The organism is Gordonia hongkongensis (genome assembly GCF_023078355.1).
In the GTDB taxonomy this organism is placed as follows: domain Bacteria; phylum Actinomycetota; class Actinomycetes; order Mycobacteriales; family Mycobacteriaceae; genus Gordonia; species Gordonia hongkongensis.
Window position 1 is genome coordinate 2,012,790 of sequence record NZ_CP095552.1, and the last position, 57,671, is coordinate 2,070,460.

Genomic DNA, 57,671 nt, shown 5'->3' on the forward strand with positions numbered 1-57,671 from the left:
TGCGGCGGCCGGATCGGGCCTCGGCAACCCCGGCCTGACCGGCCGGCGGATTCCCGGCGGACTCATCCGCGTCGAGGTTTCGGAACGTATGACAGAGGGAACTTCTGACCAACTGAGCACGGTCCGTCTGAGAAGTGAGGGTGCATGGAGTCACGGGGAGCAGGGACCATCGGCACGACGGACGGGCGGTGCCCGGCGTGACCATCACCTCATCGTCGCTTCCCACAGCGACCGCAGCGCGACCCGAGCTCGATGTCTACTTGCCACAGCAGGACACTCAGCTGTTGATCGACACTCTCCGATCCCGCGGCGTCTCGGGGGCCCGCGTGCTCGATCTCTGCACCGGCAGCGGGGCCATCGCGATCGCGGCCGCCCGGGCGGGTGCGTCGCACGTGACCGCGGTGGACGCATCGGCGGACGCGGTCGCCTATGCCCGGCGCGCGGCAGCCGACGCCGGCGTCCGGATCGAGGTGGCGCACGGTGATCTCCGGTGCCATCAGGGTCGCTACGACGTCGTCACCTGCAACCCCCCGTATGTTCCGACCCCACCGGAGTCCGAGTCGGAACTGCATCCGGCCGGACCGTCGCACGCCTGGGACGCCGGACTCGACGGCCGGGCCGTCCTCGACCCGCTGTGCGCACGCGTTCCCGAATTGCTGGTGCCCGGCGGCGCTTTCGTGTTGGTCCACTCGGAATTCGCGGACGAGGAAGCCTCGCTGCGCGCCCTGCGCGCCGGGGGACTGACCGCAGAGGTGGTGGCCGAGCGGGTCATCCCGTTCGGTCCGGTCCTCACCGCACGCGCGGGCTGGTTGGAAGAGTGCGGCATGCTCGAACGCAACCGTCGCATCGAGCGTCTCGTCGCGATCGTCGCCGTCGCCCCGGGTGGTCCCGCCTCGGCCGGAGCGTCGCGGTGAGCGGGGACAAGAAGCCGAATGCGGTGCGGGTGATCCGAGGTGGACCCGTCCTGGTGTCCGGTCCCGTTGACATCGAACTCCCCGACGGCGCCCGGGTGCAGTCGGATCGGTTCATGGTCGCGGTGTGTGCGTGCGGTCGGAGCAAGAACTACCCCCTGTGCGACACCAGCCATCGCAAGAAGCGCCGCCGCGCGACCTGACGGCTCACGAGTGCCGCCGCGCGACCTGACGGCTCACGAGTGCCGCCCGAACGAGCGCCTTGCCCGGATCAGATACCCGGGAAGGCGCTCTTTCCGTCGTCCCACGCGGACAGCACATGCCGGTCGAGGGCGTCCTCGACGAACAGGAAGGCGCGGATCCCGAAGATCACATCGGCTTCGGTGTCCGGCTCGGTGCGGATGAGATCGCCGACGACATCGGTACGCAGGATCTGCTCGTGCACGGCATCGGCCTCGACGTGTTCGCGATAGAACCGCCGGCACGCCTCCGGGGCGTCGAGCTGCTCCAAACCGGCCAGCAGGCGCTGCGAACCGGGCGGCGAGGTGATCTCGGTGGCCGCCAGATGCCCGACCGCCGCGCCCCGGTAGCGCCGGTGTAGTCCGAACAGCGACATCAGATTGACCGGCGTGAGGGCGACGCCGGGCACGGTGTCGAGGTAGCCGAGGTAGTCGGCGCTGAGATCGGCGGCGCGGAGCAGATCGGCGAACAGCTCCTGATGCACGGCGTCGCCACGCCCGCCGCCGAACTCGTCGAATTCGACGGCGACGTAGGCGGCCTTGGCGTGCCCGCGCAGACGTGGGATGGCAAAGGCGTGCGGGTCGGCCTCCTTGAGGTGGTACAGCGAGCGCAGGGCGAAGAGCTGCCGGTACTGCTCCCACGTCCCGGCGTCGCGGAGCCGGTAGGAGGCGCCGTCGCCGTCGGGGTTCTCGATGCACAGCTCGTCCATCTCGTGCTCGGCGGAATCGTCGGCGGTCATCGCCGGTACGTCGCGATGCAGGGCGGCGAGGAATCGCTGTTCGAGCGTGGCCCGGACCGTGAGCAGGGCCGGACTCCATTCCCATCCGGCGTCGGCGTCGACGAACCCGACGTAGTGCATCTCGTAGCAGAGGTACAGCGCGAGCTGCAGATCGTCGCCGTAGGGGTCGGCATCGACGACCCTCGGGTCGTCGGCCGGCAGGTCGAGGACCGATGCGGACGCAGGGTCACCGCGGAGGAGATCGATCACCATGGCCGAGAGCGGTCCGCGCGCACCGGGCAACAGGGGGCGTCGGAAGGCCGTGTCGTGCGCCGTCGGATCGTCGACCATCGGGTCAGCTGACACCTGGGAGTCCTCCTGTCGGGTACGGGCGTCGGGCACCGCGGTGCGCGGCGGACGTCGGCTCTCCTGGGTAACCGGATCGAGGACGGCACAAACCACCACCGGGTGGTTGTGACCGTCGTCCCAGCCTAGGCCCGGTTGTCGGATCCGTGATCTCGGCGCGCAACTGCTTGTCGAGCGAGACACGCACCAGCGCCGCTGCCAGCACCTCGGGCCGGCCGTCGGCGAGATCGGCGAGCCGTGCCGGGTCCTCGGGTAGTCCGAGGTCGCGGGCGGCGGCGAGCGCGCGTTTGTCAAAACGCGGCGCGACCCACTCCCACACCGACTGCACCTCACGCAGGAAGATGTCGGCCCCGACCGGACCGATGCCGGTGAAATCCTGGAGCAGTTCCGCCACGCGGGTGGGGTCGGAGTCGGCGTCGTCGGCGAGCCGACGGAGATCGCCGTGGTAGTCGTCGAGGACCTTCTGCGCCGCCTCGCCGAGGCGGGTGGCGGTGCTCTCGTCGTAGCGGACGTAGTGGCCGCGGCCGAGCGCGTCGACCAGCTTCTGCCAGTTGGCGCGGGCCATCTTCTCCGGGGTCCGGTAACCGGCGGTGAACAGTTCGCGCGCGGCGGCCACCGCGATGTCCGCGGAGATCCGCGTACTGAGGAGCAGGGCGAGCACCAACAGCTCGAAGAGCGGTGACGGCGAGTTCTTCAGCGTGATGCCGGCGTCCTGCGCGTAGGTGCGGCCGGCGCGGTCGATCAGTTGTCGCGCCGCGTCCTCGGCGTGGTCCGTGCGGGTCATCGAAGCCGGTTACCCACGCCGGTGCGTGGGCAATCCCAGCCGCGGGTCACAACCAGTGACTGCGCCGGAACACGACGAACAGCGTCGCGCAGAGGGCCACGAGACAGCCCAGCACGACGGGATAACCCCACTCCTGGTGCAGTTCGGGCATGTGGTCGAAGTTCATGCCGTAGATCCCGGCGACCATGGTCGGCACCGCGGCGATCGCGACCCATGCCGAGATCTTGCGCATGTCGGTCGACTGCTGGATGCCGACCTTCGCCGCCGCGGCCTGCAGGAGGGAGGTGAGCAGCTCGTCGTACTCGAGGACTCGGTCGATGACGGTGGTGAGATGGTCGGCGACGTCGCGGAACTGGCGTCGGATCTCCTTGGGCACCAATGGATTACCGCTCGCCGTGAGACTCTGCAGCGGGGCCGCCAGCGGTGTCACCGCGCGACGGAGTTCGAGCACCTCGCGCCGTAGGAGATAGACGGGATCGATGTCGAGTGCGTGACCCTGCCGACCGAACACGACCTCCTCGATCGCCGCGACATCGGCGTCCATCCGGTCGGTGACGGCGAGGTAGCTGTCGACGACCTTGTCGGCGACGGCGTGCAGCACCGCGGTCGGGCCGAGGGCCAGACGCTCGGGGTGCGTCTCCAGGCGACGGCGCAGTTCCGACAGTTCGGTGTGCTCGCCGTGGCGCACGGTCAGTACGAAGTCCGGCCCGGCGAAGACCATGATCTCGCCGGTCTCGACGACCTCACTCGCCTTGGCCATCGTTTCGTGCTCGATGTACTGCACGGTGCGCAGGACGAGGAACTGGGTGTCGTCGTAGACCTCGAGCTTCGGCCGCTGGTGCGCGTGTACTGCGTCTTCGACGACGAGTTCGTGAAGGCCGAACGTGGCGCCGACGTCGGCCATCTGAGCGTCGTCGGGGGCGTGGAGTCCGACCCATACGAAGCCCTCGCCGGCGGCCCGCACCCGGGCGAGACCCTCGGTGTAGCTCACCCGTCCCGGTTGCCGGTGGCCGTCGACGTACACCGCGCAATCGACGATCGCCCGCGCCACGGGGACGCGGATCTCGGGGAGCGGGCGGCGCTCGCGGCGCGGTGACAACCCGCGCGGACCAGGCCGGGGGATCGAGGGCACGAGTGCCGATGCTACCCGGCGGGCCCCGTACACTCTCCGAACGTGTCCTTCGACGTCACGGTGTACACGACGACGTTGATCACGCTGCTCGTCATCATGGACCCGCCTGGCCAGATCCCGCTGTTCCTCAGCCTGGTCGGTCAACGCTCGCCGGAGTACCGGCGGCGCGCGGCCTGGCAGGCGCCGCTCGTCAGCCTCCTGGTGATCAGTGTGTTCGCCGTCGCCGGCAAAGCCATCCTGAACTATCTCCACATCGGGATCCCGGCGCTGCAGGGCGCCGGCGGTTTGTTGTTGCTGCTCGTGGCGCTGCAATTGCTCACCGGCCTCGGCAACGCCGGTAAGCCCACGGCCGCCGACGACGTCAACGTCGCGCTCGTCCCGCTCGGCACCCCGCTGCTCGCCGGACCGGGTGCCATCGCCGCGGTCATCGTCGGTGTGAGCGGTGTCGACGCCGGATCGGGTGGTTATCTGGCCATCGCGGCAGCCATCGTCAGCGTTCACCTGGTGGTGATGTTGGTCCTGCGCTATTCGACGGCGCTCATCCGCATCCTGGGCATCGGCGGCATCACGCTACTCGCCAAGATCGCGGGCCTGCTCCTCGCCGCGATCGCCGTGCAGCTCATCGCCGACTCCGTCATGGGATTCATTGCCGAGGGAGCGTGAGCCGACCCGGGGACCCGCCTCGTTCGGACGTGGGACGTGCTGCGGATACGGTGGCGGGGTGACTGAACGTCGTGTCCGCAAACGTCTCATCACGGTGGCCGGTCTGATCGTCGTCCTGGCGGTGGTCATCGCCGGGTGCGCCGACGACTCGTCGTCTCCACCACGCGGGGTGGTGATCGGCTCGTCGGAGGATCCGGCGATGCGCGTGATGGCCGAGGTGTACGCGGGTGCGTTGCGCAATTCCGGATCGGTGGTGTCCGGTGACCAGCTCCGTGGCGACGCGCCGGCGCTGCTGGACGAGATGGACCGCGCTGCGCTCGATCTCTTCCCGGCTTTCACCGGGGAACTGCTGACGTTGTTGTCCCCGTCGTCTACCGCGATCGGCGCCGAGGATGTCTACAACGACCTGAACCGCTCACTCCCGCAGGGGGTTTCGGTCGGCGATGAGACACCGGTATCGGCGGCGCCGCAGATCTTCGTGTCGACGGCCCTCGCCGGGGACGTCGGCGCCACCGGACTCGAGGACTGCGGCCGACTGCCGGCGGGCCTGCCGGTCGTGGCCGTCGCCGAACCCGATGACTCGACGATGCGTGCTTTCGCCGACGCCGGTTGTGCCTTCGGTCCGGTCGAGGTCACCGCGACGGGCGAGGAGGTGCTCCGACGTGCCGCCGACGGCGGCGCGGTCGGACTGCTGACCCCCCTCGAGATCGCCGGCGAGGACGCCGACGGGGCGTCGTCGGAGGTCCAGGCGCTCCGCACATCACCGGGTGGCGGCGACACCGCGGACGGTGCCGCGGCTGCCGAACCCGCGGACGAGTCGGGTCCGCGGGCGGAGGTGCTGGTGCCGGTGTTCCGTTCCGCGGCGCTGAACCGCGATCAGGTGAAGGCCATGAACAAGGTGGCGGGCGAGATCACGACCGCCGATCTCGCCACCATGGCGTCCGAGGTCGACGGCGGTGCGGACCCTCGCGACGTCGCGCTGGCCTGGCTGGGCGAACACGGGCTGTAGGGAAGACACGACAACGCCGTGCTCATTCGGCCCGCTCGCTTCGCTCCCGGCGCCGTGCTCATTCGGCCCGCTCGCTTCGCTCCCGGCGCCGTGCTCATTCGGCCCGCTCGCTTCGCTCCCGGCGCCGTGCTCATTCGGCCCGCTCGCTTCGCTCCCGGCGCCGTGCTCATTCGGCCCGCTCGCTTCGCTCCCGGCGCCGTGACACCGACACGCCCCGACCGCGTGTCGGTGTCACGACCCGTGTGTGACCCCGGCGCCTAGCGCGCCTTCGACAGCGCCCAGCCCGTGAGCTTCGCCGACACCCACTGGTACTTCGAGGCGACGAGGCGCACCGAGAGGTCCAGGATCTTGGCGTCGGTGCCGACCAAGATGCGTGCCTTGTTCTTCCGGACGCCCTCGATGATCACCTCGGCCGCATCCTCACTCGTCATCCGGGCGAGGTAGCGGTCGAAGAACGCGGCCGTGGCCTTCTGGTCGTGATCCCCGGACACGGTGGCGTTCCGGGCGATCGCGGTCTTGATCCCGCCGGGATGCACACACGACACCTCCACCGGGTGCTTGGCGATGATCATCTCCTGCCGCAGCGCCTCGGTGAATCCGCGCACCGCGAACTTGGCGGAGTTGTAGGCGGCCTGGCCCGGTTCGGCCAGCAAGCCGAACAACGACGAGGTGTTCACGATGTGCCCGTCCCCGGACGCGATCACGTGCGGCAGAAACGCCTTGGTGCCGTTGACGACTCCCCAGTAGTCGACGTCCATCACCCGTTCGATGTCCTTGAACTCGGTGCGCTCGATCTCACCGTGGTGGGCGATGCCGGCGTTGTTGAACACGACATTGACCACGCCGAAGTGCTCGGCGACGGTGTCGGCGTAGGTGAGTACCGCTTCGCGCTCGGCGACGTTCAGCAGCTGCGAATGCACCTCGGCGCCGGCCTCTGTCACCAGCTTCTCGGTGACGGCCAGGCCGTCGGGGGTGACGTCGGAGATGGCCAGCCGCGCACCGCGGCGCGCGAGCTTGACGGCGATGTCACGGCCCATTCCCGAACCGGCGCCGGTGATCACGACGACCTTGCCGCGAAAGTCCTTCATGTCTTGTCTCCTGTGGGTGGGTTCGGTCAGGCGTTGGCGGTGGCGGGCGACGCGATGTCGTCGCCGGTGGCGGAAGCGGCCGGCACCGCGGGTGCGGCGGATCGCCGGGCACCGCGGGTCACATCGTAGGCGGCGACGTCGAAGGAACGGGTCGTCTGCCGGAACGCGAAGGTGAAGCCCGGCCACAGCGTGGTGATGTTGCCGTTGGCGTCCTTGTACCAGGAGGCACACCCGCCGTTCACCCACACGCTGTTGCGCAGCTTGTGCTGGATTCCGGCGTTGAACTCCTGCTGGGCGGACAGCTTCACCTCGGTCCGGGTGATCCCCAGCGCGCGAGAGGTTTTCAGGTAATCGACGAGGTAGTTCAGCTGCGACTCGATCATGTACACCATCGAGGTGTGGCCCAGCCCGGTCGACGGGCCCACCATCAGCATCATGTTCGGGAAGCCGTGGACGAACGAGCCCTTGTAGCCCTGCATACCGATCTCGTTCCACACCTGCGCGAGGCTGCGGCCGTCCTTGCCGATGATCTTCTCGAACACGGGGGAGTCGGTGACGTGGAATCCGGTGGCGACGACGATCACGTCCACCTCGCGGACGGTGCCGTCCTTCGACACGATCCCGGTCGGGGTGATGCGGTCGATGCCGTCGGTCACGAGATCGACGTTCGGGCGGGCGAGGGCCGGGTACCAGTCGTTGGACCGCAGGATGCGCTTGCAGCCCACCTGGAAGGTCGGGGTGGCCTTGCGCCGCAGCTCGGCGTCGCGGCCGATGCCGCGCAGGATGTTGGCGCGGCAGAGCAACTCGACCGGCTTGAGGGCCTTGGGGGAGTAGGTCAGACCGAACGCGACGACCTCGTTGGCGGCGTAGATGCCACCGCGGACCGCGGATTGGTACCCGGGGATGTTCTTGTAGGCCCAGTGCTCGACGGAGCTGTAGGCGCGCTCGGTGCGGGGGACGATCCACGGTGCGGTCCGCTGGTACACGTCGAGGCGCCCGGCGACCTTCGCGACCTCGGGAACGAGCTGGATCGCCGACGCGCCGGTCCCGATCACCGCGACGCGCTGCCCGCCGAAGTCGTGGTCGTTGTCCCAGCGCGCGGAGTGCACGATCTTGCCCTCGAAGGACTCGATGCCCTCGATGTCGGGGAGGTTGGGCTCGCAGAGCGGGCCGACACCGCCGACCAGGACTCGTGCCCGCACTTGATCGGTCTTGCCGTCCTGCAGGGTGTCGATGATCCAACGGCCCTCGTCCTCGTTCCATGCGGTCCGCGTCACCTCGGTGCCGAAGCGCGCCTTCGCGCCGATTCCGAACCGGTCGGCGACCCCGTTGATGTAGTCGTGGATCTCGGGCTGGTGAGAGTAGGACCGCGACCAGGTGGGGTTCTTCGCGAACGAGAATGAGTAGAGCTGCGAGGGGACGTCGCAGGCCGCGCCCGGGTAGGTGTTGTCGCGCCAGGTCCCGCCGAAGTCGCTGCCGCGATCGAGGAGGACGAAGTCGTCGAAACCGTTCTGCTTGAGACGGACCGCGGCGCCCAGACCCGAGAAGCCGGCACCGATGATGGCGATCTCTACATCGTTCGTTGTCATGGTGTCACCATAAGATGGTACTGAACACGTGTCAATAGCTATTGAACAACCCTCAATAGAGGGTAGGCTGGCCGCGTGGCCAGTAGACGAGGATGTGCGCGGTGTCGGTGATCAACGGCAAGACGATCAGCGGCGAGACGACCGGCGACGACGGAGGTGACCACCGGCGCGCGCCGCACAAGCGCACGCGCATGAGTCCCGAGGCACGTCGTGACCAGCTCATCGACTACGGGCTCGCGATGGTCAGGGACCGGCCGTTGGAGGAGATCACGATCGACGCGATCGCCGATGCCGCCGGGGTGTCGCGCGCCCTGCTGTTCCACTACTTCGCGTCGAAGCAGGAGTTCCACGTCGCGATCGCACAGGCCCAGGCCGACCGGATGCTCGCCCGCACCGAGCCGGACGAGTCCCTCGGCGACCCGATCGCCATCCTCTCGGCATCGATGGCCGCGTTCGTCGACTACGTGAGCGAGAACCGCACCGCCTACACCGCGCTGATCCGCGGGGCCTCGAGTTCGGACGCCGCGATGCGCGAGGTCTTCGACCGCACCCGGGAGGTGATGGTCGCCCGCGTGCTCGACCACGCACCCGTGTTCGGGGTCGAGGTGACCCCGGTCGTCGTGATGAGCGTGCACGGCTGGATCGCGTTCGTCGAGGAGACGACGATCCGCTGGCTCACCGCCGAGCCGGTCGACGCCGAAGCGCTCACCCGGGACGAACTGCTCGCCCTGATCACCGCCGCGCTTCCCGCCCTCGCGGCGGCGACGATCCAGTAAAGGCCGGGGACCGGGTTCAGATCCGCTGACCGCCGACCGGTCCCGTGCGGCGGGTGCCGGTTGGGACCGAACGACCGCGCAGGAGCAGGCCGAGACCGACCATCCCCTCGCGACCTCTCAAACCTGGTGATCAGAGACCGACCACGTGCGCGGTGTCCGCGCCTCCGTCCAGCTCCTGGATGTCGTTGTCGTCGGCCGCCGCCAGTTCGACGCCCGCCCGCAGGGTACGGATCAGCTCGTCGGTGAATCGGCGGATGGTGCGGTGCGCGGTCAGCGTGTCGGGGTGCCGGGCACGCAACGCGAGTCCGTCGTCGGTGCGCGAGATCCAGAACTGCGCGTCGTCGGCGGTGGTCGCGTTCGAGATGTGGTGGGCGTCGATGGTCCGGTGTCGGTCGGCGCCGGGCAGCAGCCGGTAGTCGACATAGGACACCATGAAGATGTCCGAGCGTGTGCGACGGAGTCCGCCCATCGCCTCGATCACCTGTGGGACGGGAACCTCGCCGAGCGTGACCGCGCGACGGAGTTCGGGCCCGGTACGCCGGATCGTCCCCAGTAGATCGCCGGTGCCCACGACCCGCAGCGGGGCATTGGTGGTGAACCATCCGACTGCGTTGCGCCATCTCTCTTCCCGTCGCGTGTGCATCGGGAACAGAAGGGGCAGTTCGGGTCCGCCGCCGCAGCGGCGCACGGCGTCGGCCATCGCGGCCAGCGTCCCGCCGAACACGCTCGCGCCGCTGCGCCGGCACAACTCGGCGAACTGCTCCGTCTCCCGCCGGCCGAGGAGTGCGCGCACCTCGGTGGCCTGTGGCGCGGTGGCGCCGGGTTCGACCCCGAGATCCAGCGGGAAGGTGGGCAGTGTGCCGTCCCGGTCGTCGAAGAACCGGAGCCACCGGCGCATCCGCGGGTCGGACAGTGCGACCGGGGGCGCTGTTGACTCCGCGGCGCAGAAGTCGACGAAACTCCCGCTCATCGCCAGGGTGGAGGGATCGAAAAGCTCGCCGTGGAAACGGAATCCGTCGTACAACCGGTGCAGGTCGTCGATGACGATGGAGATCGAGTAGGCATCCACATGGCAGTGGTCGAATCCGCAGATGATCGTCGACGCGTCGTCGCGGTCGATCGCCGCGAACAGGAACGCGGGGTAACCGAAGGGATGGCACGCGCGATCGAGGGTGTCGCGAAGCCGGTCGCGTAGGACGGTGTCGGCGGTCGTGTCGACCACGCTGCCGAGGTGCAGGACGAGGTCGTCCGGATCGTAAGCGTGTCGCCGGATTCCCGTGGGACCCGCCGAGAACGACGACCGCAGGGTGCCGTGCCGGGCGATGAGCGCCCGGTAGGCGGACCCGAGCGCCGCACGGTCCACGCGCCCGCGGACGGTGAACGCGGCGGCCAGCCACGTACTCGAGTCACCGGCCGTGGCCAGGTGCACGGTCTGGTTGAACGACGGTGGTACGTCGGACATCTCGGGCCGGGCGGCCGAGACGTCCACGGTCCAGGTCAACAGCTCGCCGGCGGGTGGGTGGTAGCGATCGATGGTGGTGACGTGCACGCCCGCTCACGCTCCTCTGCGTAGCGCCGAGTCGGTGGGCGGGGCAGATCGCCCGGAACCGGCCGCCGGCGCCTGGATCCGCCGGTCGCCGGTGGCGGCGATGTCGGTCATGATGTCGCGTAGCCGCTCGTAGTAGGGGCGGGCCACCGACTCGGCGAACGGCGTGCCCGGGATCTGACTACCCAGGTAGAGCTCGTCGTGATCGCGATTGATCCACGCCGACGCGTTGGCCGTGCGCCCCTCCCCGGTGAACAGCGCACCGCGCCGGAAGGCCTCGCGCGAGGTGCCGGGAAACCAGCGAAAGTCGATGTACGACAACAGGTTCGGTGCGGTGATGATCGCGTCCGGGGTGGCCCCGGCGGCGGCGATGGCGGCCAGTGCGGCGGCGACCGGGACGGCGGCCAGGTCACGAGCGCGGCGACGGGCCGCATGGGCCGCCGGGATCAGCTCGGAGAACGTCGACGCGCCGGCGAGGGAGAACTCGACCGGGGCGAAGTTGCAGAACCATCCCTGCGACGTCGCGTACCCGTCGAGCGCGGCACGCGTGTTGAACACCGTCATGCCGTAGTAGTCGTCCGCGCCGGCCAGTTCGCGGTCGGCGACGGCGATGGCGGCGTAGATGCCGTCGACGAACCGACCCCCCGCCGCCCGGCAGGCGGCGTCGAAGGCGACGATGCCGGCGCGATCGAGCAGTGAGACCTCGACCCCGGCCACCTGCGCTGTCTCTCCCGGACTCAAGCCGAGGTCCAGTGGGAAGCGCGGCATCTGCAGGTCGTGGCGTCGGAAGATGTCCTGCCATTCCCTGGTCTGGGGCGACCCGGCCAGGTGCACGGCAGTCACCTCGGCTTCCGCGGCCGCATAGGCGAAGTAACTCCCGGCGGCCGGCGTCGCGGGGTCCGGCTCGGGGTGGCCGTGCCCGTTCGGCCGGATCAGTTCGGCGTAGATCTGCGCGATCTCGTCGAGGGCGAGGGCCTGTGAGGCGCCGTCGGAGAGCGCGTGATCGCACGCCAGGAAGATGGCGAAGCCGCCCGGGCGGCGGATGGCCCCGAAGGCGAAGCCGGGGAAGGAGTCGCTCGGGGTCTCGCGGTCGAATCGGTCGACGAGATAGGGGTGGATGTCCTCGGTGCTCGCCAGTTCGCGGTCGACGTGTGCCTCGAACTCGATGTCGGACGGGTCGACGACATGGGCGGTGACCTCTCCGTCGCGGCATTCGAACCAGGTGCGCAGCACCTCGTGTCGCCGGACGAAGAGCGTCAGGGCGGTCCCGAGTGCCACGGTGTCGAGGTCGCCGTCGATCTCCGTGCCCGATCCCAGGTATCCGCGATGAGTACGGCCCGCGGCCCGGGCCACCGCAGCACCGCGGACGTGGTTCTGGGCCAGGAAGGTCACCGGTGCGGTGTGGGCGGGAGTGGCCGCCGCGGCCTCGCGGCACGCCTCGGTCGGATCGAATCGCACGGCGGTCCCCGGTTGTGGGCGCCAGTTGCCCATGGCCGTGATTCTCATCGGGTCCTCTCGTCGGTCATGCGGGGCGGGCGCCGTCGATCGCGGTGGCGCCGGCGAAGTTCGCGTGGGTGTAGGAGGACAGGGCCAGTCCGGTGCCGGTGGTGGCGAGCACTCGCAGCACTGTCGCGTAGGTCGTGACGAGGTCGCGCATGCTCGCGTCGGCGGGGTCATGGCCGGGATGCCGGGCGGACAGGGTGATCCCGCCGGGTACACGCGCGATCCAGAGGTAGACCTCGCGGTCCGACCGTGAGCCGCCCCGCAGGATCTGCGCGCGGGCCGCCTCCCATTCGGCCGCCCCGGGGACGTGGCGGATGTCGAGATACGACACCACGAACTCGGGTTCGCCGCCGCTACCGAGCAGTTCGACGATGCGCTGATAGGGGAAGGACGGCAGATGGCGCACGGCGTCGATGGCGGCCGCGGTCGCGTCGAGCGCGTCGTCGAACGTGTGGGCGGCGGTGAGGTCGACCTCGAGCGGCGCCAGACCGACATACCAGCCGACCGACCCGGCATACCGTGCCTCGGATCGGGTGTGCATCGGCATCGTGAGCCGCAGCGTGGCCCGGCCGGTGAGTGCGCGGAGGGTGACCGCGAGGGCGGCGAACACCGCGGTCTGGGTACCGTGTCCGCGCGCACGCGCCGTCGAGGTCATGAAGGTCGCCTGGTTGTCGGTGGCGACATACTCGGAGATGCCGCGCTGGCGCGGGGTGCGCGCACGGTCCCGGGTCTGCAGGTGCGGACGGACCAGCGGGAGGTCGAAGCCCGGGGTCTCGGCGGAGCTGTCCAGAAAGGTGCGCCATTGTGCGACGACGGGGTGATCGACGGTGAGTCCGAGTCCCACCGCCCGATCGTGGACGCTGAAGTCGAGGTGGCTGCCGACCTCCGCCATCTCGGTGGACGAGCCGCGCCGTGGGGAGAGGTAGAGCCGGCGGATCTCGCTCATGCTCAACAGGATCGAGTACGCATCCATCACCACGTGGTCGGCGGCGAAGGCGACGGTGAAGCCGCGCTCGGATTCGATCGTGGCCACGATGCAGTGTGGCCACCGCGTCGGCGCGAGCCTGGTGTCGAAGACCGCGGTGAGCAGCTCGCGGACGTCGTCCCCGGAGTCGAATCCGCCGACCGCCTCGGCGTCGACGCCGAGATGCGCTCCGCCGTAGGTGCGGCGGCCGTGGTGCGGGTCGTCGGCTGTCGGGTCCGAGGTCGAGCGGAGGGCTTCGTGCCTGGTGATCCACCCGCGCAGGCAGGCATCGAAGTGCTCGTCGTCGAGATCGTCGTCGATCTCGAAAACCGCCCCGAGCCAGGAGGTCTCGTCGGAGTCGTAGGCGGTCGATCGTCGTATCGAGGCGGTCTGGTCGTAGGTGAACGGTCGCGGATCGGTGTGCCAGCCCGCGGAATCCGCGCGTGTGGTCGGTGTCCAGATCGTCACCGTCCCGGGCGGGACGGGATAGTCGGACAGTTCGGTGAACTTCATTCGCGGTCGTCCATGCGTCGGTCATCCGTTCTCGGGCCGCGACGCCATGCCACGCCTTCGCCGGCATGGCCCCCCGGCCCATGAGTTCTGATCTGAGACATCAGGAATCGTCCGTACCCCGATGCACGCGCACGACCTTGTCCGACGACGTTCCGGAGGTCTCTCCGGTCGAACGGACCGCATCACGGCCGCCTGTGTCTGAACCGAGCCTAAGCGGTCACATCGGACATGTGCAGCGGCAGGAGTCCGTGAGCTTCATCACGGGGACGGTGTCCAGGTGTGCACGGACGCACCGTCGGTGTCGGAATCACGCTGCGAGACAGCGGTTTTTGATCCGAATTGGGTGTTCGGCCTTGCGGTCAAGGGTGTTTCGTTGCGTTCATGTAAAGAACTCATGACGAGCGGTTGCCGCACAGGGGTGGCATCGGAGGGAATGCGCGGTCAGGCCGGGTTGCGCCGAAATGCATTGCCAGGCAGCACGGTATGCCGGGACAGGTCACATTGCGGCACTCGGGGAGCTCACCTACCGTGGGGCCGAGCAGGGCGCCGGGAGCGGGCCCGTTCGAAGTCGACCACACGCATCGGGGGTGCCATGTCCACGACCGTCCCGGCCATCGAGGCCCACGGTCTGACCAAGCAGTACGGCGGGACGCGTGCGGTCGACGCCGTCGACCTCCACGTACCCGCGGGCGGGGTGTTCGCCCTGCTCGGAACCAACGGTGCGGGCAAGACCACCACCGTGCGCATGCTCGCGACCTTGCTGCGCCCGGATGCCGGGGGCGCCCGGATCTTCGGGCACGACGTCGTCGCGGAGGCGACGGCGGTTCGATCGCTGATCGGGGTCACGGGGCAATATGCCTCGGTCGACGAGGATCTCACCGCTCGCGAGAACCTGATGATCTTCGGTCGCCTGATCGGGTCGTCGCGCCGCCGCGCCCGGATCCGTGCCGACGAACTGCTCGAGGAATTCGGGCTGGGGGCGGTCGCCACCCGCCGGGTGGGGCACTTCTCCGGCGGGATGCGCCGGCGCCTCGATCTCGCGGCTTCGCTGATCACCCGGCCTCGCTTGCTGTTCCTCGACGAGCCGACCACCGGACTCGACCCGCGGACGCGGGCGCAGATGTGGCAGACGGTTCGTGAGATGGTGTCGCGCGGTTCGACCGTATTGCTGACCACCCAATATCTCGACGAGGCCGATGAACTCGCCGATCACATCGCGGTCATGGATCGCGGCCGAGTGGTCGCCGACGGGACCGCCGACGAATTGAAAGCCGGAGTCGGCGACATGAGTGTGAAACTCGAATTGGCCGATGCGGACGATCTGATCGCCGCGGCAGAGGTGTGCGCGCCGTTCACCGCGAACGGCGAGGCAACGATCGCGCGCGGCGAGGGCATCCTCGTACTGCCCATGTCCGACATCGACCCCCTCGCCGACATCCTCGGTGCGCTCCGCGCGCGCGGGCTCGGGCTGACCTCGGTCAACGTCGTGCGCCCGACCCTCGACGAGGTGTTCTTCGCGCTGACCGACGGGGGCGACCCCACGCGATCGGCACCGATGGCGGCACAGGCGGATTCGGCGGGAGCCCGCGCATGACCACCGGTTCCCTGCAGCCGAGCGCACTCGCCGCCGGCGACGCCCCGGCCGAATCCCACGACCGGGTTCGGCCGACCGCCGCGGTGATGCAGTCACTCACCATGACCCATCGTGGCCTGCTGAAGATCAAACACAACCCGCAGCAGCTGTTCGACGTCATCGTGCTTCCCATCGTGTTCACGGTCATGTTCTCCTCGATCTTCGGCGGCGCGATCGCCGGGAACGTGGTGGGCTACCTGCCGCTGCTCATTCCCGGCGTACTGGTCCAGGTGTGTGTCGCGGCGTCGGTGGTCACCGGCGTCCAGCTGCGCGAGGACCTCGATCGCGGGGTGTTCGACCGGTTCAAGTCGCTGCCGATCGCGCGCATCGCGCCGCTGGCCGGCGCACTGGTGGCCAACACGTTGCGGTATGTGGTGGCCTCGGCCATCACGGTCTGCGTCGGGGTGATCATGGGGTACCGGCCGGCGAGCCCCGTGGGGGTCGCGGTCGCCTGCGTCCTGATCGTGGTGGTGGCATTCTCGCTGAGCTGGATCTTCGCGCTGCTCGGCGTCCTGCTCGACAAGGCGTCGACCGTCCAGGGCGTCTCGATGCTCGTGCTGATGCCGATCACCTTCGTGTCGAACGCCCTCGTCCCGATCGACACCATGCCCGGGTGGATGCAGGCCTGTGCGTCGGCGAATCCGGTCTCCCATCTCGTCACGGCGGCGCGCGGACTGGCCGCGGGCGAGGACGTGGGAACCGACATCGCCTACACGCTCGTGGGCGCGGCGGCGGTCCTCGCCGTCGTGGTGCCGGTGACCCTGCGGACCTACATGCGGCGGACCTGAGTGTCCGCACCGAACCGATCAGCGCAAGGAGTAGCCATCATGGGCACGCCGCTCACCTTCTCGGTGGTCGTCCCGGTCTTCGACGAGGAGGACACGATCGGCGACTGCCTGACCCGCCTGGCCGCACAGTTCGACCAGATCACCGAGATCGTGGTGGTGGACAACAACTCGACCGACGGCGGCCGGGCGGTGATCGATGCCTGGTGTTCGGCTGATCCCCGTGTCCGGGTGATCGACGAAGTACGACAGGGGTTGGTCTACGCGCGCAACACCGGACTCGACGCCGCGACCGGTGATCTCATCGCCCGCATCGACGCCGACACCCGGGTGCCGCCGGACTGGGCGCGGACGATCGTGGAGTTCTTCACCGCGGATGTCCGCGGTGACTGGGCGGCCCTGTGCGGGCGAGGGGAGGCCTACGACGTGCCGCTCGCCGGCAGGTTGGACCGGTGGAAGACCCGGCTGCACCCGCTGAACAGGTTGCGGGGCGAGCAGTCCGTGTCCGAGGTGCCTGTCCTGTACGGCTCGAACATGGTGCTGCGCCGTGCGACCTGGGTGCGGATCCGGGACCGTGTCAGCATGCGCCGCAACATCTTCGAAGACGTCGATATGGGACTGTGTGTCGGTGACGCCGGGGGTCGGAACGCGTTTCTCCGCTCGCTGACCGTCGGGGTGTCACCGCGCCGGATGGAGACCGGCATGGTGCCGTTCGTCCGCTACATGAGTTTCCTGCCGCGCACGTTCCTGCTGCACCGTCGCTTCGGGTTGGCAGCGGGTTCGGCGGCGGTGTACGTGCCCGCAATCACGGTCGCGCATGCGCTACGACTCGTCGTGTTGCGGTCCTACGACTCCCGGACCGGGCGTGTCGACCCGCGAAACCTGTTGCGGGGCGGTGGTTCCGATCGAGTCCTCCCATAGGGTCGGGCGGTCGGTCGGCGTTCCGGGATCAGCCGGCGCCGCGCACCGTCGTGACAAGCATCGTGTCCTCGACGATGTCGGCCGCCGCGTGTACGGCCTCGTCGGGGGCGATGAGCCGACTGCGGAGCTCGGCGGACCGTCCCCGGACCTCGGTGTCCAGGATCGTGTCGAGGGCGCCGATCAGCGACTCCGCTGTCACCCGCGCCATCGGCAGCGTGGCCCCGACAGCGGCCTTGCTCACCGCCCGGCCCCAGATCGGCTGATCGGCGCCGACCCACGTGATCAGCGTCGGCAGGCCGGCACGCAACCCGGCGGCCACCGAACCCGCGCCGCCGTGGTGGACCGCGGCCCGACACCGCGGCAGCACGGTGTCGTGATCGACGTGTCCGACGACGCGGATCGCATCCGTGAGTCCCGATGCTTCGGATTCGGATGTGGCAGAGCCGGATTCGGTCGACATGAAACCGCTCCAGCCGCCCGACACCAGCAGGCGGATCCCGAGTCGCCGCGCTGCGGTCCGGAATGCATCGGCCAGACCGTCGGGGTCGGCGGGCAGCATGCTGCCGAAGCCGACGTACACCGGGGCGTCGCCGGCGTCGAGCCAGTCGGCCAGCGTCCCCGCTCCCGAGGCCCCGTCGAGTCCGGCGTCGCCCACCCCGGCGCGTTGCGCGGCCGCAAGGGTGAAGAACCCGACCAGCGGCCGGCGCCGGCCCCACTGGGCCGCGAGTCCGTCGAAGAGGGCCGGATCGTAGGCCTGGATCTCGGGAACGCCGGTACGGCCGATGAGTTCGGAGTACGGGTGGTTCAGCGGCGACAGTCCGAGATCGGCCCGCAGCGTGGTCTCCGCCGAGCGGGTGGCGAGCCACAGGGCGCGTTCGGCGACGCGCCAGCTCAGGTCGTTGACGAACGCCGGGGCGTCGATACCCAGGTGCGCGAGCAACGACACCGAGCTGTTGCGCCGGATGGGGCAGTAGTGCAACGGGATGTGGGGGATGCCGAGGACCGCCGAGACATTGTGGGCGCGTTCCTGACCGGCGCTGCTCGCGATGATCGCATCCGCGCCGTCGGCGAGTTCGAGCAACCGCTGCTGCATCGCCCGGCCATCCCGCACCGACATCGCCGACACCGCACGCAACCGGGTCCGGGGGTTCTTCGACCGCATGTCCTCCCGGACCATCTCGGAGTCGAGCAGGGCACGGGTGCTCGACCCGTACGACTCGGTGGGAACCCCTGCGCCGCTGCCGAAGTCGACCAGGTCGGGTGGCAGCGCGAGAGTCGCCGTATGGCCCCGGCCCACGAGTTCGGCGGCCAGGGCGACGGCCGGCTGGGCATCGCCGCGGCTGCCGTTGACTGCGATCACGAACCTCAACGTCGAACCCCTCACGTCTGGGTGCGGTCGGATGGGCGACCCGTGCCCGGCGGTGGCGGATCGGGACCGATTCTAAACACGGTCGGCCACCGCGGCCCGCGTCCGGAGACCGGGATCACCACCCGGCCGGGGGCCGGGATCACCGGGCGGTCGGCATGAGGATCTCGTTCGTGATCAACGGAACCCGCGGGGACGTCCAGCCGGCGACGGTGCTGGCCCGCGCGCTCGCCCGGCGCGGACACGACGTCCGTCTCGGGTTGCCGCCCAACATGATCGGGGCGGCTCTGGACTGGGCAGACGGCATCGCCGGGCTCGAGGTCGTGCGTCTCGGGTTGGACACCCGGGCCCACCTCGAGTCGGTGGCGCGAGCCCGGAAGCAGGCCGGCCGTCATCCGCTGCGGCGGCTGCGCGTGCTGCTGTCGCTTCGGAACGCCGGGTGGGACCAGCTCGTCTCCGACATGGCCGAGGTCGTCGACGGTGCCGATGTCATCGTCACGGGATTGATCACCGAACAGCCCGCTCTCGCCTTCGCCGAGTCCGCCGGCGTCCCCCTGATCTCCCTTCATCACGCGCCGGTGCGGCGTAACAGTCGGGTCGCACCGGTGCCCGGTCACCTCCCGGGCGGACCGCGTGCCGTCCGGACGCAATGGGCCGCCTACGACGCCGCGTTCGCCGTCCTCACCCGACGGCGTGAGCGCCGGCTGCGCATGCACCTCGGGTCGCCCGGGTCGTCGGCGTCCTACGCCGCCCGACTGCGGGCAGCGCCCGGCCTCGAGTTGCAGGCCTACGACCCGATGTTCGGCGTGGAGCACGAACGCAGGTGGACCGCCGACTCCGAGGTTCGTCGTCGTCCGACGGTCGGTTTTCTCGGATCGCCGGCAGACCATCCCGTCACCGGCTCCGATGCGCTCGCGTCCTGGCTCGACGCCGGGGACGCCCCGATCTATGTCGGATTCGGGAGCATGCCGCTGCGGGGGAGGCTGCCACCTTGCGCGTCGTCACCGAACTCGGTCGGCGGCTCGGTCGACGCGTCCTGGTGTGCGCCGGCTGGACCGAGCTGGACGCGGAGGTTCGGGCCGAGATCGCATCCAGGGCGGTGCGGATCGAGTCCCAGGTCGATCACCGCACGGTCTTCGGCCGATGCGCGGTGGTGGTCCACCACGGCGGCGCCGGAACCACGGCGGCCGTTCTGCGCGCGGGCCGGCCGTCGGTCGTCTGCTGGTACGGCGCGGATCAGCCGTTCTGGGGCGCCGAACTCGAACGCCTGGGGGTCGGCGTGGCGATGCCGATGGCCCGCGCGGGACAGGACCTGGACGTGGACCGGTTGACCGACGCCGTCGCGTCGATGCTCGATCCCGCAGCCGCCGAGCGGTCCGGACGGCTCCGCGACGCCCTGGTGGCCGAGGATGTGGCGCTCGGGGACGCCGTGCGCGAGATCGAGCGTTCGGTGACAAGCTCGAGCACGGGGCCACGGCTCCTACAGGGACCACACAGTCAAAGCACAACGAAGGTGGACGTATGACGACGACGAAGTCGCCCATGGCCGAACAACCCGACGCCGGGCGGGCGCCGGGTCTGCGTGGCCTCGCAGCCCGGCTCCGCGATGAGCGGGCGGCGATCCGAGGCGAGCGTCTGACCTCCGAGGACGCCCCGTTCTGGTTCGTCACGCCGGCACTCGGCTGGTCGGTGGTGCTCCAGCTCGTGTGGGTGTTCGACGAGGAGGTCTCGATCGAGACGCTGACCGCGATGAACGCCGCCTTCGCGCGGGGCCGCCTCAACCGCATGCTCGTCGTACCGGATGTCGTCGGAGCCCGCCCGCGGTGGGTTGCCGCGCCCGACGCACCCGGGCTGGCCGCCGACAGCCGACCGGTGCCGGAGACGGAGATCGACGACTGGGCGACCGCCGAGATGTCCTCGGTTCCCCTCGACGCCGAGGGTGGACGGTGCTGGCGCCTGCGGTCGGCGCCCACCGCGTCGGGTGGAACGGTGGTGTCCCTCTGCGCCCTGCACGTCGTCACCGACGGTCGCGGCATGCTCGCGGCGGCCGCAGAGGCCGCCTCGGCGTCGGAGGTGCCTCTGGCTCGCGACGCGGACCGGGCGTCCGGGGCCGATCCGGCGGCGACGACGCGTCCGCCGGTCTCGTGGCGGCGGCAGCGGATCGGCGACCTCGCCGACGCCGGGTCGCAGGCCGGCGCGGTCCTCGCCGGGCTCGTGCGGGCGGCACTCGAGCAGCGCAAGGCCGGTGGCCCCGAACCCGACCCGCGTCCGGTCCGCGCGCCGATCGCCGAACGGTCGCCGGCCGCCGACTTCACCTGGGCGACCGCGACGGTCCCCGCGACGGACTTCGACCGGGTCGCCGCCGACCACGACGGCACCGCGAACACGCTGTTCATCGCGGTGGTCAGCGGCCTGCTGCGTTCCAGTGGCCATGCGCCGCTGCCGAATCCGATCAAGGTCGGGGTCCCCGTCGACCGTCGTGAGAGCGAGGCGGACACCCGGTCCAACCCGATCGCCGGTGTGTCGGTGTACCTCACCGACGAGCCGGTCGCCGGTGGCGATCTCGGCGGCATCCGGGCGGCGTGCAAGGCGGCTTTCGTCCGACTGTCGGAGGGTCGCCGGGCACCGCACATCCACCTGCGGCCGTTGGCCTGGTTCCTGCCGCCCGCGGTCATCGTGAAACTGGTCAGCGCGGGCAACGGGATCCCCGACGCGGTGATCTCCAACCTCGGCGACATCCCCCCGGAGGCGACGGTGCTCGGCGGGCGGTCGGCGCGGAAGGTCGCATTCCGCGGCATGGCTCAGGGCGTCGACGCCTCGGTCGGCCAACGCTTCGGTGACGGCGTCCAGTCGTGGCTGGTCCGCACCCGTGATCAGGTGACCTTCACCGTGCTCGGTTGCGACGAGACGAGTTTTCCCTCCGATGCCGTGGTCGCGGACCTGCTCGACCGGGAACTGACGGCCTGGGGTCTGCCCCATGAGATCTGGTGATCATGACACCTCGTGAAGCTGAGGAGCACACGTGACGGCAACGGCAACCGACACCCGTCCCGCCGAGGTACTCCGCGTGACCGGCCCCGACGAGTCGTACCTGCTCGTCGCGGAACTGTTCGGGATGGGTGCGCCCATCCAGATCACCTGGGTCTTCGACGACGACCCGGGGGACGCGGCGATCGAGTCGTTGTGCGCCGGACTCGCGGCCGGGCCGCTGCATCGTGCGGTGTCGCGCCGTCGGGTCCCGTTCGCCCGGCACCGCTGGGTGCGATCGCCGCTGCCGGTCCACCCCGGGCCGGTGACGGTCGTCGAGGCCGACGGAGTCGGGGAGTGGGCCGACTCCGTCCTCCGCGCGAGCCGTCTCGATCCCGTGCGGGGAACGGGTTGGCAGCTCGACTCGGCCCGGATCCGCGGCGGCGGGCGGGCGGTGTCCCTGCTCGCCTCCCACATGATCACCGACGGTCACGGCCTCTACCGGCTGGTGGCCGACGCCGCGGCGGGCCGCACCGCCGGTCTGCCCGCTCCCGTCAGCGGACACTCCTGGGAGGCGGTCCGCGCCGACGCCGCCGACGCCGCCGAGTCGGTGCGCGCAGCCGCCCGATCAGCGCGAATCCTGATCCGCGAGGCCCGGGCGGCGCGAGGCACCGACACCGGATCCGCCGACACCCGATCCGCGCCGGGATCGTCGCGTACCACGCGTCCGGCGAGACCTCGGTCCGCGCCCGAGCCGGACACGACGCTGGCGACGGTCGACGTCTCGGCAACCGAATGGGCCGCGCGCGCCACCGAGCACGGCGGTACCGGCAACTCCCTGTTCACCGCTTTGCTCGCCGGTGTCGTGCACCGTTCGGGTCGCCCGCTCGACGGTCCGATGAAGGTGTGCATCGCGGTCAGCAAGCGGGACGGCGACCACGACAACCGCGCCAATGCGTCGGGCGGGGTGTGGATCCGCCTTGCCGACCCCGTCGAACCGGACACCGACCTCACCGCCATCCGGTCATCGAGCAAACGGGCCTTCGTCGACTACGCCGAGTCCGGGGCCGATCAGGCCGCCGACAACCTGCAGCCGATCGTGCGCATTCTGCCGAGACGACTCATCGGTCGGTTGATGCGCGGAATCCCCGGACCCGACACCACCGTGTCGAATCTCGGGGCCACGCCCGACTCGGCGATGCGGATCGGCGGTCACACCGCGTCCCGGTTCGCCATCCGCGCGGTGATGCAGGGGATGCCCGCCCAGGAGCGGCGCGAACGCGGCCCGGCGGTCGCCGCCTGGGCGGTCACCTACGGCGACACCGTCACGCTCACCTTCTTCGGCATCGACCCCGACGATTTCGGCGATCCCGTCCGGCTGCGCACACTGATCGCCGACGAGTTGACCGCCTGGCGGATCGGACATCGATTCTGGTGACGTCGGCACACATCGCGATCGTTCTGTACGGCAGCCGGGGCGACATCCAGCCCGGTATCTGCCTCGCCCTCGAACTCCAGGTGCGCGGCCACCGCGTGAGCGCCCTCGTCCCGCCGAACCTGGCCGGCCTCGCGCGGGCCACCGGCGTCCGCGACGTCCACGAGATCGGTCTGGACTCCGACACCGCGTGGTCGTCGGAGGACGCGCGGTCGGCGCGCAACAGTCGTAACCCATTGGCGCGGATGGCGTTTGCGCTGCGGACGGTCCGCGGCGGATTCGACGCCCTGGACGCCGCCCTCGAGCGACTCTTCATCGCGGGTACGGCGCCGCTGCGCGACACCGACCTCCTCGTCGTCGCGCCGCTGTGCCAGGACCGCGGGCTGGCGGTCGCCGAACATCTGGGCATCCCGCTGACCGTGCTGAGATACGGCCCGATGTCGGAGAATGGACTCCTCGGCGCCGTACCGGGACTCACCGACAGCTGGTCGCCGGACTCGAAGCGGCGCTCCTGGCGCCTCGCCGACCGGTTGACCTGGGCCGCGACGGGGTGGAACGAGAATCGGTTCCGGCGCCGGCTCGGGCTCGACCGGGCTCGGCGACCGCTGCCGGTGCGGCTGAACGCCTCCGGGATCCCCCAGATCCAGGCCTACGACGCGGAGCTGGTCCCGGGCCTCGCGGCGGAGTGGGACGACCGCAAACCGATCGTCGGGTTCTTCGACCTCCCGGCCGCGAGCCGGGCGGGCATATCCGAGATGAGCGCCACCGCAACCGATCTCGCCACCTGGCTGGACGCGGGCGAACCCCCGCTGTTCGTCACGTTCGGCAGCATGCCGATCCTCGACCCGCAGGCTCTGATCGCCCGCTGGCGGGCAGCCGCGCGCGCCCAGGGGGTTCGTTGCCTCATCGCCATGGGAGATCCGACCGGAGTCGATCCCGACGACCCGGACGTGTTCCACGTCGCGGGTGTCGACCACGCGTCGGTCCTGCCGCGATGCGCGGCCGCGGTCCATCACGGCGGCGCCGGCACCACCGCGGCGAGTCTGCGGGCCGGCCTCCCCACCCTGGTCTGCGCGGTCACCGCCGATCAGCCGTTCTGGGGTGAACGGGTCCGTGCCCTGGGCGTCGGGGCGGCCGTCCGGCTGTCGAGTTTCACCGACGACGACGCGCGCGCGGGTCTCGCGGTCCTGTTCGACGACGGAACCCGTTCGGCCGCTGCTGCTCTCGCCCGCCGGATGACGCCCGCCGACAAGGCCGTCGCGGCGGCCGCCGACATCTGCGAAGCCCGGCTGACCTAGAACCGGCACCCACGACCGCTCAGACGACTGCGGCCACCGACCCTCTCGGGTCGGTGGCCGCAGTCGTCGTCTGGCAGGTTACTCGCCGAAGGCCTCGTCGAGGATCTCCTGCTGCTCCACCGCGTGGACCTTACTCGATCCCGACGACGGCGCGGACATCGCGCGGCGCGAGACCCGGCGCAGTCCGCCGAGCACATCCGGCAGCACCTCGGGCAGCCAGAGGCCGAGGAACGGCCACGGACCCTGATTCGCGGGCTCTTCCTGGACCCACCGGAACTCACTCGCGTTGCCGTACTGCTCGAGCGTCTTGCGCAGGCGGCGGTGCGGCACCGGGTAGAGCTGCTCGATGCGCACGACCGCGATGTCGTCGCGCCTCTCCTTGTCGCGTCGCGCGGCGAGTTCGTAGTAGAGCTTGCCGCTCACCAACAGGACGCGCTTCACCTTGCTGCGGTCCGCGCCGTCCTTGAGGAAGTGCGGGTCGTCGATCACCGAACGGAACTTGTCCTCGGTGAAGTCCTCGACCGGGCTCACCGCGGCCTTGTTGCGCAGCATCGACTTCGGGGTGAAGACGATGAGCGGACGGCTGATGCCGTCGAGCACGTGGCGGCGCAGCAGGTGGAAGTAGCTCGCCGGCGTCGACGGCAGGGCCACCGTCATCGAACCCTCGGCGCACAGCTGCAGGAACCGTTCGATGCGGCCCGAGGTGTGGTCGGGTCCCTGTCCCTCGTGGCCGTGCGGCAGCAGCAGCACGACGTCGGAGAGCTGGCCCCACTTGGCCTCACCCGACGAGATGAACTCGTCGATGATGGACTGCGCGCCGTTGACGAAGTCGCCGAACTGCGCTTCCCACACCACGAGGGCGTCCGGGTTGCCGACCGAGTAGCCGTACTCGAACCCGACGACCGCGAACTCCGAGAGCGGGGAGTCGTAGACCATGAACCGGCCGCCGTTGCTCTCCTCGTCTGCGGGCTGCAGGTGGTTGAGGGGGTGTACTCCGAGCCGGTGCTGCGGTCGATGAGCACCGAGTGGCGCTGGGTGAAGGTGCCACGGCGCGAATCCTGGCCGGACAGACGCACGGTGCGCCCCTCCATGACCAGCGACCCGAACGCCAGCAGCTCGGCGAACGCCCAGTCGATGTTGCCCTTGCGGGCGGCCTCGGCGCGACGCTCCAGGACCGGCTTCACACGCGGGTGCGGGGTGAATCCGTCGGGCACGTTGACGAACGCGTCGCCGATGAGCTCGAGCGTCTTGCTGTCGACCGCGGTCACCAGCTTCGTCGGCAGCGTCTGGTCGGCCTCGACCGAGGGCGACGGCTCGACACTGAACTTCTCGAGTTCCTTGACCTCGTTGAAGACGCGCTCGAGCTGTCCCTGGTAGTCGCGCAGAGCGTCCTCGGCCTCCTTGGTCGAGATGTCACCGCGGCCGATGAGGGCTTCGGTGTAGCTCTTGCGGACGCCGCGCTTGGTGTCGATCACCTCGTACATCGCCGGCTGCGTCATCGACGGGTCATCGCCCTCGTTGTGTCCGCGGCGGCGGAAGCACACGAGGTCGATGACGACGTCCTTGTGGAACGCCTGGCGGTAGTCGACGGCGAGCTTCGCGGCCCAGACGCAGGCCTCGGGGTCGTCGCTGTTGACGTGGAAGATCGGTGCGCCGATCATCTTCGCCACGTCGGTGCAGTACTCGGTCGAGCGCGAGTGTTCCGGTGCGGTGGTGAAGCCGACCTGGTTGTTCACCACGATGTGTACGGTGCCGCCGGTGCGGTAACCGGGCAGCATCGCCATGTTGAGCGTCTCGGCGACCACACCCTGACCGGCGAACGCCGCGTCGCCGTGCAGCATGAGCGGGAGGATCGGGAAGCGATCGTCCTCGTCCATGAGGTCCTGCTTGGCGCGGACCAGACCCTCCAGCACCGGGTCGACTGCCTCGAGGTGGCTGGGGTTGGCGGTCAGCGACACGTTGATCTCGTTGTCGCCGAACATCTGGTAGTACTTGCCCTCGGCGCCGAGGTGGTACTTCACGTCGCCCGATCCGTGCGCCTGCGACGGGTTCAGGTTGCCCTCGAACTCGGTGAAGATCTTCGAGTACGGCTTGCCGACGATGTTGGCGAGCACGTTCAGACGGCCGCGGTGCGGCATGCCGATGACCACCTCGGAGAGGCTGTGCTCGGCGCTCTGGTCGATCACCGCGTCCATCATCGGGATGACCGACTCGGCGCCCTCGAGCGAGAAGCGCTTCTGCCCGACGTACTTGGTCTGCAGGAACGTCTCGAACGCCTCGGCGGCGTTGAGCTTGCTCAGGATGTACTTCTGCTCACCGACCGGCGGCTTGACGTGCTTGATCTCGACGCGCTCCTGCAGCCACTTCTGCTGCTCGGGCTCGAGTATGTGGGTGTACTCGACACCGACGTGCCGGCAGTACGCGTCGCGCAGGATCGACAGAACGTCCCGCAGCTTCATCTTCTCCTGGCCGTGGAACCCGCCGACCTTGAAGCTGCGGTCGAGATCCCACAGCGTCAGCCCGTAGTTCTGGATGTCCAGATCCGGATGGCTGCTGCGCGCATCGCTGTCCATCATGAGGGGATCGATGTCGGCCATCAGGTGGCCGCGGCTGCGGTAGGCCGCGATCAGCTCGAGGACGCGGGTGCTCTTGTCGACGAGGCCGGCGGGCAGGTCGCGACGCCAGCGGATCGGCTCGTAGGGCACGTGGAACGCGGTGAAGATCTCGTCGTAGAAGGCGTCGTCGATCAGCAGCTCGTGGATGGTGCGGAGGAAATCGCCCGACTCCGCGCCCTGGATGATCCGGTGATCGTAGGTCGACGTCAGGGTCATCAGCTTGCCGACGCCGAGTTCGGCGATCTGCTCGTCGCTCGCGCCCTGGAACTCCGCCGGGTACTCCATCGCGCCGGCGCCGATGATGGCGCCCTGGCCCTTCATCAGGCGCGGCACCGAGTGCACGGTGCCGATCGTGCCCGGGTTGGTGAGCGAGATGGTGACGCCGGAGAAGTCGGCCGCGCCGAGCTTGCCGTCGCGGGCGCGACGGACGATGTCCTGGTACGCCGTGTAGAACTCGGCGAAGCCCATCGTCTCGCATTCCTTGATCGCGGCGACGACCAAGGTGCGGTTGCCATCCTTGCCGACCAGGTCGATGGCCAGGCCGAGGTTGGTGTGCGCGGGTGTGACGACGTTCGGCTTGCCGTCGATCTCGGCGAAGTGCCGGTTCATGTTCGGGAACGCCTTGATGGCCTGCACGATCGCGTAACCCAGGATGTGGGTGAAGCTGATCTTGCCGCCTCGGGTCCGCGCGAGGTGGTTGTTGACGACGATCCGGTTGTCGATCATCGCCTTGGCGGGCACCGCACGGACGCTGGTGGCCGTCGGGATCTCCAACGACAGCGCCATGTTCTTCGCGATGGCCGCGGCGGGACCGCGCAGGACCTTGTTGCCGTCGGCGCTCTCGGACTTCTGTGCGTCCGACTTCGCGGACCCGGACTTCTGGGCCTCGGGCGCGGCGGTCTTGCCCGCCTCGGGCTTGGGCTGCGAGCGGGCCGACCCGTCGCGGCTGGCGACGCTGTGCCCCGACGCCGCCTTCGTGGCGGTCGACTCCTTGGCGGGGGTGGGTTTGCGCGGTGCCGTGCGCGCCGGGGTCTGATCCAGGGTGACCTGCTTGCGCGGCGTGGTCTCGGTGGCCGGCGCGGAGGTGTTGCGTGCCGACCCGTTGGTCGACGCACTCGTGGTCGAGGAGGAGGACGAGGTGGCCGCTGTGGTGGCCGAAGTCTTTGCGGCAGTGGGCTTTGCGGAATTCGAGGGCGGAGCGGCGGCCGGGGCGGAGCCACCGTTGTCGCCGGGTTCGTAGTTCTTCAGTAGTTCGTGCCAACTCGGGTCGACCGAGTTCGGGTCTTCTTGGTATTGCTGGTACATTTCCTCGACCAGCCACGTGTTCTGTCCGAAGTCTGAAATCGAACTGCTGCTCACAGCGGTATCTCGCCTCAATTCCCTGAAGGTGCCGGGTTCTCTGCCACGCGTCGTCTCTTGTGGAGACTATCGGTGAACCACCTGACGATGCTACGCGTCGTCGACTCGCTCACACCTACCGACCTGTTACTACGGAGTCAGTTCCGAGGTGGCCCGCGTGACCGCCGTGGCGGCCCTCCGTGCGCTGGTCGGAGCGGGTGAGTCGGGGCGGGGCACCGCCGGCTCGTCGGGATCGACACCGGCATCCCAGAAGCCGCGGTACCTCTGTCCCAACGCGAGCAGCTCCTCGTGTGTTCCGAGTTCGACGATCCGTCCGCCGTCCACCACCGCGATGGTGTCTGCGCGGGCGGCCGTGGCCAGTCGGTGGGCGACGATCACCGACGTGCGGTGCCGGGTCACCGCCCGTCCGGCGGCGAGGACCTGCGCCTCGGTGGCCTGGTCGAGGGTCGCGGTCGCCTCGTCGAGCAGCAGCAGATCGGGCTCGACGAGTTCGGCCCGGGCCAGTGCGATGAGTTGGCGCTGGCCCGAGCTCAGCCCCTGGCCGCGTTCCCCGATGGGATGGTTCATCCGGCCGGGCAGGGCGGTGATCATGCGCAGTGCGCCGACCGCGGCGGCGGCGTCGACGATCGCGGCCCGATCGGCGTCGGGCCGGCCGTAGGCGATGTTCTCGGCGACGGTGCCGGTGAACAGGTGCGGCTCCTGCGGGACGAGGCCGAGCCGCCGCCGATATCCGGCGAGTTCGTAGTCACCGATGTCGGTGCCGTCGACAAGTACCCGTCCGGTGGTCGGATCGTAGAAGCGCGCCAGCAGCTTGACGATCGTCGACTTGCCGGCACCCGTCCGGCCGACCAGGGCGAGCGACGACCCGGCCGGGATGTGCAGGTCGACGGCGGACAGCGCATCCGTCGTCGAACCCTGGTAGCGGAATCCGACCCGGTCGAAGTCGACGACGCCGTCGAACCCGCCGTGTGGCGGGGACTCGGCTCTCGCCGAGGTGCGCAGCGAACTCGGCGTGCGCAGCAGGTCGCCGATCCGGCGGAGCCCCACGGCCGCCTGCTGGTAGCCGTCGAAGACCTGCGAGAGCTGTTGCACCGGACCGAACAGCATCGTCAGGTAGAGGACGAAGGCGACGAGTGTGCCCGCCGAGAGCGAACCCGACGCCACCTGCCCGGCGCCGACGCCCAGCGCGATCGCGGTCGCGATGTCGGACATGAGCTGGATGAGCGGGAAGTACGAGGCGATCGCCCGCTGCGAGACCATCCGGGCCTCGACCCATTCTCCGGAGCGACGCGCGAACCGGGCCTGGGCGTCGTCGGTGCGCAGGTAGGTCTGCGTGGTCTTGATGCCGGCGATGTTCTCCTGGAAGTCCGCATTGACGACGCTGATCAGTTCGCGCGAGCGCGTGTAGGCGCGGCTTGCGACGCGGCGGAAGACGACCGTCGCGGCGATCAGGAGGGGGAAGACGGGCAGCACCAGGAGTCCGAGCAGCGGGCCGGTGATCAGGAGCGCGACACCGACGCCGACGAGCGTCAGCACCGCCACGATCGCCGAGGTCAGTCCGGTTTGCAGGAACGTCGACAAGGCGTCGATGTCGGTCGTCATCCGGGTCATGATCCGGCCCGACAGCTCGCGCTCGTAGTAGTCGAGTCCGAGGCGCTGGATGTGGGCATAACTGCGGATCCGCAGTCCGAACAGCACCCGTTCGCCGGCCCTGGTCGAGGTGATCGCCATCGACGACGCGGCGACCCAGCCGACTCCGACCAGTACGACGCCGCCGACCGCGGCCCACATCAGGGTCGACCCCTCGGTGTGTCCGGTCGAGTCGATGACCGCCCGGGCGATGCTCGGGAAGGCCAGGCCGACGAGCGTGTCGATGGCGATGGCGAGCAGTGCGGCGGCGAGCAGCCACCGGACCGGCGCGAGGAGTCCGCGCAGGGTGAAGACCGGGTTCTCGCGTCGGGCGGCGGCGACGTCGACCTCTGGCCGCTCGACCGCAGGCGGGAGCGCGTCCACCGAGGCCTGGAGCCGGGGGGTGGCCGGCATCGAACCGAGAGCGCTGGCCACGCCGCCGCCGCGACCGGTCCGTGAGCCCGCCCCCATCGCCGGAGAGGTCCGGGCCGCGACGTCGATCGAGTCGGAAGCAACTTCGGGCCACAGGCTCTCGATCTCGGTCGGGCCCGGTCCGCGCAGCGGTGGCGCGGTGTCGGCGACCGGGGCCGCGCCGGGGATGTCGTCGTGGACGCCATCGGGCGCCGGTTGCGTGGTGCTCGACATCAGCTCGCGGAAGCGCGGTGAGGTCGCCTCGAGTTCGGCGAGCGTCCCCAGCGCGGTGATCCGGCCGTCGTCGAGCACCGCGACGCGATCGGCGAGGACGAGCGTCGAACGTCGATGGGCGAGGACCAGCATCGTGGCGCGGCGGTCGCGGAGCCCGCCCAGGATGCGCGCCTCGGTGGTGGCGTCCACTGCGGACGTCGCGTCGTCGAGCACGAGGATGCGGGGGTCGGCGAACAGGGCGCGGGCCAGGGCGATTCGCTGACGCTGCCCGCCCGACAGAGTGAGCCCGCGTTCGCCGATGACGGTGTCGTATCCGTCGGGGAGCGCCTCGACGAATTCCGCGGCGTCGGCCGCGGCGGCTGCCGCCCGAACCCGGTCGGCGGCGTCGGCCCCGGCGGCTGCCGGGCCCATCGCGATGTTCGCGGTGATGGTGTCGGAGAACAGGAACGGCTCGTCGAACACGACGGCGACGGCACGGTGGAGCGCCTCGGGCGCGAGGTCGTCGATCCGGTACCGGGACGGCTCGTCACCGGTGCTGGCGCCGAGCAGCGAGATCGTTCCGATGTCGGGTCGTTCGAACCGGCTGACCAGGTCGGCGATGGTCGACTTGCCGGAACCGGGCGGACCCACGATCGCCACACATTCGCCCGGCTCGATCCGCAGGTCGATACCGGACAGCACGGCGGGCGGGTCGTCGGCGTCGTGGGTGTGGTGGGCGAACCCCACACCGTCCAGTTCGACGCCCAGGGGGCCGTCGGGCAGCGTGCCGGTCGCGGTGTCGCCCGGATCGTGGGGATGGTCGATGACGTCGTAGACGCGTTCGACGGCCGCCCGCGCCAGCTGGGCGTTGACGATCAGGTTCGTCAGCAGTCGGGCGATGCCGGTCATGGTGGCGACGTACGTGCTGAACGCGACGAAGGTGCCGGCCGTGATCGCGCCGGTCATCGTGAGGTAGCCGCCCACGACGATTACCCCGACCATGCCCAGCTGCGGGATGGCGGCCAGGGTCGGGGCGAATCGAGCATTGATCCGGGCGGCGCGGAGCCGGCGAGCGAACACCGTCCGGCACCGGGTGACGAGGTCGTCGACCGCGCGTTCCTCCTGGCCGAAACCCTTCACGACCCGCACGCCGGTGACGGTCTCCTCCACGTGCTGGGCGACGTCGGCGGCGGCCTGCTGCGCCGACCACGTCGCCGCGAACAGCCGACGCCGGGTACGCCACACCTCGAGGGCGATGAGCGGGGCGATCAGCAACGCCACCCCGGTCAGGAGCGGCGACAGGTACGCCATGATGGCCAGGGCCACGACCATCTGCACCGCGGCGCCCAACGACAGTGGCGCCATGGCCAGCAGACTCTGGACGACCTGGATGTCGGAGATCGAGCGGGACACGATCTGTCCGGTGCGGATCTGGTGCTGGCTGCGGCCGTCGAGGTGCAGCAGGGTGTCGAGGAGTCGGAGTCGCAGCGTGTTCTGCACGTTCACCGCGAGCCGTCCCGCGAACACCCGCCGGCCGAGATGGCAGGCGTAACGGACGACGGCGAAGACGACCAGCGCGACGATCACGGTCTGTAGCGAGAGGCCGTCGTCGACGACGCCGGTGGCGTGGTCGATCGCGGCCTTGGTCAGCAGCGGCATCAGCACGTCCACCCCGACGGCGACCAGGGTGAAGATCATCGTGACGACAGCGACGCGTCGGTATCGCCAGGACTCGCCGACGAGCCGGCGGATCCAGCCGGGCGTGGCTGCCGACTGCGGGGACGGTGCGGCCGCCGCGGTCACCACGAACCGGGTGGGAGCGGATCCGGGGTGGGTGCCTCACTGAAGTCGACGTCGATGACCCACGTCCGGGGTGCCGGCCCGAACGCCTCGCGCGCGTTGTGGACGACCTTCCGGCCGAGGGCGCGACTCCCCACACCACCGATGACCGCACCGATACCGGCGGGCATGAGCTTGCCGAAGATCAGCGGCGCCCGGCGGATCGCGTACTTCTTGACGAGTTTGTTCACCAGGGTCTTGTTCAGTTTGGTGATCGCACCGGATGGCAGGGCGGCTCCACCGAGTCGGCGCAGCGCACCGCCTCCGGTGCCGACCACGCGACCGAGGGCCAGCACACCCTCTTCGCCCAGCGCGACGGTCATGACCAGGGCCTTGCGACGCTCGGACTCGTGCACCGGGATGCCGTGCACCTCGGCGATCGACAGCGCGAGCAGGGCCGACGCCTCGAGGAAGAACGCCGTGTCCCCGGTCATCGCCCCGAACGCGGTCATCGTGCCGACACCGGGCACCGCGGCCGCCGCGCCGACGGCGCCGCCGGAACCGGTGACCGCGTTCAGATAACGCTTCTCGAGCCGCTCGATGATCTGCGCGGGTGAGTCGTCGGGGTACTTCCGCCGCAGTGAATCGACGTACTTCTTCACCGCGGGTGCCTGCAGTCGCTGTGCCCGGTCCAGGATTCCGCCGGTCACCTCGACGGCCTTGCCGGGGGGCGTACGGCCGTGGTCTGCCGAAAGTCCCTGTGACGCCTTGTCTTTCATTCGGCCGCCGCTCGTTCCGTCGGTACCCAGTCCGCTGCGGGCACGACCTCGGCCGGTGGTGGGGGACCGGGGGGTGTGCCGTCACCGAACGGGCGACCGCCCAGGTCGTCGCGATGGTGTGCGGTGAGCCAGCCGCGGAGGTCCGGGCCCTTCGGCACGATCTGCGTGGGATTCACGTCGGTGTGGACGATGTAGTAGTGCTGTTTGATCTGGGTGAAGTCGGTGGTGTCGCCGAAGCCGGGCGTCTGGAACAGGTCCCGGGCATAGGCCCACAGCACCGGCATCTCGCTCAACTTGCTCCGATTGCACTTGAAGTGGCCGTGATACACCGCGTCGAAGCGCGCCAGGGTGGTGAAGAGCCGGACGTCGGCCTCGGTGATGGTGTCGCCGACCAGGTAACGCTGCGTCGACAACCGCTCGGACAACTCGTCGAGTTTGGTGAACAACCGGTCGTACGCCGCGTCGTAGGCTTCCTGGCTGCCGGCGAATCCGCAGCGGTAGACGCCGTTGTTGACCTCCGTGTAGATGCCGTGGCTGACCTCGTCGATCTCGTCGCGCAGACGCTCCGGGTAGAGCTCCGGCGCGCCGTCGCGATGGAAGGCGGTCCATTCCAGCGAGAAGTCGATGGTGATCTGCGGGAAGTCGTTGGTGACGACCTCGCCGGTCGGCACGTCGACCATCGCCGGCACGGTGATCCCCTTCGGGTAGCCGGGGATCCGCTTCTCGTAGGCGTCCTTGAGTCGCGGGATCTGCAGGACCGGGTCCACCCCGCCGGGGTCGAGGTCGAAGGTCCACGAGTTCTTGTCGTGCGTGGGACCGCACAGCCCGAGCGAGATGGCGTCCTCGAGGCCGAGTAGCCGCCGCACGATGAGGGTCCGGTTGGCCCACGGGCAGGCCCTGGCTGCGACGAGCCGGTACCGGCCGGCCTCCACCGGATAGCCGTCCCGGCCGTCGGCGGTGATGCGGGTCTCGATGTACTTCGTGTCCCGGACGAACTCCTCGCCGGTCATCACGTACGAACCCTGTTCGCCCTCGGACGCGGTGCTCTGCTCGGACTCTGTGCTCATGGGCTCCACAGTAATGATCCGGAGCGATATCCCGCCCCGAGCTGCCGCGAAACCCGTGATCGCGCGGGCCGTTCACGAATCGGACAGGGTGAGTGGTGTGTCTCGGAAACAGGCGACTGGTCTCCGGCGTTCGATCGGCGCCTGGCTGCGTTGTCGTCGGTCGAGATAGCTCCGCTATCGCTCCCTCCTCCGCCTTGCCAGCTCACCGATCGCTCCACCGGAGACCGGCCACCTCTTTCCGAGACACACCACTAGCATCGAGGAAATGCAGTCGAGCGACGCCGCCCGCGGCCAGAACGCGGGCACCGACGAGATGGTCACCGCCCGCCCGTGGGCCGCGATGCTGGCGCTCTGCGTGGGCTTCTTCATGATCCTCGTCGACATGACGATCGTGGCCGTGGCCCAGCCGCGTATCCAGGCCGACCTCGACACGAACGTCAACGGCGTCGTCTGGGTCACCAGTGCGTACCTGCTCACCTACGCGGTGCCGCTGCTGATCACCGGTCGCCTGGGCGACAAGTTCGGCCCCAAGACGATGTACCAGCTCGGTCTCGCGGTCTTCACCGCGGCCAGCCTCTGGTGCGGCCTGTCGTCGTCGATCGGTGAGCTGATCGCGGCCCGCGGTCTGCAGGGTGTCGGCGCCGCCCTCATCACCCCGCAGACGATGGCGCTGATCACCCGCATCTTCCCGGCCGAGAAGCGTGGCGCGGCAATGGGGGTGTGGGGCACGGTCGCCGGCGTGGCGACCCTCGTCGGTCCGCTGCTGGGAGGCGTGCTGACCGACGCGTTCGGCTGGGAGTGGATCTTCTTCATCAACCTGCCCGTCGGCCTCGCCGGTCTCGTCCTCGCGGCCGTTCTCGTCCCGCGGGTCAGCACCAACGACCACCAGTTCGACTGGATCGGGGTCGGCCTGTCCGCGGTGGGTTTGTCCGCGTTGGTATTCGGCATCCAGGAGGGGGAGACCTTCGACTGGGACACCTGGATCTGGCTGCTCATCGTCGGCGGGGTCGTCGTCCTGGGAGTCTTCGTCTACTGGCAGTCCCGCATCCGCACCGAGCCCCTGGTCCCGTTGTCGCTGTTCCGCGACCGCAACTTCTCGCTGTCGACCATCGGCATCGCGTCGATGGGCTTCGCCGTGTCGGCGATGATGATCCCCCTGACGTTCTTCCTCCAGCTCGTCGGCGGGATGTCGCCGACGGAGTCGGCGGTCGTCCTGGTGCCGATGGCGGTGCTGACCGGTGTCCTGGCTCCGATCGTGGGCCGGGTGGTCGATCGCGTCCACCCGCGCACGATCGTGTCCTCGGCACTGCTGCTGAACGCGATCGCCATCGCGTGGCTGGGCTTCGTCGCCCGCCCGGAGACCCCGGTCTGGCTGATCGTCGTCCCGTTGTGCCTGATGGGCGTGGCCTCGGCCGGTATCTGGGCGCCGCTGGCGGCGACCGCCACCCGCAATCTGCCGTGGCATCAGGCCGGGGCCGGTGCCGGTGTCTACAACACACTGCGGGTCATCGGTTCGGTCCTCGGCTCCGCCATGATCGGAGCGCTCCTGCAGACCCGGCTGGCGGCCGAGCTGCCCGGCGTCGACGCCGAGAACGCCCAGGACGGTGCGGCCGGGCAGCTGCCGGAGTTCCTGCGCGAGGGGTTCGCGACCGCCATGGGGCAGTCGCTCTACCTGCCCGCGGCCGCGCTGCTGATCGGCGTCGTGGCGACCTTCTTCTTCGTCCGGCCCGCGCACCAGACGGCCCCACCGCAGGTCGTCGACCCGCACGCGGTGGGCGCCGACGCCGGTCGGTCCGAGTCGGTGCCGGGGTCGACGGCGTAGGCGAGCGCGCGTCCCACGATCTGTCGGCACCCGACCGTAAGGTTGCGCCCATGCGGATCGTGCACACCTCCGACTGGCACCTGGGCCGGACGTTCCACGGGGTCGAGCTGCTCGCCGACCAGCGTCGCGCACTGTCGCATCTGGCCGCACTGGTCGCCGCGGAGTCGGCCGACGCCGTCATCGTCGCCGGTGACGTGTACGACCGGTCCGTCCCGTCTGCCGACGCGGTCCGCGTGTACGACGAGGGCCTGGCCGAGATCGCCGCTGCGGGAGCGCAGATCGTCGTCACTTCGGGCAATCACGACTCGCCCACTCGCCTCGGTGCGGGGTCGGGATTCGCCGCCGCCGGTGGCCTGCATCTGCGGACCTCGATCGCCGACATCGACCGTCCGGTCATCCTGTCGGACGCCCACGGAGACGTCGCGTTCTACGGCATTCCCTATCTCGAACCCGACACCGCGCGACGCCACCTCGGGGTCGAGTCGATCGGCGGGCACACCGCTGTCCTCGGCGCCGCCATGGCTCGCGTCCGCACCGATCTGGCTGCGCGCCGGGTTCGGTCCGTGGTCGTCGCGCACGCCTTCGTCAGCGGGGCCGCGGCCTCCGGTTCGGAGCGCTCGATCAGTGTCGGCGGGGTGGAAACGGTTCCCGCCGAGACGTTCTCGGGCGCCGACTACGTCGCCCTCGGGCATCTGCACTCGCCGCAACGTGTCACCGACACGGTCCGGTACAGCGGTTCGCTGCTGCCGTACTCCTTCGGTGAGCGAACCCACCGGAAGGCGGCGCTGGTGGTGGAGCTCGACGCCGACGGCGTCGCCGAGGTCCGCGCACACGAGCTGCCCGTCGTCCGCGAACTCAGTTCTCTCACCGGCGTTCTCGGCGACCTGCTGACCGACGAACGGTACGCCGCGGCGCAGGACCACTACGTCGAGGTGACGCTGACCGACCCGGTCCGCCCGACCGACGCGATGCGTCGGCTGCGCGAGCGGTTTCCGTTCGCGGTCCATGTGCAGTGGGAGCGGCCGCATTCCGGCTCCGGCGTCGACTACCGTTCCCGCGTGCGCGGCCGGACCGACGCCGAGATCATCGCGTCGTTCATCTCCGACGTGCGCGACGAGCCGACCAAGGGGGAGCGGGTGCTCGTCGAGCGCGCACTCCGCGCCGTGGTCGGTGAACCCGAGTCGGATGCGGCCGAACTGACCCTGTTCGACATCGAGGCGATCGTCGCGGAGTCCGCATGAGGCTGCACCGTCTGCGCGTCCGGGCCTTCGGTCCGTTTGCCGACGAGATCACGGTCGACTTCGACGACCTCGGCGGTGACGGACTGTTTCTGCTGCACGGTCAGACCGGTGCCGGCAAGACCACGGTCCTCGACGCGGTGGCCTTCGCGCTGTTCGGCCGGGTGCCGGGCGTGCGCGACACCAACCGGCGCCTGCACTCGGATCACGTTGCGGCCGAAGACATCCCGGAGGTCGAGCTCGAGGCGACCATCGCGTCCCGCCGACTCCGGATCACGCGGTCGCCCGAACACGAACGACCCAAGAAGCGCGGCGACGGCACCCGCAAGGTGAACGCCCGGGCGACCCTCGTGTGGATCGACGGATCCGGACCCGACCTGACCCGCATACCCGAGATCGGCGACGCCGTGGTCCGGCTGCTGGGGATGAGTGCCGATCAGTTCTTCCAGGTGGTGCTGCTGCCACAGGGCGACTTCGCCCGATTCCTGCGCGCGCACTCCGATGAGCGGGAAGCATTGCTGGAGCGGTTGTTCGACACCGAGCGGTTCGGTGACCTCGAGGAGTGGTTGCGTGACCGGGCGCGGGAGAGCGCGGCGAAGCTGACCGAACAGACCGCCGTGCTCGACCGGGTCGCCGGTCAGATCGTCGCAGTGGGCGGGGTCGAACCGACCGCCGAACCCGACTTCGACTGGGCGCAGGAATGTCTCGAGCGTGCGCGCACCGCCGCGGAGCGCACGCGCCTCGAGTCAGGTGCGGCGCACGCAGCGGCCGACCAGACGCAGGCCGCGTACGAGAGCGGGAGCCGGCTCGCCGAGCTGCGTCGCCGGGGGCGTGCGGCCACCGAGCGACTCGCACGGCTCGCGGACGGCGAAGCCGCTCTGAGCGCGGCGGCACAGGCTCGTCGGCAGGCCCTGCAGGCGGCGCCCATCGTGCCGCTCGCCGACGACGCCGACCGTGTCACCCGCGAACTCACGGTCGCCGAGCAGGCCGTCACGCGTGCGCACGCAGAGCTGTGCGCGCTGCCGGAGGGTGAGTCGCTGTGCGCCGGCGGGTCAGACGAGGATCTCGACGCACGCCTGGATGCGGCGATCGATCGCTGGACCGAGGAGTCGGGGCGGTGGGAGCCCCTCGCCGAACGCGTCGCGCAGCGGCCGGCTCTGGTCGCCGAGATCCAGACCCTGGACTCGGCGATCGTCGAGGCGGACCGCCGCACTGCCCAGACCCGGACCCTGCTCGACGCCGCGCCGGAACGTCGCGCCGAGGCCCTCGCCGCACTGGCGGAAGCGGGGGAGTTGCGGATGCAGGCCCCGAAACTCCGGGCCGAGCGCGACGCACTCCGCCGCGTACGCGACGCACTCACCGACCGGGACGAGGTGCTGGTCCGGCTCGCGACCGCGGAGAAGGAGTTGCTCGACGCCCGCGACGCCCATGCAGCTGCGCGGGAGCGCGTGCTCGACGCCCGCGAGCGTCGCCTCGCCGGGATGGCAGTGGAACTGGCGGGCGGGCTCGTCGAGGGTGAACCCTGCGTCGTGTGTGGTTCGGTGACGCACCCTCGACCGGCCACCGACGACGGCGGCGCTTCGGCGTCCGAGGTCGCGGTCGACGAAGACGCGGCAGCGGCCGCCGAGGAGCGGGCGAGCGCGATCAAGGCCATCGCGCAATCCGCGGTGGCGGCTCTCGCGGAACGTCGTACGCATCTCGATGCCGTCATCGGTGGTGCTCGGGCCGACGCTATCGACGCCGACCTCGCCCGGGTGGGCGCCGAACTGGTTGCCGCGGAACGTGCCGCGTCGCGACTCCCCGCGCTGCAGACGGCGGTCGATCGGATCGACGCCGAGGTCGATGGGTGGCGCACCACCCTCGCCGACGACGAGTCGGCCCAGTCCGCCCGTCGCGAGCGGGTGACCGCGTTGCGGCAGAACCTCACCGAGCTCGATGAGGCCGTCCGGGAGGCAACCGGCGGCCGCGGCGGGGTCGCCGAGCGGCGCCGTGAACTCGCCGAGCTGGTCCGTCGCACCCGTCGTCACCGGAACGCCCGGCAAGAAGCCGCGCGAGCGCGGGACCGGGTCGCCGAGGCGACCGATCGATTGTCCGCGGCGTGTGCCGACGCCGGGTTCGACGATGTCGCCGCCGTCCGAGCGGCATTCGCCCCGGACAAGCAGATCGCGGCGTGGGACACGTTGCTGCAGGAGGCCGCCAGTCTGCGCGCCGCTGCCGAGGAGACCCTCGCCGACGAGGATGTGCGCGCCGCGATGTCGACTCCGGAGCCGGATGTCGAACAGCTCACCGCAGACCGTGACGCCGCCCGCCGCCGCCTCGACACCGCCGCGAAGGAACACGCCGTGGCCGGCCGGCAGGCGGCCGACCTCCAGGAGTACGTCACCCACTTCTGGGAGGCCCTCGACTCCCTGGCGCCTCTGCAGGAACGTCACGCCGAACTCCAGGGACTCGCCGAATTGGTCAGCGGGCGCGGACAGAACGCACGCCGGATGTCGCTGCGGTCCTACGTGCTGGCCGCGCGTCTCGACGAGGTCCTCGTCGCCGCGTCGGGTCGTCTCCGCGAGATGTCCTCCGGGCGTTACGAATTCGTGCACACCGACGCCGCGGGTGTCCGGGGCCGGCGTGGCGGCCTCGGTATCGAGGTCCGCGACGAGTACACCGGGGCGCTTCGCCCGACGACGACGCTGTCCGGCGGCGAGACCTTCTTCGCATCGCTGGCCCTCGCACTCGGACTCGCCGACGTCGTCTCCGCGGAGTCGGGCGGGCGCGTGCTCGACACCATTTTCATCGACGAGGGATTCGGCACCCTCGATCCCGAGGCGCTCGACCTCGTCATGGGGGTCTTGGACGACTTGCGGGCCGGCGGGCGTGTCGTCGGAGTGGTGAGTCACGTCGACGAACTCCGCGCACGAATTCCGGCCCAGCTGCACGTCCTCCGCGGCGAGCACGGGTCGTCGGTCCGAGTGCAGAGCCCGCTCGGCGTGTCCTGAGCTGCCGATTGGGATGTCGACGGATCGGTGCGCTAGACTGAGTCCCGCCCGATGAGCCCCCGTAGCTCAGGGGATAGAGCGTCTGCCTCCGGAGCAGAAGGCCATAGGTTCGAATCCTATCGGGGGCACTGTGACATCCATGCCAGCCTCCGCCTGGTGTGCGCCCACTGTGTAGTTGGAAAGAGATTCACGCGGGCGCACCATTGCCGCAGAAGCGCCACTCGCGATCAGAAGTGCCGGTGACAACCGGCGCAGAGGTCCTCGTGTGGCGTTCTTGCGTTGGCGTCACACGTACGGCTCGGTGAGCATTTCGAGCAACTGGCCCGACGGGTCCTTGAAGTACACCCGCCGGCCCTCCTCGGTCGAGATCTCGTTCGGGCGACGCATCTGCGGATCGGCCCAGTGGTCGACGCCCCTACGACGAAGTGCGTCGTAACCGCGGTCGAACTCGATGTCGTCCATCAGGAACGCCATGTGGATGGGCTCGGCGACCGGCGCCGGTGCGAGCTGCAGCAGCGTGTCGTCGTCGAGGAGGATGTTGACGAACGGGCCCCAGCCGGGGGCGGGCCGAGCCCCGAGTACGTCGAGGTAGAAGTCGGCGGATTCCTGCGGATCGTGCGCACCGATGATGATGTGATTGAAACTGACTGGCATGACGAAACTTTCGTCCTGGCGCCTCCATGCCGGACGCGGTCCGCCACCGGCACGCGACGCTGGGCAGCAGCATGCCACAGTCGTGAGCAAATCGCGACAATCCCGCGCGTGGGTGACATCGGGCGAATAGTCTCCACCTGTGCTGAACCGCTGGAGAATCCGGAACGACTTTGCGCCCGACCTGCGCCGGGTGGCGCTGATCGCGCCCGCACAACTCGTGTCCCGGCGCACGCTCCCCGTCGTCCGTCGGCTCTACCGGGTACGCAACGGACGGGCGCCGGTCACCACCGCGACGACACCCAGCGGCGTCGAGGTTCGGGTGTTCCGTCCGGCGCACTCCTCAGGTCGCCTGCCCGCGCTGCTGTGGATCCATGGGGGCGGTTACATCACGGGCAGTGCCGCCCAGGACGATCGCTGGGCGCGGGCGATGGCCGAACGTGTCGGCATCGAGGTGGTCTCCGTGGACTACCGCCTGGCCCCGGAACATCCGTACCCGGCGGCCATCGAGGACTGTTTCGACGCGCTGCGGTGGATGACCGGCCAGCCGGACATCGACACGACCCGCATCGCGATCGGCGGCAACAGCGCCGGTGGGGGACTCGCTGCGGCACTTGCCTTTCGCGCACGCGATGAAGGGGTGGGGTTGCGATTGCAGCTGTTGACCTACCCGATGCTCGACGACCGCACGCGCGAGCCCGATCCGCACCACCGCCTCTGGAACGCCTCGGCCAACGCCTTCGGGTGGTCCAGTTATCTCGGTGGTGCGGACACACAGGAGGCCGTCCCGGCGCGGCGTACCGACCTCGCGGGATTGCCGGCCGCGTGGATCGGGGTCGGCACCCTGGACCTGTTCGCCACCGAAGACCGCGACTACGCCGAGCGGCTGCGCGCGGCAGGGGTCGACTGCCAGGTGGACGTGGTGCCCGGCGCTTTTCACGGTTTCGACATCGTCGCGCCCCGAACGTCGATCGCGCAGGATTTCTTCGGCCGTCAGTGTGAGGCCGTCAGACGCGCTCTCGCGCACGACTGAGCCGACCGGTCACCTCAACCCATTGGCAACTCGATGCGCCGCAACGGATCACCGCCGTCGACAAGCAGCACTCCGCCCGGACGCAGCGCCCGGGCCACGGCCCCCACGGCCGCGTCGTAGAGATCGGGGTGTCGCCCGTCGAGTGCGCCGACGCGCAGCGCGAACGCCACGTCGAACGGGATGCGCGTGCCGAGATCGAAGTCCTCGATGGCGCTGCAGTCGAAGTCGAGTCGGTCCGGACCGAAGCCGCCGGCGATCGCGGCCCGGCGGGCGGCGTTCACGGCCTGAGGCGACCGATCGATGCCGAGTACGAAGCCGTCGGGTCCCACCCGCTGCGCCACCTCGCGTGCTGCCGGCCCGGGCCCGCAGCCGATCTCGAGGACTCGCAGACCAGGGGCCAGTGGCAACGCGGCGACCGCGGCAGCGAGGCGTGGTGAGAGCATGCCGCCATCATCGCCGTTTGGAGAGCCGCGTGGCCCGACCGAACTTGCTCACCTCACCGGCGTGCCCGCCGTGCGGGGCGCTCAGTTCAGCGGAAGTGGTTGTGCGCCACGCAGGGCCAGCATCTGGGTGATGATGGCGATCTCCTTGTCCTGGGTCCGTTTCATGCTCGACGCCAGGTCGCGGACATAGGCCTGCTCGACGTTCGCCGGGTCGGCGGCGTACTCCATCATGTGCAGACCGCCCTCGTGGTGACGCAGCATCAGCTGGAGGAACCGGATGTCGACCTCGGGACCCCGCATCGCACGGAACTGTTGCATCTCCGCCGACGTCGCCATCCCGGGCATCGGCGGCTGTTCGGCGTCGGATTCCGCGGCACCCGCCGCTGGTGCGCCGGAGGCGGGTGCGGACATGTCCCCGTGGTCCATGTCCCCGTGGTCCATGTCTCCGTGGTCCATGTCCCCGTGGTCCGAACTGCCGTCGCCACCGTGGCCGTGATCGTGACCGCCGGCTGTGTGATCCGCGGGATCGGAGTGGTCGTGCCCGTTAGTCTCGGAACCGCCGTGGCCCATCCACGCCATGGTCGCGCCGGGGTTGGTGACGGGCTGACCCCACCGCGTCAGCCACGACTGCATCTGGCCGATCTCATTGCTCTGGGCGGTGAGGATGTCGAACGCCATGCTCCGCACCTCGGGGTCGGTGCCGTGTTCGAGTTCGATGGCGGCCAGTTCCACACCCTGCTCGTGGTGGCGGGTCATGTCCTGCGCAAAGCCGACGGCCGCCGAGTTCGCAGCCGGGGAATCGTCGCCGGTGGAGTCGTCGGCGAGGCTCGCCTGGATCAGCAGTCCCAGGCCGAGACCGAACAGGAGGAGTGCGGCGCCGCCCAGGGCGAGCAGGATCCGTGGGCGCGACGACGGCTCGGCCGTGTCGTCCGGACCCTCGGGAGTCGTTGTCCCGTCCCGCGATTCGGGCCGGTCGCTGTTGTCGGTCATCGCTGGTCCTCGCCGATCTCGTCGGGGCGTGCGGCCCGGTCCGTTACCTGGTCTGCTGGTCGGGTGGGAACCCGCGTCAGCCCGCGGGCTGCTGGTTGCCGCCATCCATCGGGACGGCGTCGGGGCCGGGCTCACCCTCGTCGGCCGGCGGGGGGTTCGACGGATCGAACCCGGGGATGGCGGTACAGGTGGCCTGGGTCTCGGGGTACGCGGCGGTCTGCGGGTTCTCCGGGTAGACCCCGGGCATCATGTTGCGGCGTAGCGCGGTGATGAACTGGTTGACGCGCGGATCGCGGGCGGATTCGAGCTTGAGCTGGTGTCCCCAGCTCTGCAGCGACACCGGCTGGTCGAGTCCGGGGTAGGGCGAGAGGAACAGGTACTGCTCACCGCGGACGAGCTGCTTGAGGTAGTCGAGGTCCTCCGGTGAGATCGTGTCCGGGTTGTAGGTGATCCAGACCGCGCCGTGTTCGAGGGCGTGGACGGCGTTCTCCGACCGCAGCGGGTTCGGGTAGACGACGCCGGTGCAGGTCGCCCAGATCTCATCGTGCGGTCCGCCGAACGGAGGCGACTGGTCGTAGGCGACACGCTGGGTCGCGGTGACGTGCCGCGCGGCCTCGTAGTAGCGCTTCGTGACACCCGGGATGTTCGCCGACGGATCGGGATTCTGCGGTGAGGGCACGAACTCGGACACCGTTTCCACGGCGAAGTCGTCCTTCTGTTCGGCCCGCCGCTCGTTGAACTTGGGGACGAGGTAGATCGCGAGTCCGGCGATGAGGCCGATGACCACCACGACGGCGCCGATCAGCATCCAGTCGACCTGACGTCCCGTCGCCGAGGGAACGGATCCTGCTCGCTTGCGGGACTTGGGGACGTTGGCCCCTGGTTTGCGCGCCATTGACTTCTTTCCTCATCCGACTGCGGTGGCCGAGCGGACCCGCGGGAGACCCGGCCCGCGCTCGGCGCACACGAGTGTACTGGTGGGCCCGATGGGTGGAGCAGGGTGCGATTGTCGGTGTAGTGGCCGCGGCCAATAGGATGGTGTCCTGTGACTCCCGCCGACCTGGCCGCGCTGCTGCGCGACGTGACCCTGACCGTGGTCCGCGACCGCGGACTGGACGAGAACCTGGTGCCCGACTCCATCGTCGTCGAGCGCCCCCGTCACGCTGACCACGGCGACTATTCCACCAACGTCGCCCTGCAGATGGGCAAGCGGCTCGGCGTGAACCCGCGGGAAATCGCCGGCTGGCTCGCGGAGGCGTTCGCCGCGGCCGAGGGTGTCGCGAAGGCCGAGATCGCCGGTCCCGGGTTCGTGAACCTCTGGCTCGGGGCCGCCGCGCAGAACACCGTCGTCGCGGCGGTGCTGGCCCGGGGTGCGGACTACGGCCGCGGAAACGAACTCGCCGGCTCGGTCATCAACCTCGAATTCGTGTCGGCCAATCCGACCGGGCCGATCCACCTGGGCGGTACCCGCTGGGCGGCCGTCGGCGACGCGCTCGGCCGCGTGCTGGCCGCTCGCGGTGGTGCGGTCACGCGCGAGTACTACTTCAACGACCACGGTGCCCAGATCGACCGGTTCGCCCGGTCGCTGGAGGCCGCGGCACTGGGCAACCCGACCCCGGAGGACGGCTACGCGGGCGATTACATCGCCGACATCGCCGCGAAGGTCGTCGAGACGGTCCCCGAGGTGCTGTCGCAGCCCGACGCCGACCGCCTCGAGACGTTCCGTTCGGTCGGGGTGGACCTGATGTTCACCCACATCAAGCAGAGCCTCCACGACTTCGGCACCGACTTCGACGTCTTCACCCATGAGGACAAGATGTTCGCCACCGGCCTCGTCGACGAGTGCATCGGCGAGCTCAAGGCCAACGGCAACCTGTACGAGAAGGACGGCGCGTGGTGGCTGCGGTCCACCGAGTTCGGTGACGACAAGGACCGTGTGGTCCTCAAGAGCGACGGCAACGCCGCCTACATCGCGGGCGACATCGCCTACTACCGTGACAAGCGCAACCGCGGCTTCAACCTCTGCATCTACATGCTCGGCGCCGATCACCACGGGTACATCAGCCGGCTCAAGGCCGCGGCGGCGGCGCTCGGCGACGACCCGGCCACCGTCGAGGTGCTGATCGGCCAGATGGTCAACCTCGTGCGCGACGGCACGCCGGTCCGTATGAGCAAGCGTGCCGGCACGGTCATCACGCTCGACGACCTCGTCGACGCGGTCGGCGTCGACGGCGCGCGCTATTCGCTGATCCGCTCGTCGGTCGACGTCAACATCGACATCGATCTCGACCTGCTCACCAAACAGTCCAACGACAACCCGGTGTACTACGTGCAGTACGCCCACGCGCGGATGTCCGCACTGGCCCGCAACGCCGCTGACCTCGGGGTCGTGTCGTCGCTGGACCATCTCGACCTGCTCGACGATCCCGCCGAGGGCGAATTGATCCGCACCATCGGCGATTTCGACGATGTCGTCGCGACCGCCGCCACGTTGCGCGAGCCGCACCGGGTCTGTCGCTACCTCGAGGTCCTCGCCGGCACCTACCACCGGTTCTATGCCAAGTGCCGTGTCCTGCCGCAGGGTGACGAAAAACCGGCGGACATCCACCGGGCCCGGCTCGCCCTGTGCGAGGCCACCCGTCAGGTCCTGGCCAATGGGCTGGGTCTCGTCGGCGTCACCGCGCCGGAGCAGATGTGAACGCCCACCCCGCCGGCCCCCGGCACGCCGAACTGCTGGCCGCGCCCCATCTCGCCGAGCGTCCGAACGACCCGGCCGTGCTCGCCGCCATCCCCGCACAGGTGTGGCCACGCAACGCATCCCGCGACGAATCGGGCGAGCTGCGGTTGGCCGGCGTGCCGGTGAGTCAGCTCGCCGAAGAGTTCGGGACGCCGGCGTTCGTCGTGGACGAGGCCGACTTCCGGTCGCGCTGCCGGGACATGATGGCGGCGTTCGGCCCGTACGGGCGAGTGCACTATGCGTCGAAGGCGTTCCTGAGCACCGAGATCGCGCGCTGGGTCGACGACGAGGGGCTGTCCCTGGACGTCTGCAGCGGTGGTGAACTCGCCATCGCACTGCGCGCCGGTTTCCCGCCGGAGCGAATCGCATTGCACGGCAACAACAAGAGCGTCGACGAGCTGCGCGCTGCGGTCGATGCCGGAATCGGGCACGTCGTCCTCGACTCGATGATCGAGATCGATCGGCTCGACGCGATCGCCGGCGAACGCGGTGTCGTCGCCGACGTGCTGGTGCGCGTGACCGTCGGTGTCGAAGCGCACACCCACGAGTTCATCTCGACCGCACACGAGGACCAGAAGTTCGGATTCTCGCTCGCCGGTGGGATCGCGATGGAAGCCATCCGGCGGGTCTTCGCGACCGACAACCTCAGGCTTGTGGGTCTGCACAGCCACATCGGGTCGCAGATCTTCGACATGGACGGATTCGAGCTGGCCGCCCACCGGGTGCTCGGACTGCTCCGCGACGTCGTCGGCGAGTTCGGTGTCGAGAAGACCGCGCAGATGTCGGTCGTCGATCTCGGTGGCGGACTGGGGATCTCGTACCTCCCCGACGAGCGTCCGCTGCCGGTGCAGAAGGTGGCGGAGACGCTCGCGGCGATCGTCGAGCGGGAGTCGGCAGCACTCGGGCTGCCCATGCCGACCATCGCCGTCGAACCGGGCCGCGCCATCGCCGGTCCCGGCACGATCACGCTGTATCGCGTCGGCACCGTGAAGGACGTCGCACTGGGCGGCGGCGCCGTACGACGCTACGTCTCCGTCGACGGCGGCATGAGCGACAACATCCGCACCGTTCTCTACGACGCCGAATACGACGTGCGGCTCGTGTCCCGGGTGTCGGAGGCCCGTGCGGTGGTGTGCCGGGTCGTGGGAAAGCATTGCGAGAGCGGCGACATCGTGATCAAGGACTGTTGGCTGCCGGAGGATCTCGGCCCCGGCGACCTGATCGCGGTGGCGGCGACCGGTGCCTACTGCTACTCGATGTCGAGCCGATACAACATGACCATGAGACCGCCCGTGGTGGCGGTGGCCGACGGGAACGCCCGGCTGCTGCTGCGCCGGGAGACCATCGACGACTTCCTCAGCCTGGAGGTGGGCCTGTGACCGGATCCGTGCAGAACACAAGTGGCGCAACCGATGCGGACTCGCGCACCATCGGTGTCGCGGTGCTCGGCATGGGCAATGTCGGTGCCGAGGTGGTGCGCATCATCACCGACAACGCCGACGACCTCCGGGCGCGCGTCGGGGCTCCCGTGGAGATCCGCGGCGTCGCGGTGCGGGATCTCGGCCGTCCCCGCAAGATCGCGCAGGATCTCCTGACCGACGACCCGGCGGCACTCGTCGCGCGCGACGACGTCGACATCGTCGTGGAGTTGATGGGCGGCATCGACCCGGCCCGCGGTCTGATCCGGTCGGCGCTCGAGAGCGGCAAGTCGGTGGTGACGGCGAACAAGGCGCTCCTCGCCGAATACACCGGCGAACTCGCGACCGCCGCGGCGGATGCCAAGGTGGACCTCTACTTCGAGGCCGCGGTCGCCGGCGCCATCCCGGTCATCCGTCCGCTGATGCAGTCACTGGCCGGCGACACCGTCGAGCGGGTCAACGGAATCGTCAACGGCACCACCAACTTCATCCTCTCCGCGATGGACGAGACGGGCGCCGATTATGCCGACACCCTCGCCGAGGCCGGCCGCCTCGGATATGCCGAAGCCGATCCGACGGCCGACGTCGAGGGCTACGACGCCGCGGCCAAGGCGGCGATCCTCGCCTCGATCGCCTTCCACACGCGGGTCACGGCGGCCGATGTGCACCGCGAGGGCATCTCCTCGGTCACGTCCGCGGACCTGGTCGCGGCCAAGAAGTTCGACTGCACGATCAAACTGCTCTCGATCTGCGAGCGCGTCCGCGACGCCAATGGCGCGCAACGGATCTCGGCGCGCGTGTACCCCGCGCTGATTCCGCTGACCCACCCGCTGGCGACCGTGAACGGCGCGTTCAACGCCGTCGTCGTGGAAGCCGAGAACGCCGGGCGGCTGATGTTCTACGGGCAGGGTGCCGGGGGATCACCGACGGCATCCGCGGTTCTCGGCGACATGGTCATGGCCGCCCGCAACCGCGTGCACGGCGGGCGCGGACCGCTCGAGTCGACCTACGCCTCCCTGCCCGTCGCCCCGATCGACGACGTGTTCACGCGGTATTACGTCTCGATGCGGGTGGCCGACAAGCCCGGCGTGCTGGCGCAGGTCGCGGGGGAGTTCTCGAAGCGGTCGGTCAGCATCGCCGCGGTGCGCCAGGAGGGCGCGGGCGACGACGCCCGCCTGATCCTGGTCACCCACCGCGCCCCCGACCGAGCTCAATCGGATTGTGTTGCGGCGCTTGAAGACATGGACGCCGTCATCAAGGTGTCGAGTGTGTTGCGATTGGAAGGTACCGATGACTGAAGCGACTTCTACGCCTGTGCACCGCGCGTGGCCGGGCCTCATCGAGGCCTACCGGTCGCGGTTGCCCGTCGCCGACGACTGGAAGGTCGTCACGCTGCTCGAGGGTGGCACCCCGCTGATCGGTGCGCCGCATCTGTCGTCGCTGACGGGTTGCGACGTCTACCTCAAGGTGGAGGGCCTCAACCCCACCGGTTCGTTCAAGGACCGCGGCATGACAATGGCCGTCAGCAACGCGGTCAACAACGGCAAGACCGCGGTCCTGTGCGCATCCACGGGCAACACCTCGGCATCGGCCGCCGCATACGCCACCCGGGCCGGGATCACCTGCGCCGTCCTGATCCCGCAGGGCAAGATCGCGATGGGCAAGCTCGCTCAGGCGGTCATGCACGGCGCCAAGATCATCCAGGTCGAGGGCAACTTCGACGACTGTCTCGAGCTCGCGCGCAAGGCGACCGCCGAGTTCACCGAGATCGAACTCGTGAACTCGGTCAACCCGGCGCGGATCGAGGGTCAGAAGACCGCCGCCTTCGAGATCGTCGACGTGCTGGGCCGTGCCCCCGACGTCCACGCTCTGCCGGTCGGCAACGCGGGCAACATCACCGCGTACTGGAAGGGCTACAAGGAGTATCACGCCGACGGCGTCTCGTCGTCGGTGCCGCGCATGCTCGGTGTCCAGGCCGCCGGCGCCGCGCCGCTGGTGAACGGCGCGCCGGTGAAAGACCCGGAGACCGTCGCCACCGCCATCCGCATCGGTTCCCCGGCCAGTTGGAACCAGGCCGTCGCCGCGAAGGACGAGTCGAACGGGCAGTTCCTGGCGGCCACCGACGAGAAGCTGCTCGAGGCCTACCGCCTCGTCGCCGGCAAGGAGGGCGTGTTCGTCGAGCCGGCGTCGGCGGCCAGCGTCGCGGGTCTGCTCGCCGCGAGTGCCGACGGCTGGATCGAGCGGGGCTCGACCGTGGTGTGCACGGTCACCGGCAACGGTCTGAAGGACCCCGACACCGCGCTGGCAGGCATCCCGGCGGTCGAGGCCATTCCGGTGGACCCGGTGGCGGTCGCGAATGCTCTCGGTGTCGGCTGACGGGGCCGGGTCCGCGGCGGCTGCCGCGGGTACGGTGCCGGTAGGGCTGTCGACGAGGGTCCGCGTGCCCGCCTCCAGTGCCAACCTGGGGCCCGGATTCGACTGTCTCGGAATAGCTCTCGGAATCTACGACGAGGTGATCGTCGAGACGGTCCCGGATGGCGTCACCCTCGAGGTCGAGGGTGAGGGCGCCGACGCCGTACCCCGCGACGACTCGCACCTCGTGGTGCGGGCGCTCACCCGCGGACTGGCACACGCCGGGCTGCGGGCCCCCGGTCTGACATTGCGCTGCGTCAACCGGATCCCGCATTCCCGGGGTCTGGGTTCGTCCGCCGCCGCCGCGGTGTCGGGTCTCGCCGCCGCATCGGGCCTGATCTCGGCCGCCGGCCTCGGTCCGGGGCTCTCGGCCGACGAACTGGTACAACTGTCCAGCGAATTCGAGGGCCACCCCGACAACGCGGCCGCGAGCGTGCTCGGCTCGGCGGTCGTCACGTGGACCGAATCGGCCGATGACGTCGCCTCGTATCACGCGCACCGCCTCCCGGTGCACCCCGACATCTACGCAACGGTCTTCGTGCCCGACACCGAGTCGTCGACGTCGTTCACCCGCGGACTGCTCCCGGATTCGGTCCCGCGCGCCGACGCCGTGTTCAACCTGAGCCGGTCGGCCCTCGCCGTCGTCGCGCTGACCACCGATCCGCGCAACCTCATGGCCGCGTCCCAGGATCGGCTGCACCAGCCGTACCGGGCGTCGGCGATGGCGCCGACGCACGATCTGGTCAGCGCGCTGCGTGCGCGTGGACATGCCGCGACCGTGTCCGGAGCGGGACCGACCGTCCTGGTGCTCGGTACGGCGCCGGTGCCCGCCGAGATCCGTCAGCTGGCGCAGGGCCTCGGATTCGACGCTCGGTCGGTCGCCGTCGCCGGCGGCGTCGAGATCACCGTCGGCTGATCGGCGTCGTCCGCACGACCGCCGGAGTGAATGCGCATTCATTTGGCGCTTCCGGCGTGTTGCCCCTATCATGCGAACGGGGTTACCATATTCTGGTCTAGCCGCGCAGGCTTGTCCTGCCGCTTCTCATCCTTCACCGATCGGAGATGACCGGCTGTGTATCCGGGCCGGGGTCATGGATCTCTGTCGACGGTGCCGAAGCGCAGGTGTTTCCGGGCACGCTCGCAGCGGACCACACATTCTCACCGTCCACCGCGGACGGACTCCCTAGCGCACAGAAGCAGGGAAACGTAGACCTCACGCAGTTCTCGTCTGCGGGAGGAACGAAAGGACTTCCGTGACCGATACGGACCTGATCACCGCACCTGCCGAGCAGGAATCCGCGGGTTCGGCCGGCCCCGACTCGGGACGACCGGCCACCAAGACACGTGCACGAACCGGCCTGTCCGGCATGGTGCTCAGCGAACTGCGGACGGTCGCCGGTGAACTCGGCATCAAGGGCACCTCCGGGATGCGCAAGGGCGATCTGATCGCCGCGATCAAGGAGCGCCAGGCGGGTGGCGACGCCCCGGCCGCGAAGAGCGCTCCCGCCCGGTCGAAGGCCGGCACGTCGAAGCCGGCGACGAACGACGACCAACTGACCATCGGCGACTCCCCGGCAACGGCCGGGGCGGACTCGACCGAGAAGAACGACGCCCCCCGGAGCGGCGCGCGCACCCAGCGCGGCGCCGGCCGCAAGGCCGCTGCCGCCGACGCACCGGCCGAGGCGTCGTCCACCGAGACCGCGAACGCCGACGCTACGGGACCAACGAACAACCCGGCTGCCACCCAGGCCGACGGCTCGAGGAACGGCGCCGACGCGGCGAAGTCCGAGGCCCAGGCCGGGGATGCACCCAAGGGCGGCAGCGCTTCCGAGACCGACTCGTCGGAGACCGGTGCGGGACGCGAGCGACGCCGCGGCCGTGACGGCTCGGGCGAGGCCGCGGGTGACTCCGACGGCAACGACCAGCGCACTCGCCGCAACCGCAACCAGAACCGCGACAACCAGAATCGCGACGGGGGCCAGAACCGCGACAACCAGAATCGCGACGGGGGCCAGAATCGCGACAAGCAGAACCGCGACGGCAACCAGAACCGCGACGGAAATCAGAACCGTGACGGGGGCCAGAACCGCGACGGTGGTCAGGACGACGACGGCGAGGGCGGCGGTCGCCGTCGGGGTCGCCGGTTCCGTGAGCGTCGTCGCGGCCAGAATCGCGACACCCCGAACGAGCCGCAGGTGTCCGACGATGACGTGTTGCAGCCCGTCGCCGGCATCCTCGACGTGCTCGACAACTACGCCTTCGTGCGCACCTCGGGGTACCTCGCCGGTCCGAACGACGTCTACGTCTCGATGAACCTGGTCCGCAAGAACGGACTTCGACGCGGCGACGCGATCACCGGTGCGGTCAAGGTGCCGCGCGAGGGCGACCAGCAGAACCAGCGCCAGAAGTTCAACCCGCTGGTGCGGCTGGACACCGTCAACGGCGGAGACGTCGAGACGGCCAAGCGTCGCCCCGAGTTCAACAAGCTCACGCCGCTGTACCCGAACCAGCGCCTGCGGCTGGAGACCACCCCCGAACGACTCGACACCCGTGTGATCGATCTGATCATGCCGATCGGCAAGGGGCAGCGCGCCCTGATCGTGTCGCCGCCGAAGGCCGGTAAGACGACGATCCTGCAGGACATCGCCAACGCGATCGCGACCAACAATCCCGAATGCCACCTCATGGTCGTCCTCGTCGACGAGCGTCCCGAGGAGGTCACGGACATGCAGCGTTCGGTGCGGGGTGAGGTCATCGCCTCGACCTTCGATCGGCCGCCGTCAGACCACACCTCGGTGTCCGAGCTCGCGATCGAGCGCGCCAAGCGACTCGTCGAGAGCGGGAAAGACGTTGTGGTGCTGCTGGACTCGATCACCCGTCTGGGTCGTGCGTACAACAACGCGTCGCCCGCGTCGGGTCGGATCCTGTCCGGTGGTGTCGATTCGACCGCGCTGTATCCGCCGAAGCGGTTCCTCGGCGCGGCGCGCAACATCGAGAACGGCGGGTCGCTGACGATCATCGCCTCGGCGCTCGTCGAGACCGGCTCCACCGGCGACACGGTGATCTTCGAGGAGTTCAAGGGCACCGGCAACGCCGAGCTCAAGCTCGACCGCAAGATCTCCGAGCGCCGGGTGTTCCCGGCGGTGGACGTCAACCTGTCGAGTACTCGTAAGGACGAGCTGCTGCTGTCGCCGGAGGAATTCTCCATCGTGCACAAGCTGCGTCGCGTGCTCTCGGGTCTCGACTCGCAGCAGGCCATCGACCTGCTGATCAGTCAGCTCAAGAAGACCAAGACGAACATCGAGTTCCTGATGACGGTGCAGAAGACCGCACCGGGCGGGAACAACGACGACTGAGTTCGTCCGGCATATCCCCGCTCCCTGAGGAGCGAGCTTGCGAGCGTCATATCCCCGCTCCCTGAGGAGCGAGCTTGCGAGCGTCATATCCCCGCTCCCTGAGGAGCGAGCTTGCGAGCGTCACGAAGGGTCCTGGTGAGACGACGGGTTGCGAAGACCCTTCGTGACGCGCCCTCCGCAAGCTCCGGGCGCTCCTCAGGGAGCGGGGTTGGACGCGCCCTCCGCAAGCTCCGGGCGCTCCTCAGGGAGCGGGGTTGGACGCGCCCTCCGCACGCTTCGGGTGCTCCTCAGGAGCAGGGGGCAGGTCGTTCTCTCGGCTTGGAGAAGCAGTGAAAGACGGTACGGGTGCGCGACTCGCGCGGTGCCCTCTCAGCCGGCGAGGTCGGCCGCCAAGTGGGCCCACGCCTGCGCACTCGGCGGTGCGACGGCCCCGGTCTGGGTCACGATGAGCGCGCACTCGCCTCCGCGGCTGTAGATCTCGAGTGATCCCGTGCGGTCCCACACCCCGCGGGGCCACGTCACCCAGCATTCGCCGACGAGGTCGAAGTTGATCATCACGCGGGCGCTGCCGGATGCCAGCACCATCTGGCCCCGATGCTCGCGGGCTCCGTCGAGACGGTCCTGGCGCATCTGGATGCATCCCGGCGCCGCCGTCGCGAAGGTCACGGTCATCCCCAGTCCCGCTGCGTGCTCGAGTGCGGCGATCACCGTACGTGTCTCGACGCGGACGGTACGCGCGCAGTCGAGATGGGGGAGGGCCGCCAGGCGGGCGACACCTCCGTCGGTGAGTACCGCGTCGAATTGTGCGACCTGATCGTCGTCGATCGAGGCGGACGGGTCCACGCACTGTGGCGCAGGCGAATCCACGAAGGGCCCATCGAGGACCGCGGCCGCGCCGGTGCAGGTCATCGCCTCGAACGCCAGCCGGTCGGAGTTCTCCGTCAGGTAGGTGGCGTGAGCGGTGTTGCCGCGGTGGTCGAACAGTCGCAGGGTCGGCGGAACGTGGGCGGCGGGATCGCTGAGCAACGCCGACGACAAGCGAGAGGGGTTGAGCCGCAGTGCGATCTGCTGCGAGTCGACACGAAGCGGACCGCCCACGGTCGTCGGGAGGTCATGGACTCCGACCGCGTTCATGATCACCGGACCGGCAACGGTGACGCCGACGACCTGGGCCAGGCCGGGCAGGCGCGCGGCGACCGCGGGGACGTCGTGATTCACCGAGGAGTCCGCGAATCCGGCTGTCCGCAGCAGGATCTCGAGATCGCTGCGGGCGTGCGGATGGTCCCCGGCGGAGTGGGTCATCTCAGTAGACGTCGCGTGAGTAGCGATTCTCCGCGCGCAGGCGATCGACGTACGCGGCGGCCTGGTCGGGCTCGAGACCACCGTGTTCGGCGACGATCTCGTGCAGCGCCGCGTCGACGTCGTCGGCCATCGTCGTGGCGTCGCCGCACACGTACAGATGCGCGCCGGCCTCGAGCCACGCGAACAGCTCACCGCCGTGTTCGCACATCCGGTCCTGGACGTAGATCTTGTGTTCCTGATCGCGGGAGAAGGCGAGGTCGAGCCGGTCGAGAAGCCCGTCGGTGACGAACCGGTCGAGCTCCTCGGCATAGAGGTAGTCGTGGCCGCGATGCTGGTCACCGAAGAACAGCCAGTTGCCGCCGGGTGCGCCGGCCGCGGCCCGCTCATGCAGGAAACCGCGGAACGGGGCGATGCCGGTGCCCGGGCCGATCATGATGGCCGAGACGTCGTCGGCGGGCAGCCGGAACTTCTTGTTGGGGGAGATGAAGACGGGCACGGTGTCGCCGGGCGCGCAGCGGTCGGCCAGGTGGGTCGAGCACACACCTCCGCGATCCCGGTCGGCGACGCGGTAGCGCACCGTGGCCATCGTGATGTGGACGGTGTCGCCGTGGACCCGCGGGCTCGACGAGATCGAGTACTCGCGGTGCGCGAGGGGACTCAACTCCTCGAGCAGTTCCTCGGGAGTCGGGGTGAAGGTCGGGTCCAGATCCAGGAGATCGAGGACGTCGAGTCCGTGGAGCCACGCGTCGAGTGCCTGCGGGTCACCGGCGTCGAGAAGTCGGGCGAGTTCGGGGTGTCCGGTGCGTTCGGCGACGACCCGGACGAGGTACTTCGACGGCGCGCCGATCTCGTACCTGCTGGTCAGTGCCTCGCGCAGGGTGTAGGTCGCCTTGCGGTCGGCGATGATCTCGTCGCCCACCGCGCGCAGCCGGGCGAGCAGGAGATCGACCAGCGCGGGATCGTTCGTCGGAGCGATGCCGATGCCGTCGCCGGGCTCGTAGGTGATGCCGCTGTCGCCGAGATCGAGTTCGAGATGCCGGACCTCCTTGGCCGATCCGGGACCGGAGAGGAGTTCGTTCCGTACGACCGTCGCCGGGTAGGGATTGCGCCGGTTCCACGGCGATCGGGCCGTCTTGCCGGTACGACGGGCGGGGGAGGTCCGTGCGGTGTCGACTGCGAGGCTGCTGCCGGTGGAGGCGGCGTCGTACATCGAGGATTCCTTCGGGGACGGGGTGCGGGGGAGCGTGTGCCGCCGACAGGGCGGGCGACGCCACGGTACTACACTTAGGCAACCCTTACGAGGATCGCGATCTGCGTCACGTGCAGTGGAGTGCGGGTGGCCGTGCCGGGAATGGATCCGAGCGGCCTGCCGTTGAGGCACCTGCGACCGCGGTGACCGGGATTTTCCCGGGTGATGCCCCCGTGGCATACTGATCGGTCGAGTCCGGTTCCGGTTCACACCGTCGACAAGCGACGGTGACCCGGCGACCTCAGAAAGGGACAGTCAGACATGAAGCAGGGAATCCACCCCGAGTACGCGACGACCACCGTCGTCTGCGGCTGCGGCAACACCTTCGAGACCCGCAGCACCGCTGCCAACGGTCGGATCAACGTCGAGGTCTGCTCGCAGTGCCACCCGTTCTACACGGGCAAGCAGAAGATCCTCGACACCGGCGGCCGCGTTGCCCGGTTCGAGAAGCGCTACGGCAAGCGCGCCAAGTAGACCACGCTGCGACGCCCGCCCGACGATGTCGGGACGGGCGTCGCTGTGTTTTCCGGTCAGAGTTCTTCCCGGTGTCGCCGATCATCCGGCGTGCGCCGGTCGACAAGTGAGGTCGCCTTCATGAGTACGCAGAGTCCCTCGGCCATCGACGACATCCTGGCCGAGCACTCGGGTCTCGAACGCCAGCTGGCCGATCCCGCCCTGCACGACGATCCCGCCGCGGCCCGTCGCGTCGGTAAGCGATTCGCCGAGCTCGCGCCCGTCATGGCGACCTACACCCGGTTGAAGGCGGCACGCGAGGATCTCGAGGCCGCACGGGAACTGGCCGCCGATGACGCGTCGTTCGCCGCCGAGATCCCCTCTCTCGAAGAGGCCGTCGAGGAACTCGACGCGACGTTGACCGACCTGCTCGCCCCGCGCGACCCCCACGACGCCGACGACGTGGTCCTGGAGATCAAATCCGGTGCGGGCGGCGAGGAATCGGCACTGTTCGCGGCGGACCTGGCCCGGATGTACCTCAAGTACTGCGAGCGTCACGGCTGGAAGGCGCAGGTGCTCGGCGTGACCGAGTCCGATCTCGGCGGCTACAAAGAGGCCACCTTCTCGATCAAGTCGAAAGAGGCCGTGCGCGACGGGGTCTGGTCGCGACTGAAGTTCGAGGGCGGTGTGCACCGCGTCCAGCGGGTGCCGGTCACCGAGTCGCAGGGCCGCATCCACACGTCGGCGGCCGGGGTGCTGATCTACCCCGAGCCCGAAGAGGTGGCCGAGGTGACGATCGACGAATCGGAACTGCGCATCGACGTCTACCGCTCGTCCGGCAAGGGCGGCCAAGGCGTGAACACCACCGATTCGGCGGTCCGGATCACCCACCTGCCCACCGGAATCGTCGTCACATGCCAGAACGAACGTTCGCAGTTGCAGAACAAGGCGCGCGCGATGCAGGTCCTCGCCGCCCGGCTGCAGTCCGCAGCCGAGGAAGAGGCGGAGGCCGCCGCCGCGCAGGGTCGTGCGGCCCAGATCCGCACCGTGGACCGGTCCGAGCGGATCCGGACCTACAACTTCCCCGAGAACCGCATCACCGATCACCGGATCGGTTACAAGGCCAGCAATCTCGACGCGGTCCTCGCCGGTGACATGGACAACCTGCTCGACGCGCTCGTCGCCGCGGACCGGCAGGCCCGCATGGAAGCGGAATAGGTGTCGTGACCGGCAGGCCGACCCCGGTGCCGGACGAACTGCGTGCCGCAACCGCCCGTCTCGCCGCGTCCGGGATCGACTCCGCACGCCGTGACGCCGAATGGCTGATGGCGCACGTGCTCGGGATCGATGCGGGCCGTCTCGTGCTGGTGGACGCGATCGACGACGCGCCGGCGCGCGCGTTCCGGTCGGCGATCGACCTGCGGTCGCAGCGGATTCCGTTGCAGCACATCATCGGGACCGCCGCCTTCGGCCCGGTCGAGCTGGCCGTCGGCCCCGGAGTGTTCATCCCCCGGCCGG

Annotated in this window: 43 protein-coding genes, 1 tRNA gene and 3 pseudogenes (2 of these 47 cut by a window edge); 28 read left to right on the forward strand and 19 right to left on the reverse strand. The window is 69.6% G+C overall.

Annotated elements, in window-relative coordinates; translation table 11 throughout:
• The 3 genes from MVF96_RS09145 to MVF96_RS09155 form a co-directional block, all read left to right on the forward strand.
• Positions 1–38, forward strand: partial view of a suppressor of fused domain protein gene (locus tag MVF96_RS09145; RefSeq protein WP_058252715.1) — the 3' portion only. The gene continues 556 nt to the left of window position 1, outside the view; the window shows 38 of its 594 coding nt (coding positions 557–594); its start codon lies off the left edge, out of view; the stop codon is at positions 36–38.
• Positions 39–197: 159 nt separating this feature from the next.
• A complete protein-coding gene (locus MVF96_RS09150; protein ID WP_078112198.1) occupies positions 198–914 on the forward strand; it encodes a HemK2/MTQ2 family protein methyltransferase in 717 nt (238 codons plus the stop codon).
• A complete protein-coding gene (locus MVF96_RS09155; RefSeq protein WP_058252716.1) occupies positions 911–1,114 on the forward strand; it encodes a CDGSH iron-sulfur domain-containing protein in 204 nt (67 codons plus the stop codon). The genes MVF96_RS09150 and MVF96_RS09155 overlap by 4 nt, the downstream gene beginning before the upstream one ends.
• Before the next feature lie 68 nt (positions 1,115–1,182).
• Here the strand turns inward: MVF96_RS09155 and MVF96_RS09160 are convergent, their stop codons facing one another.
• The 3 genes and pseudogenes from MVF96_RS09160 to MVF96_RS09170 form a co-directional block, all read right to left on the reverse strand.
• Entirely contained in the window at positions 1,183–2,220 is a 1,038-nt protein-coding gene (locus MVF96_RS09160; protein ID WP_078112021.1) for an iron-containing redox enzyme family protein, read from the reverse strand.
• 163 nt (positions 2,221–2,383) lie between these two features.
• Positions 2,384–3,019, reverse strand: a pseudogene (locus tag MVF96_RS09165) (HhH-GDP family DNA glycosylase); the annotation flags it as partial.
• A 46-nt stretch (positions 3,020–3,065) separates the two neighbouring features.
• Positions 3,066–4,151, reverse strand: coding sequence for a magnesium and cobalt transport protein CorA (locus tag MVF96_RS09170; protein ID WP_058252770.1), 1,086 nt, complete (start codon positions 4,149–4,151; stop codon positions 3,066–3,068).
• A gap of 42 nt (positions 4,152–4,193) precedes the next feature.
• On the opposite strand from MVF96_RS09170, the gene MVF96_RS09175 reads away from it, so the two are divergent.
• Both MVF96_RS09175 and MVF96_RS09180 read left to right on the forward strand, forming a co-directional pair.
• Positions 4,194–4,814 (forward strand): MarC family protein, encoded by a 621-nt coding sequence (locus MVF96_RS09175; RefSeq protein WP_058252719.1) that lies wholly within the window; start codon positions 4,194–4,196, stop codon positions 4,812–4,814.
• 58 nt (positions 4,815–4,872) lie between these two features.
• On the forward strand, positions 4,873–5,823 hold the full coding sequence (locus MVF96_RS09180) for a type 2 periplasmic-binding domain-containing protein (RefSeq protein WP_247451889.1): 951 nt from the start codon (positions 4,873–4,875) through the stop codon (positions 5,821–5,823).
• A 257-nt stretch (positions 5,824–6,080) separates the two neighbouring features.
• Here MVF96_RS09180 and MVF96_RS09185 read toward each other — a convergent pair whose 3' ends face one another.
• Positions 6,081–6,911 (reverse strand): SDR family NAD(P)-dependent oxidoreductase, encoded by an 831-nt coding sequence (locus MVF96_RS09185; RefSeq protein WP_058252721.1) that lies wholly within the window; start codon positions 6,909–6,911, stop codon positions 6,081–6,083.
• A 26-nt stretch (positions 6,912–6,937) separates the two neighbouring features.
• Positions 6,938–8,500: a flavin-containing monooxygenase gene (locus MVF96_RS09190; protein ID WP_058252722.1), complete on the reverse strand. Its 1,563-nt coding sequence runs from the start codon at positions 8,498–8,500 to the stop codon at positions 6,938–6,940.
• 191 nt (positions 8,501–8,691) lie between these two features.
• On the opposite strand from MVF96_RS09190, the gene MVF96_RS09195 reads away from it, so the two are divergent.
• Positions 8,692–9,276 carry a TetR/AcrR family transcriptional regulator gene (locus MVF96_RS09195; protein WP_240198985.1) on the forward strand — a complete coding sequence of 195 codons (585 nt, stop codon included), beginning with the start codon at positions 8,692–8,694 and terminating at the stop codon, positions 9,274–9,276.
• Between the two features lie 130 nt (positions 9,277–9,406).
• On the opposite strand, the gene MVF96_RS09200 is transcribed toward MVF96_RS09195, so the two are convergent.
• Genes MVF96_RS09200 through MVF96_RS09210 form a run of 3 tightly spaced genes read right to left on the reverse strand, consistent with a single transcriptional unit; the run spans position 9,407 to position 13,802 of the window.
• A complete protein-coding gene (locus MVF96_RS09200; RefSeq protein WP_247451890.1) occupies positions 9,407–10,825 on the reverse strand; it encodes a condensation domain-containing protein in 1,419 nt (472 codons plus the stop codon).
• A gap of 6 nt (positions 10,826–10,831) precedes the next feature.
• On the reverse strand, positions 10,832–12,328 hold the full coding sequence (locus tag MVF96_RS09205) for a condensation domain-containing protein (protein ID WP_247451891.1): 1,497 nt from the start codon (positions 12,326–12,328) through the stop codon (positions 10,832–10,834).
• 16 nt (positions 12,329–12,344) lie between these two features.
• Positions 12,345–13,802 carry a condensation domain-containing protein gene (locus MVF96_RS09210; protein WP_247451892.1) on the reverse strand — a complete coding sequence of 486 codons (1,458 nt, stop codon included), beginning with the start codon at positions 13,800–13,802 and terminating at the stop codon, positions 12,345–12,347.
• 592 nt (positions 13,803–14,394) lie between these two features.
• On the opposite strand from MVF96_RS09210, the gene MVF96_RS09215 reads away from it, so the two are divergent.
• The 3 genes from MVF96_RS09215 to MVF96_RS09225 are packed head-to-tail and all read left to right on the forward strand — an operon-like array spanning position 14,395 to position 17,141.
• The gene (locus MVF96_RS09215; protein WP_247451893.1) at positions 14,395–15,396 is read left to right on the forward strand and encodes an ATP-binding cassette domain-containing protein; all 1,002 of its coding nucleotides are present in this window, start codon (positions 14,395–14,397) and stop codon (positions 15,394–15,396) included.
• Positions 15,393–16,223: an ABC transporter permease gene (locus MVF96_RS09220; RefSeq protein ID WP_065632820.1), complete on the forward strand. Its 831-nt coding sequence runs from the start codon at positions 15,393–15,395 to the stop codon at positions 16,221–16,223. Before MVF96_RS09215 ends, MVF96_RS09220 begins: the two co-directional genes overlap by 4 nt.
• Positions 16,224–16,262: 39 nt before the next feature.
• The gene (locus MVF96_RS09225; protein ID WP_065632821.1) at positions 16,263–17,141 is read left to right on the forward strand and encodes a glycosyltransferase family 2 protein; all 879 of its coding nucleotides are present in this window, start codon (positions 16,263–16,265) and stop codon (positions 17,139–17,141) included.
• Between the two features lie 28 nt (positions 17,142–17,169).
• Here the strand turns inward: MVF96_RS09225 and MVF96_RS09230 are convergent, their stop codons facing one another.
• Complete coding sequence (locus MVF96_RS09230; RefSeq protein ID WP_247451894.1) at positions 17,170–18,501, reverse strand: glycosyltransferase; 1,332 nt, start codon at positions 18,499–18,501, stop codon at positions 17,170–17,172.
• A gap of 164 nt (positions 18,502–18,665) precedes the next feature.
• Between MVF96_RS09230 and MVF96_RS24550 the strand changes: the two are divergent.
• From MVF96_RS24550 to MVF96_RS09255, 5 genes and pseudogenes are all read left to right on the forward strand, one after another.
• A pseudogene (locus MVF96_RS24550) lies at positions 18,666–18,734 on the forward strand (hypothetical protein); the annotation flags it as partial.
• Between the two features lie 926 nt (positions 18,735–19,660).
• The gene (locus MVF96_RS24555; RefSeq protein WP_418930443.1) at positions 19,661–20,032 is read left to right on the forward strand and encodes a glycosyltransferase; all 372 of its coding nucleotides are present in this window, start codon (positions 19,661–19,663) and stop codon (positions 20,030–20,032) included.
• Positions 20,029–21,498: a hypothetical protein gene (locus MVF96_RS09245; RefSeq protein ID WP_247451897.1), complete on the forward strand. Its 1,470-nt coding sequence runs from the start codon at positions 20,029–20,031 to the stop codon at positions 21,496–21,498. The genes MVF96_RS24555 and MVF96_RS09245 overlap by 4 nt, the downstream gene beginning before the upstream one ends.
• A gap of 31 nt (positions 21,499–21,529) precedes the next feature.
• Positions 21,530–22,912 carry a hypothetical protein gene (locus MVF96_RS09250; protein WP_247451898.1) on the forward strand — a complete coding sequence of 461 codons (1,383 nt, stop codon included), beginning with the start codon at positions 21,530–21,532 and terminating at the stop codon, positions 22,910–22,912.
• A complete protein-coding gene (locus tag MVF96_RS09255) occupies positions 22,909–24,207 on the forward strand; it encodes a glycosyltransferase (RefSeq protein WP_247451899.1) in 1,299 nt (432 codons plus the stop codon). The genes MVF96_RS09250 and MVF96_RS09255 overlap by 4 nt, the downstream gene beginning before the upstream one ends.
• Positions 24,208–24,285: 78 nt before the next feature.
• Here MVF96_RS09255 and MVF96_RS09260 read toward each other — a convergent pair.
• From MVF96_RS09260 to MVF96_RS09275, 4 genes and pseudogenes are all read right to left on the reverse strand, one after another.
• Positions 24,286–28,127 (reverse strand): annotated as a pseudogene (locus MVF96_RS09260) (multifunctional oxoglutarate decarboxylase/oxoglutarate dehydrogenase thiamine pyrophosphate-binding subunit/dihydrolipoyllysine-residue succinyltransferase subunit).
• 183 nt (positions 28,128–28,310) lie between these two features.
• Positions 28,311–32,240, reverse strand: a complete 3,930-nt coding sequence (locus MVF96_RS09265) for an ABC transporter ATP-binding protein (protein ID WP_247451900.1) — start codon at positions 32,238–32,240, stop codon at positions 28,311–28,313.
• Positions 32,234–32,992, reverse strand: coding sequence for a hypothetical protein (locus MVF96_RS09270; RefSeq protein ID WP_058252736.1), 759 nt, complete (start codon positions 32,990–32,992; stop codon positions 32,234–32,236). The genes MVF96_RS09265 and MVF96_RS09270 overlap by 7 nt, the downstream gene beginning before the upstream one ends.
• Entirely contained in the window at positions 32,989–34,059 is a 1,071-nt protein-coding gene (locus MVF96_RS09275) for a glutathione S-transferase family protein (protein ID WP_058252737.1), read from the reverse strand. Before MVF96_RS09275 ends, MVF96_RS09270 begins: the two co-directional genes overlap by 4 nt.
• A gap of 265 nt (positions 34,060–34,324) precedes the next feature.
• Between MVF96_RS09275 and MVF96_RS09280 the strand changes: the two genes are divergently transcribed.
• The 4 genes from MVF96_RS09280 to MVF96_RS09295 all read left to right on the forward strand — a co-directional run bounded on the left by MVF96_RS09280 (position 34,325) and on the right by MVF96_RS09295 (position 40,237).
• Positions 34,325–35,881 carry an MFS transporter gene (locus MVF96_RS09280; RefSeq protein WP_247451901.1) on the forward strand — a complete coding sequence of 519 codons (1,557 nt, stop codon included), beginning with the start codon at positions 34,325–34,327 and terminating at the stop codon, positions 35,879–35,881.
• Between the two features lie 50 nt (positions 35,882–35,931).
• On the forward strand, positions 35,932–37,122 hold the full coding sequence (locus MVF96_RS09285; protein ID WP_247451902.1) for an exonuclease SbcCD subunit D: 1,191 nt from the start codon (positions 35,932–35,934) through the stop codon (positions 37,120–37,122).
• Positions 37,119–40,109: an AAA family ATPase gene (locus MVF96_RS09290; RefSeq protein ID WP_247451903.1), complete on the forward strand. Its 2,991-nt coding sequence runs from the start codon at positions 37,119–37,121 to the stop codon at positions 40,107–40,109. Before MVF96_RS09285 ends, MVF96_RS09290 begins: the two co-directional genes overlap by 4 nt.
• 55 nt (positions 40,110–40,164) lie before the next feature.
• A tRNA-Arg gene (locus MVF96_RS09295) sits at positions 40,165–40,237 on the forward strand.
• A gap of 157 nt (positions 40,238–40,394) precedes the next feature.
• Here MVF96_RS09295 and MVF96_RS09300 read toward each other — a convergent pair.
• Positions 40,395–40,763, reverse strand: coding sequence for a VOC family protein (locus tag MVF96_RS09300; RefSeq protein ID WP_058252741.1), 369 nt, complete (start codon positions 40,761–40,763; stop codon positions 40,395–40,397).
• A 157-nt stretch (positions 40,764–40,920) separates the two neighbouring features.
• Between MVF96_RS09300 and MVF96_RS09305 the strand changes: the two genes are divergently transcribed.
• Complete coding sequence (locus MVF96_RS09305) at positions 40,921–41,793, forward strand: alpha/beta hydrolase (RefSeq protein ID WP_058252771.1); 873 nt, start codon at positions 40,921–40,923, stop codon at positions 41,791–41,793.
• 14 nt (positions 41,794–41,807) lie between these two features.
• Here MVF96_RS09305 and MVF96_RS09310 read toward each other — a convergent pair whose 3' ends face one another.
• The 3 genes from MVF96_RS09310 to MVF96_RS09320 form a co-directional block, all read right to left on the reverse strand.
• Positions 41,808–42,236 carry a class I SAM-dependent methyltransferase gene (locus tag MVF96_RS09310; RefSeq protein ID WP_058252742.1) on the reverse strand — a complete coding sequence of 143 codons (429 nt, stop codon included), beginning with the start codon at positions 42,234–42,236 and terminating at the stop codon, positions 41,808–41,810.
• An 81-nt stretch (positions 42,237–42,317) separates the two neighbouring features.
• Positions 42,318–43,226 (reverse strand): DUF305 domain-containing protein, encoded by a 909-nt coding sequence (locus tag MVF96_RS09315; protein ID WP_078112016.1) that lies wholly within the window; start codon positions 43,224–43,226, stop codon positions 42,318–42,320.
• 76 nt (positions 43,227–43,302) lie between these two features.
• Positions 43,303–44,121 carry a DUF3105 domain-containing protein gene (locus MVF96_RS09320; RefSeq protein WP_058252744.1) on the reverse strand — a complete coding sequence of 273 codons (819 nt, stop codon included), beginning with the start codon at positions 44,119–44,121 and terminating at the stop codon, positions 43,303–43,305.
• Between the two features lie 150 nt (positions 44,122–44,271).
• Here MVF96_RS09320 and argS point away from each other — a divergent pair, with 150 nt between their 5' ends.
• From argS to rho, 6 genes are all read left to right on the forward strand, one after another.
• Positions 44,272–45,924, forward strand: coding sequence for an arginine--tRNA ligase (argS, locus tag MVF96_RS09325; RefSeq protein WP_247451904.1), 1,653 nt, complete (start codon positions 44,272–44,274; stop codon positions 45,922–45,924).
• Positions 45,921–47,342 (forward strand): diaminopimelate decarboxylase, encoded by a 1,422-nt coding sequence (gene lysA / locus MVF96_RS09330; RefSeq protein ID WP_058252746.1) that lies wholly within the window; start codon positions 45,921–45,923, stop codon positions 47,340–47,342. Before argS ends, lysA begins: the two co-directional genes overlap by 4 nt.
• Positions 47,339–48,679, forward strand: a complete 1,341-nt coding sequence (locus MVF96_RS09335; protein ID WP_226513003.1) for a homoserine dehydrogenase — start codon at positions 47,339–47,341, stop codon at positions 48,677–48,679. Before lysA ends, MVF96_RS09335 begins: the two co-directional genes overlap by 4 nt.
• Positions 48,672–49,757 carry a threonine synthase gene (gene thrC / locus MVF96_RS09340; protein WP_247451905.1) on the forward strand — a complete coding sequence of 362 codons (1,086 nt, stop codon included), beginning with the start codon at positions 48,672–48,674 and terminating at the stop codon, positions 49,755–49,757. Before MVF96_RS09335 ends, thrC begins: the two co-directional genes overlap by 8 nt.
• A complete protein-coding gene (gene thrB / locus MVF96_RS09345; protein WP_078112012.1) occupies positions 49,738–50,709 on the forward strand; it encodes a homoserine kinase in 972 nt (323 codons plus the stop codon). The genes thrC and thrB overlap by 20 nt, the downstream gene beginning before the upstream one ends.
• Before the next feature lie 337 nt (positions 50,710–51,046).
• Positions 51,047–53,149: a transcription termination factor Rho gene (gene rho / locus MVF96_RS09350; protein WP_247451906.1), complete on the forward strand. Its 2,103-nt coding sequence runs from the start codon at positions 51,047–51,049 to the stop codon at positions 53,147–53,149.
• Positions 53,150–53,518: 369 nt separating this feature from the next.
• On the opposite strand, the gene MVF96_RS09355 is transcribed toward rho, so the two are convergent.
• Both MVF96_RS09355 and MVF96_RS09360 read right to left on the reverse strand, forming a co-directional pair.
• On the reverse strand, positions 53,519–54,451 hold the full coding sequence (locus MVF96_RS09355; protein WP_247451907.1) for a ChuX/HutX family heme-like substrate-binding protein: 933 nt from the start codon (positions 54,449–54,451) through the stop codon (positions 53,519–53,521).
• Position 54,452: 1 nt separating this feature from the next.
• On the reverse strand, positions 54,453–55,661 hold the full coding sequence (locus tag MVF96_RS09360) for a sulfite reductase subunit alpha (RefSeq protein WP_247451908.1): 1,209 nt from the start codon (positions 55,659–55,661) through the stop codon (positions 54,453–54,455).
• Between the two features lie 300 nt (positions 55,662–55,961).
• Between MVF96_RS09360 and rpmE the strand changes: the two genes are divergently transcribed.
• The 3 genes from rpmE to MVF96_RS09375 form a co-directional block, all read left to right on the forward strand.
• Complete coding sequence (rpmE, locus tag MVF96_RS09365; protein ID WP_010842972.1) at positions 55,962–56,174, forward strand: 50S ribosomal protein L31; 213 nt, start codon at positions 55,962–55,964, stop codon at positions 56,172–56,174.
• A 120-nt stretch (positions 56,175–56,294) separates the two neighbouring features.
• Positions 56,295–57,371 (forward strand): peptide chain release factor 1, encoded by a 1,077-nt coding sequence (gene prfA / locus MVF96_RS09370; RefSeq protein WP_058252753.1) that lies wholly within the window; start codon positions 56,295–56,297, stop codon positions 57,369–57,371.
• 5 nt (positions 57,372–57,376) lie between these two features.
• Positions 57,377–57,671 carry the start of a N5-glutamine methyltransferase family protein gene (locus MVF96_RS09375; RefSeq protein ID WP_137810075.1) on the forward strand. It continues 614 nt past the right edge of the window, so 295 of the gene's 909 nt are visible here — the first part of the coding sequence; its start codon is at positions 57,377–57,379; the stop codon falls past the right edge of the window.

Excerpts from the sequence above, each read along its gene's own strand:
- MVF96_RS09190 (WP_058252722.1), bottom strand. The coding sequence starts at position 8,500 with ATGACAACGAACGATGTAGAGATCGCCATCATCGGTGCCGGCTTCTCG.
- MVF96_RS09270 (WP_058252736.1), bottom strand. The coding sequence starts at position 32,992 with ATGAAAGACAAGGCGTCACAGGGACTTTCGGCAGACCACGGCCGTACG.
- MVF96_RS09320 (WP_058252744.1), bottom strand. The coding sequence starts at position 44,121 with ATGGCGCGCAAACCAGGGGCCAACGTCCCCAAGTCCCGCAAGCGAGCA.
- thrC (WP_247451905.1), top strand. The coding sequence starts at position 48,672 with ATGACTGAAGCGACTTCTACGCCTGTGCACCGCGCGTGGCCGGGCCTC.
- MVF96_RS09280 (WP_247451901.1), top strand. The coding sequence starts at position 34,325 with ATGCAGTCGAGCGACGCCGCCCGCGGCCAGAACGCGGGCACCGACGAG.
- MVF96_RS09285 (WP_247451902.1), top strand. The coding sequence starts at position 35,932 with ATGCGGATCGTGCACACCTCCGACTGGCACCTGGGCCGGACGTTCCAC.
- MVF96_RS09310 (WP_058252742.1), bottom strand. The coding sequence starts at position 42,236 with ATGCTCTCACCACGCCTCGCTGCCGCGGTCGCCGCGTTGCCACTGGCC.
- thrB (WP_078112012.1), top strand. The coding sequence starts at position 49,738 with ATGCTCTCGGTGTCGGCTGACGGGGCCGGGTCCGCGGCGGCTGCCGCG.
- MVF96_RS09360 (WP_247451908.1), bottom strand. The coding sequence starts at position 55,661 with ATGTACGACGCCGCCTCCACCGGCAGCAGCCTCGCAGTCGACACCGCA.
- MVF96_RS09315 (WP_078112016.1), bottom strand. The coding sequence starts at position 43,226 with ATGACCGACAACAGCGACCGGCCCGAATCGCGGGACGGGACAACGACT.
- MVF96_RS09300 (WP_058252741.1), bottom strand. The coding sequence starts at position 40,763 with ATGCCAGTCAGTTTCAATCACATCATCATCGGTGCGCACGATCCGCAG.
- MVF96_RS09355 (WP_247451907.1), bottom strand. The coding sequence starts at position 54,451 with ATGACCCACTCCGCCGGGGACCATCCGCACGCCCGCAGCGATCTCGAG.
- MVF96_RS09275 (WP_058252737.1), bottom strand. The coding sequence starts at position 34,059 with ATGAGCACAGAGTCCGAGCAGAGCACCGCGTCCGAGGGCGAACAGGGT.
- MVF96_RS09160 (WP_078112021.1), bottom strand. The coding sequence starts at position 2,220 with ATGGTCGACGATCCGACGGCGCACGACACGGCCTTCCGACGCCCCCTG.
- prfA (WP_058252753.1), top strand. The coding sequence starts at position 56,295 with ATGAGTACGCAGAGTCCCTCGGCCATCGACGACATCCTGGCCGAGCAC.
- MVF96_RS09195 (WP_240198985.1), top strand. The coding sequence starts at position 8,692 with ATGAGTCCCGAGGCACGTCGTGACCAGCTCATCGACTACGGGCTCGCG.
- MVF96_RS09245 (WP_247451897.1), top strand. The coding sequence starts at position 20,029 with ATGACGACGACGAAGTCGCCCATGGCCGAACAACCCGACGCCGGGCGG.
- rpmE (WP_010842972.1), top strand. The coding sequence starts at position 55,962 with ATGAAGCAGGGAATCCACCCCGAGTACGCGACGACCACCGTCGTCTGC.
- MVF96_RS09215 (WP_247451893.1), top strand. The coding sequence starts at position 14,395 with ATGTCCACGACCGTCCCGGCCATCGAGGCCCACGGTCTGACCAAGCAG.
- MVF96_RS09210 (WP_247451892.1), bottom strand. The coding sequence starts at position 13,802 with ATGAAGTTCACCGAACTGTCCGACTATCCCGTCCCGCCCGGGACGGTG.
- MVF96_RS09290 (WP_247451903.1), top strand. The coding sequence starts at position 37,119 with ATGAGGCTGCACCGTCTGCGCGTCCGGGCCTTCGGTCCGTTTGCCGAC.
- MVF96_RS09225 (WP_065632821.1), top strand. The coding sequence starts at position 16,263 with ATGGGCACGCCGCTCACCTTCTCGGTGGTCGTCCCGGTCTTCGACGAG.
- MVF96_RS09185 (WP_058252721.1), bottom strand. The coding sequence starts at position 6,911 with ATGAAGGACTTTCGCGGCAAGGTCGTCGTGATCACCGGCGCCGGTTCG.
- MVF96_RS09205 (WP_247451891.1), bottom strand. The coding sequence starts at position 12,328 with ATGAGAATCACGGCCATGGGCAACTGGCGCCCACAACCGGGGACCGCC.
- MVF96_RS09220 (WP_065632820.1), top strand. The coding sequence starts at position 15,393 with ATGACCACCGGTTCCCTGCAGCCGAGCGCACTCGCCGCCGGCGACGCC.